Origin of the sequence: Capnocytophaga sp. oral taxon 335 str. F0486, from assembly GCF_000277665.1 — a bacterium.
Classification (GTDB): Bacteria; Bacteroidota; Bacteroidia; order Flavobacteriales; family Flavobacteriaceae; genus Capnocytophaga; species Capnocytophaga ochracea.
In genome coordinates, this window is sequence record NZ_AKFR01000015.1 from 1 (window position 1) to 57,671 (window position 57,671).

At 39.7% G+C, this 57,671-nt stretch carries 52 protein-coding genes and 7 tRNA genes; 15 read left to right on the forward strand and 44 right to left on the reverse strand.

Annotated elements, in window-relative coordinates; genetic code table 11:
* Positions 1 to 92: 92 nt before the first annotated feature.
* The 5 genes from HMPREF1320_RS02640 to HMPREF1320_RS02660 all read right to left on the reverse strand — a co-directional run bounded on the left by HMPREF1320_RS02640 (position 93) and on the right by HMPREF1320_RS02660 (position 5,359).
* Entirely contained in the window at positions 93 to 431 is a 339-nt protein-coding gene (locus tag HMPREF1320_RS02640) for a hypothetical protein (protein WP_009751545.1), read from the reverse strand.
* Between the two features lie 1,282 nt (positions 432 to 1,713).
* Positions 1,714 to 2,964 carry a hemolysin family protein gene (locus HMPREF1320_RS02645; RefSeq protein ID WP_034554000.1) on the reverse strand — a complete coding sequence of 417 codons (1,251 nt, stop codon included), beginning with the start codon at positions 2,962 to 2,964 and terminating at the stop codon, positions 1,714 to 1,716.
* A 162-nt stretch (positions 2,965 to 3,126) separates the two neighbouring features.
* On the reverse strand, positions 3,127 to 3,627 hold the full coding sequence (locus HMPREF1320_RS02650) for a c-type cytochrome (protein WP_034553950.1): 501 nt from the start codon (positions 3,625 to 3,627) through the stop codon (positions 3,127 to 3,129).
* Positions 3,628 to 3,785: 158 nt separating this feature from the next.
* The gene (gene hemB, locus HMPREF1320_RS02655) at positions 3,786 to 4,772 is read right to left on the reverse strand and encodes a porphobilinogen synthase (protein WP_009751529.1); all 987 of its coding nucleotides are present in this window, start codon (positions 4,770 to 4,772) and stop codon (positions 3,786 to 3,788) included.
* Between the two features lie 59 nt (positions 4,773 to 4,831).
* Positions 4,832 to 5,359, reverse strand: coding sequence for a YqiA/YcfP family alpha/beta fold hydrolase (locus tag HMPREF1320_RS02660; protein WP_009751600.1), 528 nt, complete (start codon positions 5,357 to 5,359; stop codon positions 4,832 to 4,834).
* Positions 5,360 to 5,712: 353 nt separating this feature from the next.
* Here HMPREF1320_RS02660 and HMPREF1320_RS02665 point away from each other — a divergent pair, with 353 nt between their 5' ends.
* Both HMPREF1320_RS02665 and HMPREF1320_RS02670 read left to right on the forward strand, forming a co-directional pair.
* Positions 5,713 to 7,728, forward strand: coding sequence for a M3 family metallopeptidase (locus tag HMPREF1320_RS02665; protein WP_009751596.1), 2,016 nt, complete (start codon positions 5,713 to 5,715; stop codon positions 7,726 to 7,728).
* Positions 7,729 to 7,770: 42 nt separating this feature from the next.
* The gene (locus HMPREF1320_RS02670; RefSeq protein WP_009751532.1) at positions 7,771 to 8,307 is read left to right on the forward strand and encodes an isochorismatase family protein; all 537 of its coding nucleotides are present in this window, start codon (positions 7,771 to 7,773) and stop codon (positions 8,305 to 8,307) included.
* A gap of 70 nt (positions 8,308 to 8,377) precedes the next feature.
* Here HMPREF1320_RS02670 and HMPREF1320_RS02675 read toward each other — a convergent pair whose 3' ends face one another.
* The 6 genes from HMPREF1320_RS02675 to HMPREF1320_RS02700 form a co-directional block, all read right to left on the reverse strand.
* Positions 8,378 to 9,205, reverse strand: coding sequence for a universal stress protein (locus HMPREF1320_RS02675; RefSeq protein ID WP_009751571.1), 828 nt, complete (start codon positions 9,203 to 9,205; stop codon positions 8,378 to 8,380).
* 34 nt (positions 9,206 to 9,239) lie between these two features.
* Positions 9,240 to 10,097 (reverse strand): hypothetical protein, encoded by an 858-nt coding sequence (locus HMPREF1320_RS02680; protein WP_009751558.1) that lies wholly within the window; start codon positions 10,095 to 10,097, stop codon positions 9,240 to 9,242.
* A gap of 4 nt (positions 10,098 to 10,101) precedes the next feature.
* Entirely contained in the window at positions 10,102 to 10,923 is an 822-nt protein-coding gene (locus tag HMPREF1320_RS02685; RefSeq protein ID WP_009751498.1) for a hypothetical protein, read from the reverse strand.
* Between the two features lie 4 nt (positions 10,924 to 10,927).
* A complete protein-coding gene (locus HMPREF1320_RS02690; protein WP_009751576.1) occupies positions 10,928 to 11,812 on the reverse strand; it encodes a hypothetical protein in 885 nt (294 codons plus the stop codon).
* A gap of 4 nt (positions 11,813 to 11,816) precedes the next feature.
* The gene (locus tag HMPREF1320_RS02695) at positions 11,817 to 12,689 is read right to left on the reverse strand and encodes a hypothetical protein (RefSeq protein ID WP_009751516.1); all 873 of its coding nucleotides are present in this window, start codon (positions 12,687 to 12,689) and stop codon (positions 11,817 to 11,819) included.
* Between the two features lie 267 nt (positions 12,690 to 12,956).
* A complete protein-coding gene (locus HMPREF1320_RS02700; RefSeq protein ID WP_157446750.1) occupies positions 12,957 to 13,154 on the reverse strand; it encodes a hypothetical protein in 198 nt (65 codons plus the stop codon).
* Between the two features lie 426 nt (positions 13,155 to 13,580).
* Between HMPREF1320_RS02700 and rimP the strand changes: the two genes are divergently transcribed.
* The 3 genes from rimP to infB all read left to right on the forward strand — a co-directional run bounded on the left by rimP (position 13,581) and on the right by infB (position 18,243).
* On the forward strand, positions 13,581 to 14,048 hold the full coding sequence (rimP, locus tag HMPREF1320_RS02705; RefSeq protein WP_009751548.1) for a ribosome assembly cofactor RimP: 468 nt from the start codon (positions 13,581 to 13,583) through the stop codon (positions 14,046 to 14,048).
* A 10-nt stretch (positions 14,049 to 14,058) separates the two neighbouring features.
* A complete protein-coding gene (gene nusA / locus HMPREF1320_RS02710) occupies positions 14,059 to 15,291 on the forward strand; it encodes a transcription termination factor NusA (protein ID WP_009751605.1) in 1,233 nt (410 codons plus the stop codon).
* Positions 15,292 to 15,408: 117 nt separating this feature from the next.
* Positions 15,409 to 18,243, forward strand: coding sequence for a translation initiation factor IF-2 (gene infB, locus HMPREF1320_RS02715; RefSeq protein WP_009751491.1), 2,835 nt, complete (start codon positions 15,409 to 15,411; stop codon positions 18,241 to 18,243).
* Positions 18,244 to 18,291: 48 nt separating this feature from the next.
* Here the strand turns inward: infB and HMPREF1320_RS02720 are convergent.
* From HMPREF1320_RS02720 to HMPREF1320_RS02735, 4 genes are all read right to left on the reverse strand, one after another.
* Positions 18,292 to 18,367, reverse strand: a tRNA-His gene (locus HMPREF1320_RS02720).
* Between the two features lie 177 nt (positions 18,368 to 18,544).
* Complete coding sequence (gene rfbC, locus HMPREF1320_RS02725) at positions 18,545 to 19,093, reverse strand: dTDP-4-dehydrorhamnose 3,5-epimerase (RefSeq protein WP_009751598.1); 549 nt, start codon at positions 19,091 to 19,093, stop codon at positions 18,545 to 18,547.
* The gene (locus HMPREF1320_RS02730; RefSeq protein ID WP_009751518.1) at positions 19,074 to 20,318 is read right to left on the reverse strand and encodes an alpha/beta hydrolase-fold protein; all 1,245 of its coding nucleotides are present in this window, start codon (positions 20,316 to 20,318) and stop codon (positions 19,074 to 19,076) included. Before HMPREF1320_RS02730 ends, rfbC begins: the two co-directional genes overlap by 20 nt.
* A 94-nt stretch (positions 20,319 to 20,412) precedes the next feature.
* Positions 20,413 to 21,237: a thymidylate synthase gene (locus HMPREF1320_RS02735; protein ID WP_009410566.1), complete on the reverse strand. Its 825-nt coding sequence runs from the start codon at positions 21,235 to 21,237 to the stop codon at positions 20,413 to 20,415.
* A 760-nt stretch (positions 21,238 to 21,997) separates the two neighbouring features.
* On the opposite strand from HMPREF1320_RS02735, the gene HMPREF1320_RS02740 reads away from it, so the two are divergent.
* From HMPREF1320_RS02740 to purB, 4 genes are read left to right on the forward strand one after another with little or no spacing between them, the layout of a single operon-like run.
* Positions 21,998 to 23,860 (forward strand): M1 family metallopeptidase, encoded by a 1,863-nt coding sequence (locus HMPREF1320_RS02740; RefSeq protein WP_009751582.1) that lies wholly within the window; start codon positions 21,998 to 22,000, stop codon positions 23,858 to 23,860.
* Position 23,861: 1 nt separating this feature from the next.
* Positions 23,862 to 24,233: a hypothetical protein gene (locus HMPREF1320_RS02745; RefSeq protein WP_009751523.1), complete on the forward strand. Its 372-nt coding sequence runs from the start codon at positions 23,862 to 23,864 to the stop codon at positions 24,231 to 24,233.
* A gap of 40 nt (positions 24,234 to 24,273) precedes the next feature.
* Complete coding sequence (locus HMPREF1320_RS02750; protein ID WP_009751595.1) at positions 24,274 to 25,395, forward strand: ATP-binding protein; 1,122 nt, start codon at positions 24,274 to 24,276, stop codon at positions 25,393 to 25,395.
* Between the two features lie 46 nt (positions 25,396 to 25,441).
* Positions 25,442 to 26,773, forward strand: coding sequence for an adenylosuccinate lyase (gene purB, locus HMPREF1320_RS02755; protein ID WP_009751570.1), 1,332 nt, complete (start codon positions 25,442 to 25,444; stop codon positions 26,771 to 26,773).
* Between the two features lie 79 nt (positions 26,774 to 26,852).
* Here purB and sufD read toward each other — a convergent pair whose 3' ends face one another.
* The 6 genes from sufD to HMPREF1320_RS02785 all read right to left on the reverse strand — a co-directional run bounded on the left by sufD (position 26,853) and on the right by HMPREF1320_RS02785 (position 32,500).
* A complete protein-coding gene (gene sufD / locus HMPREF1320_RS02760; RefSeq protein WP_009751587.1) occupies positions 26,853 to 28,154 on the reverse strand; it encodes a Fe-S cluster assembly protein SufD in 1,302 nt (433 codons plus the stop codon).
* Between the two features lie 12 nt (positions 28,155 to 28,166).
* Positions 28,167 to 28,907: a Fe-S cluster assembly ATPase SufC gene (gene sufC / locus HMPREF1320_RS02765; RefSeq protein ID WP_009751503.1), complete on the reverse strand. Its 741-nt coding sequence runs from the start codon at positions 28,905 to 28,907 to the stop codon at positions 28,167 to 28,169.
* Positions 28,908 to 28,963: 56 nt separating this feature from the next.
* Complete coding sequence (locus HMPREF1320_RS02770) at positions 28,964 to 29,899, reverse strand: hypothetical protein (protein WP_009751560.1); 936 nt, start codon at positions 29,897 to 29,899, stop codon at positions 28,964 to 28,966.
* Between the two features lie 218 nt (positions 29,900 to 30,117).
* Positions 30,118 to 30,534, reverse strand: a complete 417-nt coding sequence (locus HMPREF1320_RS02775; protein ID WP_009751512.1) for an EamA family transporter — start codon at positions 30,532 to 30,534, stop codon at positions 30,118 to 30,120.
* Positions 30,535 to 30,590: 56 nt separating this feature from the next.
* Positions 30,591 to 31,376: an SDR family NAD(P)-dependent oxidoreductase gene (locus HMPREF1320_RS02780; protein ID WP_009751551.1), complete on the reverse strand. Its 786-nt coding sequence runs from the start codon at positions 31,374 to 31,376 to the stop codon at positions 30,591 to 30,593.
* Between the two features lie 293 nt (positions 31,377 to 31,669).
* Positions 31,670 to 32,500 carry a TerC family protein gene (locus HMPREF1320_RS02785; RefSeq protein ID WP_009751487.1) on the reverse strand — a complete coding sequence of 277 codons (831 nt, stop codon included), beginning with the start codon at positions 32,498 to 32,500 and terminating at the stop codon, positions 31,670 to 31,672.
* Between the two features lie 565 nt (positions 32,501 to 33,065).
* Here HMPREF1320_RS02785 and HMPREF1320_RS02790 point away from each other — a divergent pair.
* The 4 genes from HMPREF1320_RS02790 to HMPREF1320_RS02805 all read left to right on the forward strand — a co-directional run bounded on the left by HMPREF1320_RS02790 (position 33,066) and on the right by HMPREF1320_RS02805 (position 39,032).
* Positions 33,066 to 35,792 carry a calcium-translocating P-type ATPase, PMCA-type gene (locus tag HMPREF1320_RS02790; protein WP_009751527.1) on the forward strand — a complete coding sequence of 909 codons (2,727 nt, stop codon included), beginning with the start codon at positions 33,066 to 33,068 and terminating at the stop codon, positions 35,790 to 35,792.
* A gap of 327 nt (positions 35,793 to 36,119) precedes the next feature.
* Entirely contained in the window at positions 36,120 to 37,892 is a 1,773-nt protein-coding gene (gene sppA, locus HMPREF1320_RS02795; protein ID WP_009751573.1) for a signal peptide peptidase SppA, read from the forward strand.
* Positions 37,893 to 37,986: 94 nt separating this feature from the next.
* A complete protein-coding gene (locus HMPREF1320_RS02800; RefSeq protein WP_002675145.1) occupies positions 37,987 to 38,184 on the forward strand; it encodes a hypothetical protein in 198 nt (65 codons plus the stop codon).
* Positions 38,185 to 38,228: 44 nt separating this feature from the next.
* The gene (locus HMPREF1320_RS02805) at positions 38,229 to 39,032 is read left to right on the forward strand and encodes a TrmH family RNA methyltransferase (protein WP_009751567.1); all 804 of its coding nucleotides are present in this window, start codon (positions 38,229 to 38,231) and stop codon (positions 39,030 to 39,032) included.
* A gap of 58 nt (positions 39,033 to 39,090) precedes the next feature.
* Here HMPREF1320_RS02805 and HMPREF1320_RS02810 read toward each other — a convergent pair whose 3' ends face one another.
* From HMPREF1320_RS02810 to HMPREF1320_RS02840, 7 genes are all read right to left on the reverse strand, one after another.
* Positions 39,091 to 39,795: a phosphoadenylyl-sulfate reductase gene (locus tag HMPREF1320_RS02810; RefSeq protein ID WP_009751544.1), complete on the reverse strand. Its 705-nt coding sequence runs from the start codon at positions 39,793 to 39,795 to the stop codon at positions 39,091 to 39,093.
* A gap of 4 nt (positions 39,796 to 39,799) precedes the next feature.
* Entirely contained in the window at positions 39,800 to 40,594 is a 795-nt protein-coding gene (locus tag HMPREF1320_RS02815; RefSeq protein WP_009751604.1) for a DUF3298 and DUF4163 domain-containing protein, read from the reverse strand.
* A gap of 19 nt (positions 40,595 to 40,613) precedes the next feature.
* Positions 40,614 to 40,901 carry a hypothetical protein gene (locus tag HMPREF1320_RS02820; RefSeq protein ID WP_009751514.1) on the reverse strand — a complete coding sequence of 96 codons (288 nt, stop codon included), beginning with the start codon at positions 40,899 to 40,901 and terminating at the stop codon, positions 40,614 to 40,616.
* 6 nt (positions 40,902 to 40,907) lie between these two features.
* Positions 40,908 to 41,561 carry a metal-dependent transcriptional regulator gene (locus HMPREF1320_RS02825; protein ID WP_009751504.1) on the reverse strand — a complete coding sequence of 218 codons (654 nt, stop codon included), beginning with the start codon at positions 41,559 to 41,561 and terminating at the stop codon, positions 40,908 to 40,910.
* A gap of 57 nt (positions 41,562 to 41,618) precedes the next feature.
* Complete coding sequence (locus HMPREF1320_RS02830; RefSeq protein WP_015782391.1) at positions 41,619 to 42,146, reverse strand: acyl-CoA thioesterase; 528 nt, start codon at positions 42,144 to 42,146, stop codon at positions 41,619 to 41,621.
* A gap of 4 nt (positions 42,147 to 42,150) precedes the next feature.
* Positions 42,151 to 43,521: an SPOR domain-containing protein gene (locus tag HMPREF1320_RS02835; protein ID WP_009751515.1), complete on the reverse strand. Its 1,371-nt coding sequence runs from the start codon at positions 43,519 to 43,521 to the stop codon at positions 42,151 to 42,153.
* A 98-nt stretch (positions 43,522 to 43,619) separates the two neighbouring features.
* A tRNA-Arg gene (locus HMPREF1320_RS02840) sits at positions 43,620 to 43,691 on the reverse strand.
* Positions 43,692 to 44,398: 707 nt separating this feature from the next.
* Between HMPREF1320_RS02840 and HMPREF1320_RS02845 the strand changes: the two genes are divergently transcribed.
* Complete coding sequence (locus tag HMPREF1320_RS02845) at positions 44,399 to 45,115, forward strand: LytR/AlgR family response regulator transcription factor (protein ID WP_009417386.1); 717 nt, start codon at positions 44,399 to 44,401, stop codon at positions 45,113 to 45,115.
* A 32-nt stretch (positions 45,116 to 45,147) separates the two neighbouring features.
* Here HMPREF1320_RS02845 and gldA read toward each other — a convergent pair whose 3' ends face one another.
* From gldA to HMPREF1320_RS02920, 15 genes are all read right to left on the reverse strand, one after another.
* Positions 45,148 to 46,047 (reverse strand): gliding motility-associated ABC transporter ATP-binding subunit GldA, encoded by a 900-nt coding sequence (gene gldA, locus HMPREF1320_RS02850; RefSeq protein WP_009751553.1) that lies wholly within the window; start codon positions 46,045 to 46,047, stop codon positions 45,148 to 45,150.
* A 129-nt stretch (positions 46,048 to 46,176) separates the two neighbouring features.
* The gene (locus HMPREF1320_RS02855; RefSeq protein ID WP_009751585.1) at positions 46,177 to 47,946 is read right to left on the reverse strand and encodes an aminopeptidase P family protein; all 1,770 of its coding nucleotides are present in this window, start codon (positions 47,944 to 47,946) and stop codon (positions 46,177 to 46,179) included.
* 12 nt (positions 47,947 to 47,958) lie between these two features.
* The gene (locus tag HMPREF1320_RS02860) at positions 47,959 to 48,435 is read right to left on the reverse strand and encodes an S-ribosylhomocysteine lyase (RefSeq protein ID WP_009751486.1); all 477 of its coding nucleotides are present in this window, start codon (positions 48,433 to 48,435) and stop codon (positions 47,959 to 47,961) included.
* 221 nt (positions 48,436 to 48,656) lie between these two features.
* On the reverse strand, positions 48,657 to 49,118 hold the full coding sequence (locus HMPREF1320_RS02865; protein WP_009751564.1) for a hypothetical protein: 462 nt from the start codon (positions 49,116 to 49,118) through the stop codon (positions 48,657 to 48,659).
* A complete protein-coding gene (locus HMPREF1320_RS02870; RefSeq protein WP_232207524.1) occupies positions 49,115 to 49,516 on the reverse strand; it encodes a lipocalin-like protein in 402 nt (133 codons plus the stop codon). Before HMPREF1320_RS02870 ends, HMPREF1320_RS02865 begins: the two co-directional genes overlap by 4 nt.
* A gap of 220 nt (positions 49,517 to 49,736) precedes the next feature.
* Positions 49,737 to 49,807, reverse strand: a tRNA-Trp gene (locus HMPREF1320_RS02875).
* Positions 49,808 to 49,884: 77 nt separating this feature from the next.
* Complete coding sequence (tuf, locus tag HMPREF1320_RS02880; RefSeq protein WP_034553965.1) at positions 49,885 to 51,072, reverse strand: elongation factor Tu; 1,188 nt, start codon at positions 51,070 to 51,072, stop codon at positions 49,885 to 49,887.
* 65 nt (positions 51,073 to 51,137) lie between these two features.
* Positions 51,138 to 51,209 (reverse strand) — tRNA-Thr (locus HMPREF1320_RS02885).
* A 12-nt stretch (positions 51,210 to 51,221) separates the two neighbouring features.
* Positions 51,222 to 51,294 (reverse strand) — tRNA-Gly (locus HMPREF1320_RS02890).
* Positions 51,295 to 51,315: 21 nt separating this feature from the next.
* Positions 51,316 to 51,397 (reverse strand) — tRNA-Tyr (locus HMPREF1320_RS02895).
* 36 nt (positions 51,398 to 51,433) lie between these two features.
* Positions 51,434 to 51,507, reverse strand: a tRNA-Thr gene (locus HMPREF1320_RS02900).
* 497 nt (positions 51,508 to 52,004) lie between these two features.
* Positions 52,005 to 52,928, reverse strand: coding sequence for a M48 family metallopeptidase (locus tag HMPREF1320_RS02905; protein ID WP_009417387.1), 924 nt, complete (start codon positions 52,926 to 52,928; stop codon positions 52,005 to 52,007).
* A gap of 153 nt (positions 52,929 to 53,081) precedes the next feature.
* On the reverse strand, positions 53,082 to 53,645 hold the full coding sequence (locus HMPREF1320_RS02910; protein ID WP_034553967.1) for a LemA family protein: 564 nt from the start codon (positions 53,643 to 53,645) through the stop codon (positions 53,082 to 53,084).
* A gap of 27 nt (positions 53,646 to 53,672) precedes the next feature.
* Positions 53,673 to 54,509, reverse strand: a complete 837-nt coding sequence (rfbD, locus tag HMPREF1320_RS02915) for a dTDP-4-dehydrorhamnose reductase (protein ID WP_009751572.1) — start codon at positions 54,507 to 54,509, stop codon at positions 53,673 to 53,675.
* 6 nt (positions 54,510 to 54,515) lie between these two features.
* On the reverse strand, positions 54,516 to 54,731 hold the full coding sequence (locus tag HMPREF1320_RS02920) for a hypothetical protein (RefSeq protein ID WP_002675130.1): 216 nt from the start codon (positions 54,729 to 54,731) through the stop codon (positions 54,516 to 54,518).
* Positions 54,732 to 55,154: 423 nt separating this feature from the next.
* Between HMPREF1320_RS02920 and HMPREF1320_RS02925 the strand changes: the two genes are divergently transcribed.
* Positions 55,155 to 56,114, forward strand: coding sequence for a ribonucleotide-diphosphate reductase subunit beta (locus HMPREF1320_RS02925; RefSeq protein WP_002675128.1), 960 nt, complete (start codon positions 55,155 to 55,157; stop codon positions 56,112 to 56,114).
* Positions 56,115 to 56,156: 42 nt separating this feature from the next.
* Here the strand turns inward: HMPREF1320_RS02925 and HMPREF1320_RS02930 are convergent, their stop codons facing one another.
* On the reverse strand, positions 56,157 to 57,017 hold the full coding sequence (locus HMPREF1320_RS02930) for a glycerophosphodiester phosphodiesterase family protein (RefSeq protein WP_009751500.1): 861 nt from the start codon (positions 57,015 to 57,017) through the stop codon (positions 56,157 to 56,159).
* Positions 57,018 to 57,671 lie beyond the last annotated feature (654 nt).

Consider the following 57,671-nt stretch of genomic DNA (forward strand, 5'->3'; position numbering starts at 1 on the left):
CGCAATGAGGGTGGTAGCTCATTGTAAACTTCAAATAATAGTTTTCATAATTTAAAGTTTTGGTTGGTTAATGAAGAAGTCCGATAATTCTTTTATCGGACTTTCTTTTTTAATTCTTGTAACACTTCTTCTAAATCAACAGAAAAAGAAGGTAATTGTATTGTAATAGTACTGAAAGGGCAATTACCTTTTAGCTTCTTTGTGATATGAATATGCAAGGCATTGGCTTTCAATTCAAACACTACATCTTGGCACAAGGCATAAATATAATGAGTTTGCTCATTGTATTCAAAATAAAGTTCTTCTTCATAAGCTAATCTACTTATACAAAAATATTGCTTCTTATTTACAAAAGCTATTTGCAAAAGCTCTCCCCAATATGCGCGAGGGTTGAGGTCTATTTCTTCAGAGGTAAAAAGTAAGGTGTTCATTATGTCTTAAACTATTTTTTAGTTTCCCATACTATCGGTCGGTTATAAACTGAATATTTGGATTCTGTGTTCATACTGCAATACTCATAATTCTATTATTTCTTTTTACAAAGATACTGATTCTTTCCTGAAAAGCAAGAAGATTTTTAAATTTTAGACTTGAGGAATCTCAAAGAGACTTAGAAAATATCAGAAAAACTTTGAGATATCAAAAATGAATTTGAACTTCCGGAAGATAACGAAGAAGTTCGAAGGAGGTAAGTTAGGTAAAAGGTAAAAGATGAAAGGTAAAATGAGTATGCTTAGCTTATAGAGAGCTTATAGGAAGCTTATACGAATCTTGGACGATTGGTATAGAAAGGGTATATAAATGGTTGATAATGAATAGCTAAAAATGAAGAATAAAATGGATTTTTGAGGGAAATAAATCGACAAATAAGGAAAGTTAAGAGGAAGATAAGACGATGGTTTTAAGAACTGAAGAAATAGAATAATATCAATCATCTTGTTTAGTGTGAATTTTGATACTGCTTCTTTTTCGTGCGAGAGAAAACTGAAAATGAGCCGTGTAAAATGAGAATATTATACAGGTTAATCGTGTAGCGTATACACAAAATGAAGATTTTAGGGATATTGAAGTAAAGAATCTAAAATAGTGTTAGGTATTGATAATAAGCTATTTAAGTGTAAAAAAGGCTACTTTATCATTTTTGGCACGCTATTTTCAATATAGATGGTGTAAGTTTGACAGACGGGATGTTAGTAAAACTTGCAAGTGCATTTAAATCATAATAAATGATGACACTAAAAATTGCTTGAAAAAACTGAATTAAACAAAATTACTGAAAAATTGCTATAAGAAACATTGTTAGATAAAAATTATTCATTGAAACAAGATTTTGAGAAGACACAGAGATTGCTAAAATAAACATTGTTAATCAAAATTACTATAAGAAACATTGAATCATTAAAGCAAAGACTGAAAAAACTAAATTACAAAGTCATTTATTAGGCTATTTAAAGACAAAATTTTATGAGAAAAAACAAATACTTTTAAGTTCATAAAATTTTATCAACTTAAAAGTATTCATTTTGGAGTTAGTAGTAGTATTTATATGCATTGTGAAAAAAGACTCTTCCGAAAGGGAGGGTCTTTTTTTAATAGTTAATGATTAGTGATTAATAGTTAATAAGGTATTGCAGTAATCCTTTTGCGACTCCGTACCTCTCTTCTTTAACAGGAGTTGATATATTATTTTTAAAGGGGATTAATCACTTTTCGCTATTCGTTATTCACGGTAAGTCTTACGGTTTCTATTTTAGTCTGTGAGCAGGCTTCGATAGTGAAAGTAAAAGGAGGGATTTCTATCACTTCGCCTTGAGTAGGAATTCCTTCGTTATGAAGCACTATAAAACCGCCAAGTGTTTCGTATTCCTCGCTTTCTGGGATATCCAAATGATAGGTTTCATTGAGGTATTCGACCTCCAAACGCGCTGAAAAAAGGTATTCAGTGTCGGATATTTGTTCTTCTATAAACTTATCTTTGTCGTGCTCGTCTTCTATTTCGCCAAAGAGTTCTTCTACGATATCTTCTAAGGTTACAATGCCCGAAGTACCTCCATACTCATCGAGCACTACTGCCATACTCTTGCGTTTGCGGGTGAGAATGTTTAGTACTTCGTTTATCTGGATAGTCTCAGGGATATTGACAATAGGAATAAGCACTTCTTTGATGGTTTTTGGTTTCTTGAACATATCGAAAGAGTGCACGTAACCTAGAATATCATCTATATTTTCGTTGTATATCAATATTTTTGAAAACCCTGATGACACAAAGGTAGCAATAAGATTTTCAATAGATTCATTGAGCTCCACGGCTACTATTTCAGTACGCGGAATCATTATTTCACGTGCTTTTACGCCCGAGAACTCCAAGGCGTTTTGGAACATCTGCACCTCACTATCTACCTCTTCTTTTTTAGGAGCGTTTTCCATCTGTTCGGAGATATAATCTACCAGCTCTACTTTAGAGAACGAAAGAGGCACATAATCGCCTTTCGTCTTGAAGAATACGCGCAAGACAAAGTCGGATATCCACATCACAAAGCTAGAAAACGGATAGAACAGCAGATAGAAAAAATATGCAGGAATAGCAAATACTTTTAGAAGTTGGTTTGCGTAAATTTGGAAGAACACTTTGGGCATAAACTCTGCCGTGATGAGAATTATGAGGGTAGAAATAATGGTATGCCAAAGGACATTCTGGAAGAAAGGAGGCAAAAGAACTGTCATTACCTTTCCCATTTCAAACCCATACACTACAAGGGCTACGTTATTGCCCACAAGCATAGTAGCCAGTAGTTTAGAAGGCTTTCGGGTGAGTTTGGTAAGCACATTAGCAATCACTCCTTCTTGCTTTTTAAGGATTTCTAAGTGTACTTTGTTAGACGACACGTAAGCGATTTCAAACCCCGAAAAGAAGGCTGAAAGCACGAGTGTAGTAAGAATAATTATTATAGAAATAGGTTCCATAAGGGTATAATAGAAAAAGGCAGTTGCTACCAACTGCCTTTTATATAAGTGCAACACTTGTTATAATAGCTAAGCTGAGTGCAAGCTTCTTCATTAGTGATTCTTATCTTAAGTTATTCACTCGGCAAAGATACAAAAAAATAGATAATGAACAATTATTTCTTATTTTATTGTTCTGATGTACTCCAAAAGTTCACGAGCTTGCTGTTCGTTCAAGCGCTGGTTGAGCATTAAGGTGTTGTACTCTTCTACCAACTTCTTGGCGATAGGGTCTTGCTTCTCCATCACATCGGGATTGAGAATCATATTCATCACCCACTCTGGCGTACGGCGGTCGAGCAAACCTATCATTGCAGGTCCTGTGAGTCGCTTTTTAGGACGGTGGCACACGGTGCAATAGGTGTTGAAAGTTTCTTCCCCTTTGGCTACCATTGTTGCATCGGGGGTATCGGCTAAGGGTGGGGTGATGGTCTTCACGGGACCTATCCCTTTGTTGTTTTGCCAATCGGGAAAATCGGGCTCTGGTGCACTGTTTGAAGGGGCAGGTGTAGTAGTAGTTGCCTCTTGGGTAGTACTATCGGTGGTGGTGTTATTGTTGTTCGTTCCGCCACCACAAGCGGTTAAAAGTGCCATAGTGGCGAATGTTAAAAAGTGTTTTTTCATTAGTGTATAAAGAAATATAGCTTGCGCTATGAAAATTAATTAAGCATTCTTGTTTTGTAAAGAAATATGGCTAAAACCATAGAAATTAAACAAAGATATAGATTTCCTGTTTGATTTGGTGTGATTTGTTCAATTTCTCTCCCGCAAGAGATTCCTACCTATAAAAGTTTTACGACTTCCTTAGCAAAATAGCTAGCGATAAGATCAGCACCGGCACGCTTAATGCTCACAATTTGTTCCATCATTACAGCATCGTGGTCGAGCCAACCGTTGGCAGCAGCAGCTTTCAGCATCGCGTATTCACCCGATACTTGGTAAACAGCTACGGGCACTTCGCTCATATTCTTCACCTCGCGAACGATGTCTAAATAGCAAAGCCCTGGTTTTACCATCACAATATCAGCACCTTCCTCTATATCCATACGGGTCTCGCGTAAGGCTTCGAGGCGGTTGTGATAGTCCATTTGGTAAGTTTTCTTATCCTTAGGGATATCCTGTTGGTCTACGGGAGCACTGTCGAGTGCATCGCGGAAAGGACCATAGAAAGCTGAGGCGTACTTGGCACTATAAGCCATTATCCCTACGTGCTCAAAGCTATTGTCTTCAAGGGTTTCACGCAAGGCGAGGATACGTCCGTCCATCATATCGCTGGGCGCAATAAAATCAGCACCTGCCTGAGCGTGTGAGAGTGCCATTGTACAAAGAGCATTTACAGTAGCATCGTTTACAATGCGTCCGTTTTCCACAATGCCATCGTGACCATAAATAGAATAAGGGTCGAGTGCTACATCAGTCATTACGAGCATTTGGGGCACCGCTTCTTTCACAGTTTTAATAGCGCGTTGCATCAAACCATTAGGGTTGGCTGCTTCTACGCCTTTGTTGTCTTTAAGAGCGTCAGGCACTTTCACAAACAGTAATACCGATTTGAGTCCTAAGCTCCAGAGCTCTTTTACTTCTTTTGCCAATAGGTCGAGGCTATAACGGTAATAACCCGGCATAGAGGCTATTTCTTCTCTTACGCCAGTACCTTCAACTACAAATAGAGGTATAAGAAAATCATCAGGGGTAACAATCGTTTCTTTTACCAAACTACGTACCGTATCGTTTACGCGCAAACGGCGGTTTCTTCTGAGTGGATACATTATATTTAGTTATTAATTTTTAATGATTAATATTTAGTCCTTATTTATCTTTTTACCTGCTATCTGCTCGTGTGGCTCCCTCCTTTTACCTCAAAAAACTCCTTCACTTCTTTTTCAAAAATCTCTATGGGATAAGTGTGTGCCATAGTATTCAAGAGGTGAATTTCTATATTTTGCTGAGGACTCATATCTTCTCGGAGAACTGATAGCGACTCCCACGGTGTGATGACGTCGTCCTGCAAACCGATAACTATCTGCATATAAGCGCGGTAATTAGGGTTGGGTTGGGTGTTAAAAGGCACTTCGTGTCGATAGGTAAGCGCAGGATTGAACAACAAGCAAGGTTTTCCAAGCTTTTGAGCGAGGTAATAGACAATGAGCCCTCCAAGACTCGAACCTATAAGCACATCAACCTCAGCATACTCTTTTTGTAACTCAGCAAAGAGGTTAGGCGCATTCCGATAGTCAATCGTAGGGGCGAAGATTTCACCGTAAGGGGTGAGCACTGCGCGCCTATCGTCTTGTAAGTAGCTATCGAGACCGTGTAAATAGAGTATTTTCATAATGAGTGCAAAAGTACAAAACATTTTTTAATTGACAAATTTGTCTTCTGTTGGCTATAGTCAGAAATGTTTCGTTTAGAAAATTGGCTTTAACAAAATTTAAAACTTCACTCATCTTAAAACCCTCTTCTTACCACCTCAAAATCAACTTAAAAGCACCTTTTCTTCGTCTTAGCTTCGCCTTACCTTCGCCTTAGGTTCGCTTTAGGTTCGTCTCAGAAGGCTCCAAAATTCATTTTCCTTTTTTCACCTTTATATTTCAATATTTTTCTTTTCACTAAAAAAATTAGTATCATTTATCTGTTTTCTCTTCTGCTAATTTGCTAATTCCCGCATAAAGATATATATTTGCACTCTTATAATAAAAAACAACCTATATGTTCCAAACACCTTATAACGCAGCGCCCTTTTCGCGCTTTGCTCCTACCGACTATCTACCAGCCATCCAAAAAGCAATTGCCAAAAGCCTCAAAGAAATCGATACCATTGCTCATAATCCAGAAGTGCCTACCTATATGAATACAATACAGCCTTTGGCTTATGTGGGATTAGAACTCGACCGACTTACGGCAATGTTCTTCAACTTGAACAGTGCCGAAACTAACGAAACCCTGCAAGCAGAAGCTCAACGCATCTCGCCTCTGCTCACCGATTACAGTAACGATATCCGTTTGAACGAAGCACTTTTTAAACGTGTAGAAACAGTTTACAAAACCCGCAATTACCTTTCCGCTTCACCAGAACAACATACTCTCCTTGAAAAGACTTATAAGAGTTTTACTCGCAATGGTGCAAATTTATCATCGAATGATAAAGAGCATTTACGCAGAATTGACAAGGAATTAGCGCGCCTCAAACTGAAGTTTTCAGAAAATGTATTGGCTGAAACACAGCATTACCAATGGGTGATTACCCATAAAGAAGAGCTCAGCGGTCTGCCCGACTTTGTATTAGAGATGCTCGCTACCGAAGCCAAAAAGCACCATAAAGAAGGCTGGGTGATTACCCTCGACCTGCCTGTCTATACCGCCGTGATGAAATATGCTAATAACCGTGAGTTGCGCCGTAAACTTTTTATTGACTATCACAGCCGTTGTGCAGGTGATAGTGCTTATAATAACGAAGCCAATGTGTTGCGTATCGCTGAGTTACGTGCACAACGCGCCTCACTGTTGGGCTATCCCGATTATGCCTCTTTGGTATTAGAAGAGCGTATGGCAGAAACATCAGAAAAGGTAATGGATTTCTTGAATAAACTTTTAACTAAAGCCAAACCGCAAGCAGGCAAAGAATTAGAAGAGCTAAAAGCCTTTTCAGGACTTGATGACTTTCAGCAATGGGATTTTGCTTATTATGCCGAAAAACTGAAACAACAGCGCTATCAAATAGATGACTCTCTATTAAAACCCTACTTATCTTTGGATAAAGCAGTGGAAGGAATGTTTGCAGTAGCACATAAGCTCTACGGTTTGCACTTCACCCTTACCGATGAGGTAGAAAAGTATCACCCCGAAGTACAAACCTATAAAGTAACCGATGATAAAGGAGAATTTCTCGCCCTTTTCTACACCGATTTCTTTCCACGTATAGGCAAACGCAATGGCGCGTGGATGACTTCTTATAAAGAGCAATACACTGATAGTGAGGGAAAAGATTCGCGTCCACACATTTCCATAGTGTGTAACTTCACGCGACCTACTGCTTCGGCTCCTTCCTTACTCACTTTCAACGAACTGACGACTCTCTTCCACGAGTTTGGGCACGCTCTTCACGGTATGCTTTCTAAGGTTACGTATCCTTCTCTAAGCGGTACTAATGTAGCCCGCGACTTTGTAGAGCTTCCCAGTCAGCTGATGGAGAACTGGTGTTACGAAGAAGAAACCTTGCGCCTTTTTGCAACACATTACCAAACAGGTGAGCCTTTGCCCATAGAATGGGTACAGAAAATAAAAGAAGCCGGAGTATTTATGGAAGGTCTTTTAAGTGTGCGTCAGTTAAATTTCGGGTTCTTAGATATGGCGTGGCATACCTACCCTCATTTGGAACGCCTTGAAGATGTTCGCACTTTCGAACAAACAGTTACCAAAGAAACTCAACTCTATCCAACTGTGGAAGCGATGTGCATCTCGCCCGCCTTTTCACATATTTTTAGTGGAGGCTATGCCGCAGGGTATTATAGTTACAAATGGTCGGAAGTGTTAGATGCTGATGCTTTTGAAGCCTTTAAGGAAGCAGGTATTTTTAATACTGAGGTAGCTACTCGTTTCCGCAGAGAAGTGCTCAGCAAAGGTAGTAGTGAGAAGGAAATGACCCTTTACAAACGCTTTCGTGGAAAAGAGCCCTCTATAGATGCTTTAATGAGAAGAGCAGGATTCGACTTAGATAAGAGATAAAATAAGATAGAAGATCGGTATCAATTAATAATAATTAATAGTATGACAACAGAAAATACACAATTGGTAATCCTTGATATTCAAGGAAAGTTATCGCAAATCGTTTATGAATCGGAAGAGGTGTTACGCAACAGCAGGATTCTTATTGAAGGGTGCAAGCTCTTAGAGCTTCCTATCATTTGGGTGGAGCAAATGCCAGATAAATTAGGCGCTACTCACCCTGCGATTGCTGAGATATTAGAAGGCAAAACCTCCGTGAAGAAAAGTAGCTTTTCAGCTTGGGGCAATGCTGAATTCCGCAAGGAGCTTAGGGCTAACAACCGCAAGCATGTATTGCTCATAGGTATTGAAACTCATATCTGTATTTACCAAACTGCACTCGATTTGCTCGCTGAAGGTTATGAAGTATCCATAATTGCCGATGCAGTATCTTCTCGTACTGAAAACAATAAGCACATCGGGCTCACAATACTACGTGATGCAGGAGCTACTCTATTAAGCACCGAAGCGGCACTCTTTGCCCTCTTGCGCACTGCCGAGCACCCGCGATTTAAGGAAATAGCAAGATTAGTGAAATAATGATTAATGGCTAATGATTAATAAAAAGGCTGTAAGAGTTTTCTTACAGCCTTTTTACATTAACATTCTCCTACTTTTCCACTTTAATAGTGAGCACTGGTGTGCTGGAGTGATTTACAAGGTCGCTACTGATACTTCCATTGAAGAAATGAGCAATACCCTTACGTCCGTTAGGGAACATACAGATAAGGTCTATATTGTTTTCCTTCACATAGTTTAAGATTCCTGTTTCTACACGAATATCGTTATAAACGTGTGTTTCAAAATGCTGATGAGAGTGTTCAGCTTCTTTAAGGAACTCTTCCATACGTTTGTTTATTTCGGAAGTAGTGAGGAACTGGTAAGGAGTATTAACATACACCAAATCAACCTTAGCACCAAATACTTTAGCAAGTTTCAATGCCTTTTCAAAAGGTTTTAAAAATCGTTTAGAGAAATCGCAACCAAACATCATATGTTTAATTTTGAGCTTCTCGTGTGGATTTTTAATTACCAATACAGGCACAGAGGCAGAGCGGACTACTTTTTCAGCATTAGAGCCTATAAAGAGTTCTTTGGCGCCTGAAGCGCCATTAGAGCCCATAAACACGAGGTCGATATGGTATTTCTTTACAACTTCTTCCACAGCTTCGGGTAGCGGGGCGGTTTCAACAAGGTCAATCACTTCGACAGTGGTATCAATTTCCTTTTTAAGGTCGTTGAAACGCTGTTTAGTGAGATTGAGGAAATACATCGCTTCGGGTACCGATACTTGACTTTCGGTCATTAAGCGGATAGGAAGTTCAATGGCGTGCAACACATATACTTTGGCATTGTGTTGTTTGGCTAAGCTCATCGCAACGTGTAGTGAAGCGATTGACTTTTCTGAAAAATCGGTGGTTACTAAAATGTTTTTCATAAGAATCTATTTTTTTTTAGTTATTAATTAAATTTTATGTGTTAGGAATAATTTTATCATTCTCGAATTTCAGACTATATGTCTTTTTATTACCTTCATTATCTTCAAAGAAAATCTCGAATTTTTCGCGAGCTTCTATTATAGGCACTACATCTTCATCGCTGAAAGGAAGTATATAGGTATACTTAGCTGTAACTTGCTTGTTGTTCATTCTAAAAAGGGTAAGAGTGTTCTTGTTTTTTATAGCATAGAACGTATCACTTTTCCAATAATTACTTTGTCCCCACCCCGCTACTTTACCTAATAGCTGCCACTCTTTATTGTAAGCCAATCGCGGTCTATCGGTTCTAGAATAAATTTGAACAAAGAAACCTAAGTCTCCTTCTTTACTAATACCATATAGTTTTTCAAGAGATACTTCATAGATTTTATCATTGGAAAAGACAAACTTTTTGTGATAATATCTATCTTTATCTTCTCTAAATCCTTGTGGTTCTACCAAAGGTTGTTGTGCAACTATACGACCTACTTGCACCTCATTATCTCTATAGAAATTTACTTTTAGTTCCTCGGTATTGAAGTTACGCCCATCTATAATCACTTTTTCAGGAAGTGTTTCTTGATGTTGAGCTATAATCTTCTTGTTTCTAATCAAATAAAAATAGAAAGTATTTTTATATTTACCTATAGTATAAGTATTTTCAGGATCGGGATAACCTGATTCTCGACCTTGTATTTCTACCTCTTGAGGAATACCTAATTCTTTTTTAAATTCTTGAAAGGGGTCATTTATATCAGTTATTTCTTCCTTAGGTTTGGAGGGTTCTTCCTCTTTTAAATGACAAGCTATAAAAGGGAATAGAAATATAGTGTATATTAGTATTTTTCTCATCGTTTCAATTATTTTTTTCTACAAGCTGTTCATTTTTGAGCACTAATATATAATTTTTTAGATGTCCATCCTTATCTCTAAAAATGATTGTTTTATTAGTGTTAGAAAACTCGGGTATAATTTCTTCTTTAGGAGAAAAAGGTAATTTTTTAGTATATTTAGCTATCACACGCTGTCCTTCAACTCTAAAAAGCACTACTTCATTCTGTATATCAACTACAAAGTAATCCCAACCGTTTCTACTATCATTTTCAATTTGTGTATATGGATAGAAGAGACCTACATACGACCATTGAGGGTCGTAGTAACGATATGGATCACTAGTAAGTCCAGGTAAACTTACAAGGTATCCCATTCCTTCATAAGCCTTAATAGTATTGATACTATCCACTTCTATAGCTGATATCTTATCACTTCCCATTACAAGATGCTCTTTGTAACAAGCCGTTTCAGAAATTCTAAATCCAGGTGACTCCACTGTAGGATAGTCTACTTCTAAAGATGCTAACACTACACTACCACAATGCCTTACTGCTATTTTTGCTTCATTGAAATCAAACCATTTTTCTCGTATTTTCAGTTTTTGGGGCATTGTTTTTTCTCCTTGTGCGATGATTTTTCCTTTTTTAATAGTATAACAACAGAGAGTAGTTTTTCCTTTTACTCCAGCAATATACGTCATATAAGGGTGGTAATAATCAGTATATTTAGCTTTTATCACCATATTTTGTTGCTTGGAGTTATTTTCTTCTATCTTAGAAGTAGCCTCTTCTTTTGCACAAGCTATCATTACTATTAAAACCAAATAGGTTACAAGTATTCTCATAGTATTATATATTAACCAAAATTAATTCTTTCCCTGTGAATTTGAAATAGTAATTCTTTTGATGACTAATATTGTCTTCTTTATAGAAATATATTTGGACAATATCTTTTTCTACTTTTAAGCTAGGATAATAACCTGTTATTAGTTCGGAAAGAACTCCTACGTATTTCTTTACAAAAGCATTACCTTGATATTCCAAGAGAAGTATCTCATGTTCATTTTTTAGGACAGCATATTTTTTATTAATACGATAACAATCATAGGTATAGATTTGCATAGGTATTTCACCCCAGAAATCCCAATTAGCATCATACAACAATTGTTTATCTCTATTTCCTTCTATAGTTACAAAATACCCTAAGCCTTCTTGGTATTTTATGAAGGCTACTTTATAAGGTATATCTACTACTTTTACATTTTCGTCTTTTAAGATAAACTTTTTGTTGTATAGTTCATATTCAAAATCGCCATCATCTTCGAACTGTACTTTTATAGTTGCTACGCTCACATATCCATTGACATACACAAAAGTGGGTTGTAAGCGTTTTGTATCCATTTGGGCTACTTCTTCACCTCTAAACGTTAAACTATCGGGAAGAGTTTCTATGTGTTTAGAAAGCACTTGATAGGTTTGAGAATCATATTTATAAAAATAAAACGTATTGTTGTGTTTCGCAAGCACATCGGAAGGAAAGCCTATTCGAGGAATTGTTTGCTCTATTATTTCAGCTTCTATAGGAATATTAAGTCTTTCCTTTAACAATTCATCTTTTGTCTTTTCTTTTTTGGGTTCTTCTTTTTCTCCAATAATATCATTATTGTCTTTGGTGTTACACCCCGAAAGTGCCAATATAGAAAATCCTACAATAAGTATATATATTTTTTTCATAGCATTATGTATTGACTAACATTAGTTCCTCTCCAGTAAATTTGAAATAGTAATTCTTTTTATTACCATTTTTATAAAGATAGATTAGAATTTCGTTCTTTTCAAAATTTATTTCAGCAATACAATCAGTTTTCTCAGGAAGTGCTGCAATGTATTTTTTTACTAATTTATTATTTTTAAATTCAAAAAAGATTACTTCCTTATCATTATTCAATACAGCAAATGATTTTTTACCAGAATAGGGAAGTTTATGAAAATACAAGGGCACTTTTCCCCACAAGTTCCAATTGGTATCGTATAATAGCCGCCATTGATAATTATCTGCTATAGCAATAAAACAACCTATTCCTTCCATATATTCTATTTCTTGTATTTCATAAGGAATATCTACTACTTTTACGGCTTCATCACTTAAAACAAACTTTTTTGAATAATATTCATACTGAAAGCTGGTATGAGAAGGGCTTTCTACAATAGCAAATGATATTCTAATACCTCCCATTGCAATGTTATTTTTCTGATACAGAATAGGTTCTATACGCTGTGCATCTATCTGACCTACTTTTTCACCTCTAAATTCTATATCTTCAGGAAGTGTTTCAATATGTTTAGCAAGAACTTTGTAGTCATCGTCATATTTATAGAAGTAAAAAGTTTTTTTATTTTTAGCAAGTAGATAAGATGGATATCCCACTACACCAAATGCTTCATATGTTATTTGAGCTTCAGCAGGAATACCGAGTTTCTCTTTTATAAACTCTTTCCACGGTTTTTCTTTTTCAAGGTCTTTGTGAGGATTATCAGATTCTTCTTTAACATTGCATCCCAAAAGAACTAACATAAAGACTCCTATCACAATGTTAAGTATATACTTCATTTTATGTGTTTTATTCGTTTGATGAGGCAAATATATAACTTTTATTTTTTATTTGCAAGAAAAATCTTTCCTTTTTTTTATTTTACTTTTCATTCCTTTGTGAAATCGGTCTTTTATTATGTAAATTTCTAAACTTTATTTTGTTATGTTACTCAAAATATAATATATAAAGCTATAAAACACTACATTCAACAGTAAAAAGAAATAGGTAATCTTTACAATTCTAAACACTTATTGCGCATACAACCCTCTAGTGATATTCAATCTTTATAAAACAAAACTTTCTCCCTCTTTTTTCAAACCAATAATCCCTAAAAATAAATAAAAATAGACAAGTTCTACTCTTTGTGTAGAATCAAGATCTACAAAAATCTTCCTTTGAATAGAAAGCGAAAAAGCTCCTTGAGTTAGCTTTTGATAAAAAACATCATCAAAAATAGCATCAAAATCCTTCTCAACTTGCAACTTACTATTAGGCAACTGATTAAGAACCTTCTATAGGAGAAACCCAACCTATTGTTACTCTTTTGTTTATCTTAAAACTTTTATCTTTTAAGCTGACTGAGCAACATAATAGAATCTTGTACATAAAAACTATCTTCTTGCGCCAAAGCAAAAGTACTAATGAATAATGATAATACAAAAAAAATATACTTCCATACTCTTTATTTTTTTGATTATTCTACTTTTAGGTAAAAGTAATGATTTCTCCTTAAAAAACTTAAATTAGAACAGATCGAGAGATTAAAATAACAGCCCAAAAACTACCACTTATTTACCTAATTTTCCAAACTTTTTTACTTTTTTTCTTGTTATTTAGAAAATTCGTCGTATCTTTGCACCGAAAAGTAATATTTGAGGGGACATTTAAGTCCCCTCTTTTTATAGCAAATGAATTTCAAAGACCAAGTTAAAGAGTTAGTTAATAAGGCTTTAAGCGAGCACCCTGAACTGTTTCTAACCGATTTAAGCGTAGGAGCTGACAATACCATTCGCGTGACCATCGACGGGGATAAGGGCGTGGGTATTGACGATTGTATAGAGCTTAGCCGTGCTATTGAGAACTCTTTAGACCGCGAGGTGGTAGATTTCGCCCTAGAGGTTACTTCGTTTGGTGCTACTGAGCCTTTTGTAATGGAACGCCAATACACTAAAAATGTGGGTAGAACCGTGCAAATCACAACACTCGACGGCAAAACACACGAAGGAGTACTGAAAGGCATTGTTGAAGGTAAAGCCGTACTCGAAACTGAAACTCGCGAACCGAAACCCGTAGGTAAAGGTAAAATCACTGTAAAGAAAGAGCACTTATTTGCGCTCACCGATATAAAAGAAACTAAAGTAATCATTAAATTTTAATTAAACGTATATGAATAGTCTTGAATTAATCGAATCATTCTCGGAGTTTAAAGATGATAAACTCATCAATCGCGAAACCTTGATGGCTATTTTGGAAGAGGTTTTCCGCAATACCCTAAAAAAGAAATATGGCTCTGACGATAATTTCGATATTATTATCAACCCCGATAAAGGCGACTTACAAATCTTTCGTAACCGTGTGGTAGTGGAAGACGGTGCAGTAACGAACGACAATCAGCAAATTGAACTTTCGGTAGCTCGCAAAATTGAACCCGATTTTGAGGTAGGAGAAGACGTTTCAGAGGAAATTAAAATTAATGACTTGGGTCGGCGTGCTATCTTAGCTCTACGCCAAAACTTGATTTCTAAAATTCACGAATACGATAGTATGACTATCTATCAGCGTTTCAAAGACTTGATAGGTCAGCTATACGTAGCTGAAATACACCATATCCGTCACAAAGCTATCATCTTGTTAGACGACGAAGGCAATGAGATTATCCTTCCTAAGGAAAAACAAATTCCGTCAGACTTCTTTAAGAAAGGCGAGCACGTGCGCGGAATTATCGAATCGGTAGAGCTGAAAAGTACCAAACCTACCATTATTATGTCGCGTACATCTCCTCTATTCTTGGAGCGTTTGTTCGAACAAGAAATCCCCGAGATTGCCGACGGGCTTATCACTATTAACAAGGTGGTACGTATTCCAGGAGAGAAAGCAAAAGTGGCTGTAGATTCATTCGACGACCGTATTGATGCGGTAGGTGCGTGTGTAGGTGTGCGTGGGTCTCGTATTCACGGTATTGTGCGCGAGTTGGGCAATGAGAATATCGATGTATTACCGTTCACCAATAACCCACAACTGCTCATCACCCGTGCTTTGGCACCTGCACGTGTATCTTCAGTGGTTATCAACGAAGAAGAAAAACGTGCCGATGTGTATTTGGCAAATGAAGAAGTATCGAAAGCCATTGGTAAATCGGGCTATAACATTCGCTTGGCGAGTCAGCTTTCAGGCTATGAAATCGACGTATATCGCGAAGGAGCAACCGAAGAAGATATTGAGCTTAGCGAGTTTAACGACGAAATTGAAGAATGGGTGATTGAAGAACTGCAAAAAGCAGGACTTGATACAGCTAAGAGTGTATTGGAACTTTCTGCCGAAGAGCTAATGCAACGCACTGACCTCGAAGAAGAGACTGTAAGCGAAGTGCTACGCATTTTGGCAGAAGAGTTTGAATAGGGTAAAAGAAAAAATCTGTGAAAGCAGAGTGTATGAGGGAGGTAGATTCCCTACAACTTAAACAAAAAATAATGTATCCTTTCTTCTTAAAAGAGAAATGGATTTTAATAAACATATATGAGCGAGGGAAAAAAAATAAGATTAAGCAAAGTTTTAAAGGAGTTCAATATCTCTATGGTAACAGCCGTAGAATATCTGAAGAAGGAGAAAGGGATAGAAATAGAATCTAACCCTAATACTTCTATTACAGAAGATATTGTGAAGTTCCTTTCGAACAAATTTAACGCCGACAAGAGTAAGCGTGAGGTTTCAAAAGAGATAGTGGAAGACAAGCGCAAAGAGCGCGAGGCTATCCGCATAGAGCAAGAGAAAGAAAACCAAGAGAAGCGCAAACAGCAGGAGCAAGAAGTGATAAAAGCTAAAGCTCAACTAGCTGGGCTCAAACCTGTGGGTAAAATAGACCTTGAAGAAGGTAATAAAAAAGAAGGGGTAGCTCCTGCTCAAGAAGCACCAAAACCAGAAATTACTACTTCAAAACAGGAAGTAACCTCTTCTAAAACAAAAACAACAACCTCGAAGCAAGAAGCAACTCCTGGAACAGTGCAATCTCAGCCTGCTAAGGACAAGAAAAAAGACAACAACAAACCCGACGCTCAAAAGAATAAATCTGCTTATCAAAATCCATTGGCACAAACCGTTGCTACGCAAAAGAAGAAGGAACAACAGAACCATACCCCTAAGGAAGAACTCACCACTGAAATCCCTGCAGGTGTGATTGAAACTCAATACCAAAAGCTCACAGGTCCTAAAGTAGTGGGTGAGAAAATAGACCTTAGTCAGTTTGAGAAAAAGAAGAAAAAACGCAAACGCAACCGTCACAAAGACAAGGATAAAGAGACTCAAACTACTGCTAATAGCACTACTGATGCTACCGGCGACAGCGAAAAACGCAAACGCAAACGCATTCGCAAAGATGAAGTGAATGTGGCTAAAGGTGGTGACAACACGAAGAAAGAAAAGAAAAACAAGATTATTGCCAAAATAGAACCTTCCGAAGAAGAGGTACAAAAACAAGTACGCGAGACCCTGGAACGTCTGCAAGGTAAAGGTACAAAATCTAAGGGGGCTAAATACCGCAAAGAAAAACGAGAAACTCACCGACAAAAAGTAGAACAAGAGCTCGCTGAACAAGAACAACAAGAGAAGATACTAAAAGTAACCGAGTTTGTGACAGTAAACGAACTGGCTACAATGATGGACGTTCCTATCAATAAGGTAATTGGTGCGTGTATGTCTCTCGGTATTATGGTAACAATGAACCAGCGTCTCGATGCCGAAACCCTCTCGATAGTAGCTGATGAGTTTGGCTATGAAGTGGAATTTGCAACAGCTAACATCGAAGAAGCTATCCATACCGAAGAAGATCAACCTGAAGATTTAGTACCTCGTGCACCTATCGTTACCGTAATGGGTCACGTAGACCACGGTAAAACATCGCTCTTAGACTACATTCGTAAAGAAAATGTAATCGCAGGTGAAAGCGGTGGAATTACTCAGCACATTGGGGCTTATAGCGTGAAATTAGAAAGTGGAGAACGCATCACTTTCCTCGATACTCCTGGTCACGAAGCCTTTACTGCTATGCGTGCTCGTGGTACCAAAGTAACCGATATTGCTATTATTGTGGTAGCTGCCGACGACGATGTGATGCCTCAAACCAAAGAGGCTATTAGTCACGCACAAGCCGCAGGAGTACCTATTATCTTTGCCATTAACAAGATTGATAAACCGAATGCGAACCCCGATAAAATTAAAGAACACTTGGCGACTATGAACCTCCTCGTAGAAGAATGGGGCGGTAAAATACAGTCACAGGATATTTCGGCAAAGCAAGGTATTGGTGTATCTGAACTATTGGAAAAAGTACTCTTAGAAGCCGAAATCCTCGAGCTGAAAGCAAATCCTAACAAACCAGCGGTAGGTACTGTAGTGGAAGCAGCTCTTGACAAAGGTCGTGGATATGTTTCTACTATATTGGTAGAATCGGGTACGTTACACGTAGGCGACTATGTACTGGCGGGTACCAACTCTGGTAAAATACGTGCTATGCACGACGAACGAGGTAAGAAGGTAAAAGAAGCAGGCCCTTCTACTCCTATTTCTATCTTGGGATTGGACGGAGCTCCACAAGCAGGTGATAAATTCTACGTATTCGAAGACGAAAAAGAAGCCAAACAGATTGTAGCTAAACGCGCTCAATTACAACGCGAACAATCAGTACGTACGCAACGCCACATCACTCTCGACGAGATAGGGCGACGCATTGCTCTCGGTGACTTCAAACAGTTGAATATTATTCTTAAAGGTGACGTAGACGGCTCGGTAGAAGCACTTACTGACTCTTTCCAAAAGCTCTCTACTGAAGAGATACAAGTGTCTATCATTCATAAAGGCGTGGGAGCGATTACCGAGTCTGATGTATTATTGGCTTCTGCCTCCGATGCTATTATCATTGGCTTCAATGTTCGTCCGATGACCAACGCACGTGCCTTGGCAGAAAAAGAATCTATCGATATCCGTACCTACTCTATCATCTACGATGCTATCAACGACCTCAAAGACGCGATGGAAGGTATGCTTTCTCCTGTCTTCAAAGAAGAGGTTACCGGTACCGTAGAAATACGCGAACTCTTCAAGATTTCTAAAATAGGAACCATTGCGGGCTGTATGGTAACCGATGGTAAAATCTACCGCAACTCTAAGATACGTCTATTGCGTGACAATGTGGTGATTTATACGGGCGAACTTTCTTCACTCAAGCGTTTCAAAGACGATGTAAAAGAGGTGAGCAAAGGTTATGATTGCGGTTTGCAGATCAAAAACTACAACGATATTCACGAAGGTGACGTGATAGAAGCCTTCCAAGAAGTAGCAGTAAAGAAGAAACTGTAAAAAGAGATTAAAAAAAAAGCGCCTTAAAAGGCGCTTTTTTTATTAATAGGGTGGAATATGGGGCTCGAACCCACGACCTTCGGAACCACAATCCGACGCTCTAACCAACTGAGCTAAGACCACCGTCTGTATTTTCGGGTGCAAAAGTAACTCCTTTTTCCCAATCTACCAAATATTTAGACAACTATTTTTTAGCTAAGTGTTAAGTGTTAAGTGTTAGAAACATTTAGCTCTTTGATTTTCAATCTCTTTTCATCTTTCACTCACATACCCAGTTACGAGCCCTCACTGGCTTTACCTTTTATCTTTTACCTTTTGCCTCTACCAGTAATGGCGCTTTCTTGTCTTTCTCCGAAAGTTGTATCACCTCAGCTGGTAGTCGCCAATCAATACCTATGGTAGGGTCGTCCCAGCGCACACTACCCTCACTCTCGGGAGCGTAGTAATTGTCGCATTTGTATTGAAAAATAGCTTCTTCGCTCAATACAGCAAAACCGTGAGCAAAACCTCTCGGGATAAAAAACTGACGCTTGTTTTCTTCGTTTAGTATCACAGACTCATACTGCCCAAAGGTAGGTGAGTCTTCTCGCAAATCCACTGCTACATCAAGTACTTCTCCTTTTACCACTCTCACCAATTTAGCCTGTGCAAAAGGTGGTTTCTGAAAGTGTAATCCGCGCAATACCCCATAGGTCGATTGCGATTCGTTGTCTTGTACAAATACAGTGGGGCTTACTAACTCATTAAATCGCTGTTGCGAAAACGACTCAAAAAAGTAACCTCTTCCGTCAAAAAACACCTGTGGCTCAATAATCACCACGCCTTCTATCTTAGTTCTGATTACTTTCATCTGTAGGATTTTGTTCTTCTTGTACAGGCGCCACTTCTTCTGCTGGTTCTATGGGTTCTATTACTTTTGTGCGTTTACTCTTGCGTTTGGTAGCTTGCAAGCGCGTAATACGTTCGTTTATTAAGTCTCCTGTGATGAAATCTATATTAGGCTCAGTATACGCTTTCTGATATGTTTTCAGTGCCTTTTTATCATCACCCATCTTTTCGTAATATTCAGCTAAAAAGAAGTTGGGCATCGCTGTTTTTAGGTAGCCATTGCTCTCTACGTATTTTGCCAATTTCTTGAGCGATTCCCAGTCTTGCGACGAATTAATAGCTGTATAAGTAGCCATCACATCGTTTAGTATAGGCACTTTCTTTACGCCTAACTGTTTATAAATAGTGTTATATTTGTTCTCCAAATATTCATAAATCCCCGTTTCAAGAGTCTCCATTTGGGTCTTAAACTCCTTGCCTCCTATGGGTTTATAAATGTCAAAACACATATCAAGTGCCTGTGCTATCCCTTGCAATTTAGCAGCGTTTACTGAGCTTCCTTTAAAATCAACAAAGTGATATTCTACCGATTCGTGCACAGGCGCCGAGCGCATCGCTCTTTCAAACTGAATTGCCTTGTCGTACACCACTTTGTTTTCCACATCGGCAGTAGCCATATAGTAAAATAAACGGTTAGGCACTCCCGCTGCCAAAGCGTGCGAAAACTCTTCTCCCATACGTGGAAGAGCCACTGGGTTGAGGCTTACTATCATATTAAAAGTAGGTTTCTTCTCGGCAAGCATATAGTAATTAGCCAAAAAACCCGCCTCTTCCGAAGCAATAACCCCTTTTAGGTCAGCTATTGGGTATTTCCCTTGTATGTAAGGCACTAATTCTGCCGATACAAACTCAAAGAAACGAGCCGACTCATTAATAGGGCGACCCACCTCTTCTACCACCGTTACATCTTCTTGTTTGGGTTCATACACACCCACCACTATACACTTAGGCATTTCACCAAACTGTTCGTAATAACGCACCATCGAAACAACAGGTTCCATCAGCGTTTCCGCATTGAGCACTACTATCAGCGGATATGCCTGTCTATCCGTGTACTTTTCAGGCTTGTAGATACCTATCTTCTGTTTTCTATTGAGTCTCCCTGACGAAAAAGTCTCCGAAATAACCTGTGAAAACGCACTTTGTAAGGTTACCAAAGCGATAACGATTGTAAGATATTTCTTCATTTTTTTATAGTATTTACTTTATTTTAAACGCACAAATGAAACAAAAAAGCTCCATATAGCAAAATTTTAAGCATTTTTTAACGAAATTTTAACTTTATACCGATACCTGCGCTTTAATCGTAGGGTAAGGGTCATAGCCTTCTAAACGAAAATCGTCATAATCAAAGGCAAACAAATCCTTCACTGCCCGATTCAAGTGCATCGTAGGCAAAGGGCGTGGCGTCCTGCTGAGCTGTAAAGCTACCTGCTCACGATGATTGTTATAGATGTGCACATCACCAAAAGTATGCACAAAATCTCCTAATTGCAAATCGCATACTTGCGCAAGCATCATCGTAAGTAACGCATATGAAGCAATGTTAAAAGGCACCCCTAAAAACACATCGGCACTGCGTTGGTATAACTGACAAGACAATTTCCCATCGGCTACGTAAAACTGAAACAGTGCGTGACAAGGAGGCAATGCCGCTTTACCATTGGCTACGTTCTCCGCAAACGATTTTCCCGTATCAGGCAATACCGACGGATTCCAAGCCGAAACGATAATCCGTCGGCTTTCAGGATTTTGTTTAAGAGTCTCTACCACCGTTTTTATCTGGTCAATCGCCTCGCCATTCCAGTGGCGCCATTGTGCTCCATAAACAGGACCGAGGTCGCCGTTCTCATCTGCCCATTCGTTCCAAATGCGCACCCCGTGGTCAGTGAGATATTTAATATTTGTATCTCCTTTTAAAAACCAAAGTAATTCATAGATAACCGATTTTAAGTGTATCTTTTTAGTCGTTACCAGCGGGAAACCCTTATTGAGGTCAAAGCGCATTTGGTAACCAAATACACTGGTCGTTCCCGTGCCGGTACGGTCATCTTTAGAATAGCCATTATCGAGAATATGGCGCAAGAGGTCGTGATATGTTTGCATTTTTAGTTAAGTGTTAAACCTAAGAAGTTAAATCGGTGCAAAGATACAACAATAATAAAAAATACCAATACCCTAACCTCTCTCATTCTATCAACCCACTTATTTCCAATTTTTTATATACCTTACCTTTCTCTTATTTTTGTCCTATATATCACCGCGCTTCATCTTTCCGTCGCCACATTCCCACTAAACTCCTCCAACAAATTTGCTAATTTTCCAAATTCTCTAATTTCTCTCCCTCTTTTCCGTCGCTACATTCCCCCCTCTCCTTGGGAGAGGGATGGGGTGAGGATTCTCTTTCTTTCGCCTCGAAACCCCGTTTTTAACATTTTTAGCCTTGTTGTATTATATTATAAATCAACTTTTTATACACCCTTTCTATACCAATCGTCCAAGATTCGTATAAGCTTCCTATAAGCTCTCTATAAGCTAACCCCACCCTCCTAACACCCTTTTTTTACCAAATTTTCTCTTAGCTCTCTTCCGATTTCTTCTGTTTCCTTCCGAAAGTTCAGAACCTCTCTAAGATTCTCCGAAAACTCCGACGAACCTCTCTCCCCATTTCACAAGGCGTAGACTTGATTTTGTTTAAAATTTGTTTAATTTCTGAGGCACAGCCTCATTCCTCTAACTCAACCTCGCACCTCATTTCCTAATTTCCTAATTTCCTAATTTCCACCTGCCCGTCGTGCCACGACTTGTTAATTTGCTAATTACTTCGTACCTTTGCACTTTCAATAACTATCAATAGAATATAATAATGAGAAAAATACTCTTAGCACTCTCTATTTTCGCTTTTACGCTGAATGCAATAGCCCAAGATAACCCTTGGCAACAACAAGCTGATTATCAAATGAACGTAACGATGGACGTGAAAAACTTTCAGTATAAAGGCACCCAAAAACTCACGTATACCAATAACTCTCCCGATACCCTACGCGTAGTATTCTACCACCTCTATTTCAACGCTTTTCAGCCAAATAGCGAAATGGATAGCAAACTGCAATCCATCCCCGACCCCGATAGACGTATGGCTAACAATCTCGGCACCGATAAAAACCCCATTTACGAGAGTCGTATAGCCAAACTCTCACCTTCTGAAATCGGACTATTGCGCATTACGGCTATGAGTCAGGACGGACAAAAAGCTACCTTCTCTCACGAAAGTACAATCCTAAAAGTAACCCTCCCCACCCCTATTCTACCTCACAGCAAAACAGTACTCGATATGACCTTTGAAGGTCAAGTGCCCGTAATGATACGTCGTGCAGGTCGTAATAGCCCCGATGGCGTAGCGCTTTCAATGGCACAATGGTACCCTAAAATGGTAGCTTACGATCATCAAGGTTGGCATACTACCGAATACTTAGGTCGTGAGTTCTACGGCGTTTGGGGTAACTTCGATGTAAAAATCACCCTCGACAAAACCTATGTGGTAGCAGGTTCAGGCGTGTTGCAAAATCCTAACGAAATGGGCTGTGGTTATGAAGATAAGGGCGTAAAAATACCCCAAACCAAAGCTAAAACCAAAACGTGGCATTTTATAGCCGAACGTGTACACGATTTCACTTGGGCTGCCGACCCTCAGTTTACTCACGATAAGCACACTCTCACCGACGGTAAGACCATACACTTCTTCTATAAAAAATATCCAGAGAATTGGAAGCGTATCCAGCCCGATATGCTCAAAGTATTCGATTATTTCAATACACTTATAGGCAAATATCCTTGGCCTCAATACTCTTTCATTCAAGGAGGCGATGGTGGTATGGAGTATGCAATGTGTACCCTTATGGAAGGCGGTAAGAAATACGAGAGTTTAGTAGGCACCGCCATTCACGAACTGGCTCACGCTTGGTTTCAACACCTCTTAGCTACCGATGAGGCAGCTTATCCGTGGATGGACGAAGGGTTTACCTCCTATATCCAAACACTTGCCGAACAGCAAGTGTTGCACCTCATTCCCGCAACCAACTATCCCTTTACTAAAGCGTACAACGGTTACCTAAACTTAGTGAAATCGGGGTTACAAGAACCTACCATCACTCATTCCGACCGTTATGCAACGAACTACGCTTATAGTATTGCCGCTTACTACAAAGGACAGCTCTTCCTCACTCAGTTAGATTATCTAATGGGCAACGAAGTACTGATGAAAACTCTCAAACGCTACTATCGCGAATATGCTTTCAAGAATCCAACCCCCAATGATTTTATTCGCATAGCCGAAAAAGTATCAGGAATGCAATTACAATGGTTCCTCAATGAGTTTATGCAAACTGACCACGTAGCCGATTACGCTATCGACAAGGTAGAAGCCAAAGGAAATAAAACGGCAATTACCCTCAAACGCTTAGAACGCCTGCCTCTTTCTATCGACCTTTTTGTAACCGATAAAGCTGGTAAAACCCAATACGTATATGTGCCCTTGCGAATGACTTACGGCGAAAAACCAAACACTTACCCTAATTATCCCCGTACGGTAGTTCCTGCTTGGGGTTGGGGTAACCTTACCTACACTTTTGAACTCGATATGCCATTGAACAATATCCAAAGTATAGTATTAGACCCTAATAACAGAAGTGTAGATATCAACAGAGAGAATAATATTTATAAGAAATAAAATGCACACTGTTATTATCTTTTTAGGATTTTATAATTTGCTCTTCGCTGTCTTCCATTTGTTGTTTTGGAGACTTTTCAAATGGAAGGAAGAAGTGCGCAAGCTCAGTTTTGCTAATCGCGGAATTATCCAAATCCTCAATATACAAATAGTTTATTATTTTGTAGCAGTAGCAATAGTTTGTTTTTGTTTTACTAACGAACTTCTCACTACTGATTTAGGTAAGGTTTTCTTACTTGGCAACTCGTTGTTCTGGGCAATACGTTTAGTACAACAATATATATTTCTGAGGAAAAATAGTTTTGTAATTCACTTTTTGGCAGTACTATTTTTGTTAGGAACAGTATTATTTTTATTACCTTTGCTTTATTAAAATCAGTATATACTAACTCCTAACATCTAACACCTAAACAATGGACAATATTTTAGGATACGATACAATAAAGAACTATTTGCAAGCCAGTGTGGAAGCAGGTCGCATTCCACACGCTCAATTATTTGTGGCAGGCGAAGGACAAGGCGCTTTGCCAATGGCAATCGCCTACGCAACTCTCATTCTTTCGCACGATAACCCCAAGGCAAAGGCTCAATGCGCCCAACTCGCTCACCCCGACCTTCATTTTGCTTTCCCCACAGCTATTAATGACAAGGTGAAAAAAGACCCTATTAGTGCTCTCTTTATGGACGAATGGCGCGCTTTTGTAAAAGAACAGCCTTATGGTTCCCTTTTTGATTGGCTCGTGTGCTTAGGTATAGAGAAGAAACAAGCCAACATAGGGGTAAATGAGGCTAAAGAGATTACCAATAAGTTAGCACTGAAATCATTTGAAGGTGGCTTTAAGATAATGATTATCTGGATGGCAGAGAAGATGAATGCCGAAGCCTCTAACAAGCTTCTTAAACTCCTCGAAGAACCCGCCGACAAAACAGTCTTTCTCTTGGTGGTAGAAGAAGAAAATGCCCTATTAGACACTATCAAATCTCGTTGCCAAATCCTGCGTTTCCCGCCCCTAAGTGAGAATGCTATTAAAGAAGCCCTCGTAGAACGTGGTTTAGCTGATGCCGAAGCGACCAAAATAGCTCTACGCGCTCAAGGAAATTTCAACAAAGCCCTCCAACTGATGAACAACAAAGAAAGCGAAGAAGCCATTTTTGAGCGTTGGTTTATTGCGTGGGTGCGCACAGCCTACCGCGCGCGTGGTAACAAAGCCTCTATACAAGGACTCTTGCAGTGGAGTGACGAAATCAATACCGTAGGGCGGGAGGCGCAAAAACAGTTTTTGCAATACTGCGCTGAGGTGTTCCGTCAGGCATTCCTACTGAACTATACCGCCTCTGGTTTGGTATATATACAATTCGCCGACCCTACTTTCCAACTTGCTAAATTTGCCCCTTTTATTCACGGCGGTAATATCGAGGCAATACACAACCTCCTCGAAGAAGCCCAGTTACACGTAGAGCGCAATGGCAATGGCAAAGTTATTTTCACCGATTTAGCCATCAAACTCACCCGACTATTACACACTAAGCAATGAGACAATTTCCTAATTTTCTAATCTGCTAATTTTCTAATTTGAAATTATGTTAACCGCAATTTCCCCTATCGATGGTCGTTATGCCGATAAAACGACCTCCCTTGTGCCTTTCTTCTCCGAAATGGCACTTATTCGTTATCGTGTGCAAGTGGAAGTAGAGTACTTTATCGCTCTATGCGAACTCCCCCTGCCTCAACTCGCCGATTTCCCTAAGGAAAGATACACCGACCTTAGAAGACTCTACCAAAATTTCACCGAAGAGGAAGCTCTAAAAGTAAAAGAAATAGAGCAAACTACCAATCACGATGTAAAAGCGGTTGAATATTTCATTAAAGAGGCTTTTGATAAACTGCAATTAGGAAAATACAAGGAGTTTATCCACTTTGGTCTCACCTCTCAGGATATCAACAATACCGCTATTCCACTTAGCATCAAGGAAGCTGTACAACAAGTGTATTTGCCTGCCTTGGAGCAATTGCTCAGCAAACTGAAAAGTTTAGTAACCCAATGGAAAGATATCCCTCTACTAGCGCGCACTCACGGTCAGCCGGCATCTCCTACGCGTTTAGGCAAGGAGTTCGAGGTGTTTGTCGTTCGTATGGAACAGCAGTTACAAACCCTTATAGCAGTGCCTTATGCTGCCAAATTTGGGGGAGCTACCGGTAACTACAACGCTCATAAAGTAGCCTATCCTAATATCGATTGGAAGGCTTTCGGCACTCGCTTTGTAGAGGAAATATTAGGCTTACACCATTCTTTCCCCACTACCCAAATTGAGCATTACGACCATTTAGCCGCTCTTTTCGATGCTCTCAAACGCATCAATACGATTCTCATCGATTTAAACCGCGATGTTTGGACATATATCTCTATGGATTACTTCAAACAACAGATAAAAGCTGGCGAGGTAGGCTCTTCGGCTATGCCTCATAAGGTAAACCCTATTGATTTTGAAAACTCCGAAGGTAATTTAGGCATAGCCAACGCTCTTTTAGAGCATTTATCGGCAAAATTACCTATTTCCCGTCTACAACGCGACCTCACCGATAGTACAGTATTGCGCAATGTAGGTGTGCCTTTTGGTCATATACTCATAGCCCTGCAATCTACCCTCAAAGGACTCAATAAACTTCTTTTAAATGAGGATAAAATCCGCGAAGACTTGCAAGACCATTGGGCAGTAGTAGCCGAGGCTATCCAAACGATTTTGCGTCGAGAAGGCTATCCTAACCCCTATGAAGCCCTCAAAGCCCTCACGCGTACCAATACCGCTATCACTGCCAAGACTATCAGCAACTTCATCGATACCTTGGAAGTAAATGAAGATGTAAAGGCAGAACTAAAAGTTATAACGCCCGAAAACTATACGGGAGTTTAAAACAACAGCCACAATATCCAATAAAAAAGCCTACTTAAAATTTCAAGTAGGCTTTTCTTTTTTATTAATACTTCATCTCTTAAAAATCTACTGTTACCCCTAACTTCTCAGCAATAATCGCATTGATATAGCCCGAAAGGGCTGGAATGCTTACGCTCTCCAATACGGTATTTGCAAAAGCATAGGTGAGTAAGGCAGAGGCTTCTTTTTTGCCTATCCCACGTGTTTGCAAATAGAATAAAGAGTCTGCACTGAGAGAACCTACGGTACAGCCGTGTGAGCACTTCACATCATCGGCAAAGATTTCGAGCTGGGGCTTGGTGTATACCGTTGCTTTATCAGAGAGAAGGATATTGTCGTTCTGCTGATAAGCATTCGTTTTCTGGGCGATTTGCTCCACCATTATCTTACCGTTGAACACATTGGTGGCTTCATCATTTACGATACTCTTATAATCTTGATGACTCTCACAGTTAGGATATGCGTGGTTCACCAGCGTATAATGGTCGGTGTGTTGCGTAGCTTTGAGAATGCTCAACCCTTTGAGAGTAGATTCTAAATGCTCGCCTTGGTGATAGAAATTGAGGTTGTTGCGAGTGAGTGTCCCACCAAACGAGAAGGTATGTACGCTGGCGTGGCTGTTTGCCTCTTGCGAAATATAGGTGTTATCGATAAGGGAAGCGGTAAGACTATCGTTTTGCAATTTGTAATAATCAAGGAAAGCATCTTTGGCTACAAATGCCTCGGTTACCGCATTGGTAAGGATAGCTGTCGAGATATCTGATAAGTTTTGGTGAACTTCAATAACTTTGAGCTGTGCATTCTCACCCACTGCAATAATATTGCGTGGTTGGTAGCAAGTGGTTTCTTTTCTGTCGTTGAAATATAGCAACTGTATGGGTTTATCTACCACTCTTCCCTTGGGTACTTCTATATAAATCCCTTCTGAGGCAAAAGCGGTATTGAGAGCGGTAAATACATCGCCTTTTTCGGTATTGGCGTTGAAGTATTTTTTAATAAACGCTTCTCCACCCTTGTGTAATGCTTCTAATAGAGGTGTAACAGTAACGCCTGTGAGCTCTTTGCTCGACATTTCGGGGCAGTAGTAACCGTTTACAAATACAAGCTGATAACAATCCGCGATAGCGTACTTGTGCAACACTTCGGGTGAGAGGGTTGTTTTATTATAAATAGGTCGCCACAAGCTGTAATCAGTAGCTTGGAGGTTAGAGAGTGAGGTGTATTTCCACGCTTCTACTTTCTTATGTGGGAAACCTTTTTCGGCAAAGAAACTAAGGGCTCCTTTGCGAATATCTTTTAATATATCGCCTTTATGTGGGAACTGCTCAAAAGTAGCTACCCATTTGTCTTTTAAATTCATAGTCTAATTTGCTTATCCTTTCAGCCAATCATAACCTTTAGCTTCCAATTCTAAGGCGAGGTTTTTGTCGCCTGTTTTTACGATTTTACCATCGGAAAGCACGTGTACATAATCGGGGACGATGTAGTCTAAGAGGCGTTGGTAGTGGGTGATAACGAGCACTGCGTTGTTTTCGTTTTTGAGTTTATTCACCCCATTAGCTACAATGCGTAGGGCGTCGATGTCGAGCCCAGAGTCGGTCTCGTCTAAAATAGCTATTTTGGGTTCGATCATTGCCATTTGAAAGATTTCGTTGCGTTTCTTCTCACCGCCAGAGAATCCTTGGTTGAGGGAACGCGAAAGGAAGTCAGGATTGATTTCTAGAAGGGCGGCTTTTTCGCGTATTTTTTTGAGAAGTTCAGCAGCAGGCATATCGGGTAATCCTTGTGCCTTGCGACTCTCGTTAATAGCGGTTTTGATGAAGTTGGTTACTGATATTCCAGGGATTTCTACAGGGTATTGGAAAGACATAAAGATACCTTTATGTGCGCGCTCTTCGGGGGCATCTTCTAACAGACTTTCGCCATTGAGGAGGATATCACCCTCTGTTACCTCAAAGTTTTCGTTACCCGCAATCACCGCCGAAAGAGTAGATTTGCCCGCTCCATTAGGTCCCATAATGGCGTGTACTTCGCCCGCTTTTATTTCTAAGTCAATCCCTTTGAGGATTTCTTTGCTGTCCACACCTGCGTGGAGATTTTTTATTATTAACATTTTAATTGAGTTTAGTGATACTTCTCTCCTAACTATAAAGTATAATACAGCTTGTATTAGTATTCATATTTTTCAATACTACTATCATATCCGAACATCACTTTGGTAATTTTAGTAGCGTAACCTTGCGGATTATTAGCTTCATTTTTATATTCAGTTAAATATGGAGTGCCTGTAGTAAGTCCTAAACTGGGGTTTTTAGGGTCTTTTGGTACTTGGGTTAGTTTAGTTTGTTTCACTACAAGGTTTTTGCTATTAGTGGCTTCATAAAGCTCATAAAAGAGGTAGTCATCTAAAGGAGTGTTTGCTAACGTGACAAGTTGTATTTGCAAGTCTCTCTTGGGGTTTTTCTTCTGCAGGTCATACTCATATTGAAAGGTCTCTCTAAGAAAAACTACTCCTCCGTCATTGAGTTTATCTATTACTTTCTTTATCAAGTTACCTTCTGGACTAAAAGTATAGGTTTTTCTGTCGTGTCCAGAAGCACCCGTTGCGACCACAGTATGGGCATCTGGGTAGGTAAGTTTGTAAACGATTGAAGGAGAAAATTCACTTAGTTTCCCATCTTTGTAGCCAAAAGTAATAGACATAGGATGCTTTCCTATTCTACTTTTTCTAATTTCAGTAACTTGGTCTTGGTCATTGAAACTAAATTCTACAACTCCTTGAGCTATACCATCTTTATCAATATCTATTCTGGCAGGAAGCTTTTTACCTTTTAGGGGTTTAATAATCAAATGTTTGACTTCCTTTCGCTTTGAACGATAAGTTTTAAACTCTCTTGCTTCCTTAATAAATCCGTCCTCTATGGTGTAAACCATTTCGGAGATATCATCCTTTGAACGCTCTATGATGTACTTAGTAGGCAATAATGTCTTTTCTTCTAACGGGTCAGGAGTTTTTTTATTGTTATTATTGTTATTGTCATCATCACTTTTGTGGCAAGCAACTCCAATGAGAGCAAGACTTGCTAAAATTAACAGCTTTCTCATAACGATTTTTTAATTAAATTAGGGAGCAAAGGTAGTCTTTTTTGACGTAACAGACAAAAAATATTTCTCCTATCTCCTCCTTATATTCGTGCCACATACGTAATATAAACGTGGTACAGACATCTCCTATACTTATCGTAAATAACCTAATTTCTTTAAGAACCTCTCTATGGGGAAATTTAGCCCGCCCTGCTAGTGCAAGCGTTTCGTTCCTACTCTCACCATATCATCACTAAGGTACCTATGGTAATGAGTGAGGCACCTATCACCGATTTAAGGGTGAAGTCCTCGTGTAGGAAGATAATAGCCAAAACAAAGGTGATGGCGACACTTAGTTTATCTACCGAAACAACTTTGGTAGTTTCTCCCATTTGCAGGGCTTTGTAATAGCACAACCACGATGCCCCTGTGGCAATTCCTGAGAGGATAAGAAAGAGCCAACTGCGCTGGCTTATCTGGGCAATATTATGCTGACTTTGGGTGATGAAAACCATTGCCCACGCCAGCAACACAACTACCACTGTGCGGATAGCGGTCGCTACATTAGAATTGACCCCTTCAATGCCTATTTTGGCAAGAATAGCGGTAAGAGCAGCAAAGATAGCCGAAAGTAGTGCAAAAACGAACCACATCATACATTATTTTGTGACAAAGGTAAGTATAATTTACTAATTAGCAATTAGCAAATTATCTAATCTGCTAATTTATAAATATGTAAGGCATCCGCTTGGTGGAGCGGGGTAACAGTAATATCGGTGATTTGAACTTTATCTGGCAGATTGACGATATAGGCTATGGTGTCGGCTATATCTTCGGCATATAGGGGCGTGATACCCTTATACACATTCTCGGCTTTCTGCTCATCGCCTTTGAAACGCACCTTGCTGAAATTGGTCTCTACCAACCCTGGTTTTACGGTCGTTACCTTCAGCTTCTTGTCCATTAGCTCTATACGCATCGCATCGCTTAGGGCTTTTACGGCAAACTTGGTCGCACAATAAATACTGCCATTGGGGTAAGCTATCTCACCCGCTACCGACCCGACGTTCACTATCGTTCCCACCTTTTCGGTGGCAATCATTAACGGAATCACACTGTTGGCAATATAGGTAAACCCTTTGATGTTAGTGTCAATCATCTGGTCTATATCTTCTATGGCGTAAGTATAGAGGTGTTGCAATCCTATTGCCAAGCCCGCATTGTTGATGAGTATATCTATTTGTTGCCATTTTTCGGGTAAGGACTGGATATTTTTCGCCACCTCTTGATAGTTTCTCACGTCGAAAGCTAAGGTTATAACCTCCACCGCGTGTTCTTTTTCGAGTTGGGCTTTCAGTTCTGCTAATACCTCAGCCCGACGAGCGCAGAGAATCAAATTGACGCCCATTTGTGCCAATTTTTCAGCTACTGCTTTACCTATCCCACTACTGGCACCCGAGATAAAAGCTATTTTCCCTTTGATACGATTTGTTCCCATAGTTATTCACATATTTTATTCATTATTTCCTCTGCGGTAGGCTCGTGGTAGTTCCCATTCGTAATCAAAAGTATTCACTCAAAAGAGTCTCACTTGCCCTTTCTCTCTTGAGGTCTCAAACTGCCACGCTTTTTTACTTATAGCCTATCAAAATTCATTTACAATCTATTTTTGTTTGACTCTAAAAAAGCAAAGCCTTTATTTTTGCTTATTTTTTTATCGAATTTCTATAGCGTGAGCTACATACACTTCCTCTTATCATTAATCATTAACCATTAATCACTAACCATTAATCATTTTTCTACCTCTTTTTCACTTTGCTCCTCTCTACTTGGGAGAGAGGCTGAAGGTGAAGACTTCCTCATTCTCATATTCAGAAACTCTACCCCTAACGAAAACGCTATCGCAAAGTACAAGTATCCCTTAGGCACAGCGCCCACCGTTTGCCCTGCCAATACCGCTTCCGATAGGTGCATACTCTCAGTAATAAGCATAAAACCAATGAGTATCAAGAACGAAAGTGCTAATATCTGAATCGAAGGATTGCGGTTTACAAAGTTGCCCACAGGGTTTGCAAAAAGCATCATTATGCCCACCGAAAGCACTACCGCTGTAATCATTATATAAATCGCCCCTGTTAGCCCGCTGGTCATTCCCACCGCTGTAAGAATACTATCCATCGAGAAAATAAGGTCTATCAGTAGTATTTGTACAATAGTCCCCCCGAAAGAAGCGTGTTGTCGCCCCTTAGGGTTATCCGATTGTGTAACGTGTTCTATATGATTCACTTTCGCGTGAATTTCCTTAGTCGATTTATAGAGCAAGAAGATACCCCCCGCAAGCAGTATGAGAGCCTGCCCGTTAAAATGAGCTGAAAACCACCCCCAGTCAAGGCTGATAAGCGCGTCTTTCAACCTAATCAGAAACGAAATACCCAATAAAAGAGCAATGCGCAAAAACATCGCCAAGAAAAGCCCTAAGCGTGTAGCGCGCTTACGTTGATGTTCGGGCAGTTTCCCCGTAACGATAGAGATAAATATCACGTTATCAATCCCCAATACAATTTCGAGAAACGTAAGAGTAATAAGCGCCACAAGGGCATCAGCAGTAAAAAGAAAATCCATTTTATTCTTAGTTTTTAAAACGCAAAGATAAATCAAAAATTGAATATGAATACAACCCAAAGCTCAAAATAATAAAATTCTTATTCAATTACATCTCATTATAAGAAAAGTTTCCCGTCACCATACTCCCCCTCTCCTTGGGAGAGGGACGGGGTGAGGATTCTCTTTCTTTCGCCTCGAAACCCCGTTTTTAACATTTTTAGTGCTATTGTATGATATTATGAATCAATTATTTATATACCCTTTCTATACCAATCGTCCAAGATTCGTATAAGCTTCCTATAAGCTCTCTATAAGCTAACCCCACCCTCCTCACAGCCTTTTTTCACCAAAATTTCTCTCAGCTCTCTTCCGAATCTCTCCGATATCTTCCGAATACTCCTAACAGTATCAACACATCGCTTTTTCATCTCAAACTTTGTCAAAGTTAATAGCCTGTCGTGCTACGACTGCCTGTGCGGCTCGCACCTCATTCCCAAATTCTCTCATTTTCTAATTCTCTCATTTTATAATTTTCTAATTCGCTAATTATAGCTATCTTTGCATTTTAATTACTCAAAAAACTATGGCAGATAAACACCATTACAAAGGTCTTACCGATGCGCAAGTCTTTGAAAGTCACCAAAAATACGGTGAAAACTCCCTCTCATCAGTAGAGGGCGAACCGCTTTGGAAACAATTCTTAGAAAAGTTCACCGACCCCATTATCATCATTCTTCTCGTTGCCCTCGTCTTCTCTTTTGGAGTATCTACTTATGAATATGTGGTGCATAATGAAGGTTTCGATGCTTTCTTAGAGCCCATAGGGATTCTCTTTGCTGTACTCTTGGCTACAGGTGTCGCTTTCTATTTTGAACATAAAGCCAATAAACAATTCGAAATTCTCAATCAGGTAAACGACGAGATTTACTATAAAGTCATTCGCAACGAACACATTACACAAGTGCTCAAAAAGGATATTGTAGTAGGCGATATAGTGATTTTGGAAACCGGAGAAGAAGTACCCGCCGATGGCGAGCTCCTCGAAGCCGTATCAATGCATATCAACGAGTCTACCCTTACCGGAGAACCTTTGGTACACAAAACCACCAATCCAGCCGATTTTGAGGCAGAAGCTACTTACCCTTCTAACTACGTTTGTCGCGGTACTTCGGTATCCGATGGTCACGGTATTTTTGAAGTGAAAAAGGTCGGCGATGCTACCGAATATGGCAAAGTGTTCGAAGGGGTTCAGATAGACAACACAGTGAAAACTCCCCTCAACGAACAGTTGGATAAACTCGCAGGAATGATTACCAAAATCAGTTACGCCATTGCAATTTTGGTGATTGTAGGTCGCCTTATTCTATATTTTACGCTTCCTGCTCATAACATAAACCAAATCGATTGGATTGATTTTGGTCACTATCTTCTCAATACAGCGATGATTGCTATTACTGTGGTGGTAGTTGCGGTACCCGAAGGCTTACCGATGAGTGTTACCCTCAGTTTGGCTTATAGTATGCGCAGTATGATGGCTACCAATAACCTCGTGCGCAAGATGCACGCTTGTGAGACGATGGGCGCTACTACCGTGATTTGTACCGATAAAACGGGTACGCTCACCCAAAACCAAATGACTATCTACGAAACTTATTTCAATCGTTTTACAGATGAACAATTAGGTGAAAAACTCATCGCCGAATCAATGGCGGTGAACTCTACGGCTTACCTCGATTTTACTGATAAAGAAAAACCAAACGTGCTGGGGAATCCTACCGAAGGAGCGCTCCTATTGTGGCTCTACGGCAAAGGAACTAACTACTTGCCCATACGCGAAGGGAGTGAAGTGCTTAACCAACTCACTTTTTCTACCGAACGCAAATATATGGCTACTTTGGTGCAATCACCAGCGTTGGGCAAACCGGTATTGTACGTAAAAGGAGCTCCCGAAATCGTAATGACTTTTTGCTACGAGGGTGGTAAATTCCTTTCCGATATTCCACAAGCCGATTTCGAGGCAAAACTATTACAATACCAAAACCAAGCGATGCGCACTATTGGTTTTGCATATAAAGTAATCGACGACCCGAATACGGTAATATCCAAAAATGGTAAGTTAGTGGTAAATGGCTTAAATTTTATAGGTATTACCGCTATTTCTGACCCCGTACGCCCTGATGTGCCTGCTTCTATTGAAGAGTGTTTGCACGCAGGCATTCAGGTGAAGATTGTAACCGGTGATACACCAGGCACCGCTCGCGAAATCGCCCGCCAAATACATTTGTGGGACGATACTTGCACCGAGCGCAACCAAATCACCGGCGTAGAATTTGCCGCAATGAGCGATACCGAACTCTTAGACCGCATTACCGACCTACGTGTGATTTCACGCGCACGTCCGCTCGACAAAGCACGCCTCGTGAACCTATTGCAACAAAAAGGCGAAGTTGTAGCCGTAACCGGTGATGGTACCAACGATGCACCAGCCCTCAAAGCTGCCCAAGTAGGTCTTTCAATGGGCGACGGAACCTCAGTAGCCAAAGAAGCTTCTGATATCACTATCTTGGACAACTCGTTCAGTAGTATCGGTAAAGCCGTAATGTGGGGGCGTTCACTCTATTTAAACATTCAGCGTTTTATCCTCTTCCAGATGACTATCAATGTGGCAGCGTGTATCATCGTGCTCATTGGGGCATTCTTAGGGGTAGAGTCACCGCTTACCGTAACTCAAATGCTCTGGGTGAACCTCATTATGGATACCTTTGCGGCATTAGCGTTAGCGTCCTTACCACCGAGCAATCGCGTAATGAACGATAAACCTCGTGCGCGTGGTGCTAATATCATTACAAAACCAATGACGAAAGGCATTTTTGGTGTAGGAGGATTCTTTGTAGTGTTGCTTTTTGGTTTCATTCAGTACTTTAAAAATGAGGATATCACCAGTCTCACTCAATTCTCAATTACTGATTATTTCAGTCATTTCTTTCACTTCGGAACACCCAAAAACGGACTATCGGCTTATGAACTTTCCTTGTTCTTCTCGATATTCGTGTTCTTGCAATTCTGGAATATGTTCAATGCCAAAGCTTATCGTACTGGCAAGAGTACTTTTTATAATATAGGCAAGAGCCAAGGTTTTATACTTATTGCTACGGTGATTGTCATCGGTCAAGTGTTTATCACTACTTTTGGTGGACAGATGTTCAATGTAACCCCACTCAAGCTCACTGATTGGACAATCATCATTGGCGCTACCAGCCTCGTACTCTGGACAGGAGAAATTCTCAGAGCCATAAAAACAGAAAAGTAATAGTTACATACTTAGCCAAAGTTTGAAACTTTGACTAAGTTGATTACCTTGATAATCAAAATCCTTTAGTTACATTGTAAGGGCGATTGGCAAATCGCCCCTACAAAACAAAACTTTCCAGATAAGCTCTTTTTTTTGTATTAAAACTTTGCTGATTTGCTAATTTTCTCCTATCTTTGCCCCAATATTAACTTAAAAAATAAATAAAATGAAAAAAACATTTTACAGCCTTATTGCTATTGCAGTAACATTAGTAACTTTTACTGCTTGCTCTTCTGATGGAGGAGGTAATTAAAACCTAAAAATAATCATTAAAACATCAACAATATGACTTTTTTTAAGACTCTCTTAGCCACTATCCTCGGATTCTTTATCTCTATGGGGATATGTTTTATTCTTTTCCTCATCTTCATTTCTGTGATGATAAGCTCAGTGGTAGGTGGTGCCAAAGGTGAAGAAGTGAGTGTGAAGGACAACTCTGTACTCGAACTCTCTTTTGAAGAACCATTAGTAGACTACGGCGAGCGCATAACCTTTAAGGATTTCGACTATACCTCTGAATCCTATAACGGACTTAATGCAACTCTCAAAGCTATTGAGAACGCCAAAACCGACAAGCGTATCAAAGGTATTTACCTCAAAAGTACGGGTAACATCGGCGGATTAGCTTTCGCTCAAGAACTTCGCAAGGCTTTGGAGGATTTCAAGACTTCTGGCAAATTCGTCTTAGCTTATAGCGATGAAATTTCCCAACTCGATTACTATCTCCAAACCGTAGCCGATAAGGTGTATATTAGTCAGCTTGGAAGTGTTGCTCTCCGAGGTCTCTCTTCTGAAGTCCTTTTCTTCAAAGGGCTCCAAGAAAAAAGTGGTGTACAAATGGAAGTGATTCGCCACGGTAAATACAAAAGCGCTGTAGAACCTTTCTTAGACAATAAGATGAGCGATAACAACCGCAAGCAACTCACCGAATTACTCTCTGCTATGTGGAACGTCATCGTTACCGATATCGCTAAAAGTCGTAATATTCACGTAGAAAAACTCAATGAAATAGCTACCAATGTAGGCGGACGTACTGCACAGTTAGCTAAAAACAACGGACTCATAGACGGCATTCTTTTCCGTGATGAATTCGAACAAATCATCTGTGATAAAACCGGTAGTAAAAGTATTGATAAGGTTGATTTTATCAATATTGAAGATTATGCCGAAGCCGTAGTAGGCAAAGTAGCGGGCAAACACTCCAAAAATAAAATAGCTGTTATCTATGCCGATGGTCAGATTATGCAAGGCGAAGGACGTGCCGAAATCGTAGGTAATGAAACCATTATCCGTGCCTTGCGCAAAGCCTCTGATAATAAAGATATAAAAGCTATTGTGCTTCGTATCAATTCCCCTGGTGGCGATGCCTTAGCCTCTGAATTGATGCACCGAGAAATCGAAGTTACTAAAAAGAAGAAAAAGGTATATGTTTCTATGGGTAACTATGCCGCTTCAGGAGGCTATTATATTGCGTGCAATGCTAATCGCATTTTTGCAGAAGCAGGTACTATCACCGGTTCTATTGGGGTGTTTGGGGTAATTCCTAATGTAAATGCCTTAGCTACCAACTGGGGTATAAATGCCGAAACTGTAAGCACTCACCCCAACGCTCAGTTTTATAGTGTATTCCAAAAACCTACTGAACAATTTAAAAAAGAAATGACCGAATCTATCGAGCAAGTGTATACTGTATTTTTAGACCGTGTAGCCAAAGGGCGTGGTAAAACGGTTGCCCAAATAGACTCCATTGCACAAGGAAGAGTATGGAGTGGTAAAGAAGCTCTTGCTAATGGTTTGGTAGACGAAATCGGCTCGCTGAACGATGCTATCGCCTACGCTGCTAAAGACAACGGACTCAAAGAATATCGCACCGTTTCTTACCCTACTTTCGAAATGGACTTTAAAGCAATGTTCCGCCGTTTTGGAGCGAATCTGAGAGGTGAGAACTTGCGCAATGAGATGGGTGTAGAAGCTTATGAAGTCTATCAGCAGGTGAAACATATCGCTCAGCAACGTGGAGTGCAAGCCCATTTAGAATACGATGTGAAACTGAAATAGTTATAAAAATTAACACAATATTAACACCTAAAAACTTGCTTAGTTCATTTTAAAGAAGTACATTTGTACAGTGAAATTCTAAATAGATGAAGTTATGAAACGAGCTACGTTTGAATATACCACAATGATTTTATCGAAAGTGAGTTTCGACCCTAACCTATTTTGTAAGGAACTTAAAAAAGCTATTGACAGGTTATTACCTTATGAAATAGAAGAATTGAAAGTTTGGTTAGATGACTACACCAAAAATAAGCCCGAACTGATGCAGTGTATGGTGCTTATGGATAAATGATAACAAAAGCTGCCTACTCTCGTAGGCAGCTTTATTTCTTAAAAATGAACATCACTAGTACTCAAAATCCCCTGATAAAGAAAATAGTTCTTCTCAGCGAGAAATCGCGTGAGCGTAAAAAAGAAGGAATATGTGTAGTAGAAGGTGGCCGCGAGATACGCTTAGCCCTTGAAGGAGGCTACACTCTCGAAACATTGCTATATCAGCCTGAGATTTTTGCAGAAGAACACTTGCTAAAACTTCTTAGCCATACAGCTCAAAGAGTAAATCCTATCGCTATTAGCAAAGAAGTATACCAAAAGATTAGTTATCGCAGTTCTACTGAGGGGGTTATTGCCTTAATACAGACTAAAAAGCACAGTTTAGACACGCTAGCTTTTGTAACCGACTCTCCTTTGTTATTGGTAGCTGAAGCTCCTGAAAAACCAGGGAATATAGGGGCTCTCCTTCGCACTGCTGATGCTGCTAATATAGATGCTGTGATTATTGCCAATCCTAAAACTGACCTGTACAACCCTAATATTATACGCTCGAGCGTGGGGTGTGTGTTTACTGTTCCTATCGCAACGGGTAGTACTACTGAAGTGATTGATTTCCTCAAAGCCAAAGGTATCGATAGCTATTGTGCTGCTCTTACAGCCTCTAAACCTTACTACGAAGTATCGTTTGAGGAAGCCAGTGCTATCGTAGTAGGTACGGAAGACCAAGGTCTTACAGAGGAATGGCTTACCCATAGCACTCAGAACATCATTATCCCAATGGAGGGCGTAATCGACTCTATGAATGTATCAGTTGCTGCTGCGGTGCTTATTTTTGAAGCGAAAAGACAAAGGGTAAATCTTAATTAATAAAATATTTATAGAGAACAAGAGCTCCACTTAGCTTGCTAAGTGGAGCTCTTTGTTATTATTTGTGTTCGTGTAGTCCGCATTCTTTTTTACTATTGCTTTCCCACCACCAACGACCTGCACGAAAATCTTCACCCTCTTTGATAGCACGAGTACAAGGGGCACAGCCTATGCTCACAAAACCTTTGTCGTGTAGCACATTATAAGGAATGTTATGTGCCTTGATAAAGGCTTTGGTATCTTCAAACGTCCAATGGAGGATAGGATTGTATTTAAAGAGCTGGTAAGTATCGTCCCATTCGAGTATAGGGAGGTCTTTACGAGCATTACTTTGGTCGGCACGCAAACCTGTTACCCATACTTTCTTACCTTTTAGCGCTCGGCTAAGAGGTTCAACTTTGCGTATATGACAGCACTCTTTACGCAGTTCTACTGAGCGATAAAAAGACAAAGGACCATTTTTGTGTACATATTCTTCTATATCGTGTGTTTTGGGATAATAAGGCAAAATATGTGTATTGTAGCGCTGTTCAGTACTTTCCCAAACTGAGTAAGTTTCGTTGAACAAGCGACCGGTATCTAAGGTGAAAATACTGATAGGAATTTGGTTTGCGAGAATGAGGTGAGTAATAGCTTGGTCTTCTAACCCAAAGCTAGTTGAAAAAACTATCTCATTAGGAAATTGTTCAGCTAAAAAAGCGAGGCCTTCTTCTTCTGTTTTTTTTAAGAGAGCGTTATGTAATGTTGTTAATCGTTCTTTCATAGTGTTATTTATTGTCAGCAAAAGTGAGATAAGGCATAATTTCTTTTATAGGTACTTTCACTTCAAAAGGCGTATCTACATAAGGAGCTATCTCAAAAGGTTCATAGAACAAAATGAGAGCATCGGCTGCTACACCCATTTGGTTAGGAAGACGAAAGGTTCCATCTTCAAAATAAAACTTCTTATCATCTAAAGGAGTGATGGTGGCGTTTTGTTGTGCTTTCTCAAAATAACGTTTGGCTATTTGGGTTACTTTTTCTTCATCGGTAAAGAGGTTTTCATTGGTAATTACTTCACCATTATCTAACGCAAAGTGAGTGAAAACTTTGGTTTGTATGGGTTGTGCTTCACCGGTAAAAGCATAACGGTTGGACACTAAAGAGAGCATCTTACTGTTTTGCCACATAATGCTATCGGTAGCGATAAACTCGAAAGCAGGGAGCTCAGGGAAATGTTCGTGAAGCTTATAGTAATCTTTTGTAAGACTATCTAAAGCTTTTTCTATACTGATACCTTCCACTTGTAGAGAGTCGTCGTTGGAAAGGAGAAAATTGGAGAGTTGTAGCTCTATTTCTTGATTGAAATTCTTAGCAAACTCGCTATTACCGTTGCAATATAGATAGTTTAGGCTTACAGAGAAACAGTTATCTTCGCAATTCTCATCGCTACGTTCTATAGTTTTCTCTTCAAAGCTGATTTTTTGAGTACGGGTATAGTGACGGTAAATGCAGTAACCGCAGTAACCGATTATTATAATGAATATAAGACCTAAAATAAGGCTTAATTTTTTCTTGTTCATATTTAATTATTTCTATATCTTATTTTTCTTTTTGTATGAAGAATATTGATAACATAGACCCTTTCTTTAATTTTACTTCTTTTTGAATATCTTCCCAAGAGAAGTTGTTGGCTTCATTTCCTGTAAGTATATCTTCCTCAAGTTCTTTTAAATCCTGTGCCAAGATTTCTTTTTGCTTTTCTGAAATTTCATATACACTTTCAATATCAGCTTCATTATAAAGCATCTGATTATACTGTTCAACAGGAATGACAGCTAAAATATCTTTTCCTTGCTTATCTTTGATGTATTGTACTGTTGTATTCATCTTTTTTTAATTTCCATTCACATAAATATTTCGGCAAACCATTGCTGATAGGTTGATTTGTTTGTCGTTTACTAGTAGAGTCATAGAGTTGTCGAAAGGTTCTTTGCTGAGTACTTCTATTTCGTTGCCAAGAGCTATATTCATTTTGTTGAGGTAAACGAGAAATTCCTTAGAGGTGTTCTTTACCGCTGCACATATACCTTTATCGCCTTGTTTGAGCTCGCTTAATAGGGTTTGAATAGTGGTGGTAAAAACGCCTTCTTTGTTAGGAATCGGGTCGCCGTGGGGGTCTTTTTTAGGAAAATCGAGGAAAGCATCGAGGCGCTCTATAAGTTTTTCTGACTGTATATGTTCTAACTCTTCGGCTATTTCGTGCACTTCGTCCCAAGAGAAATTGAGTTTTTCGACTAAGAATACTTCCCAAAGACGATGTTTGCGAATGATAGCAATAGCTTTTTGCGTACCTTTTTTAGTGAGTGTTACCCCTTGATATTTTACATAGTTGATGAGCCCCTTATCGGCTAACCTTTTAAGCATATCGGTTACTGATGAAGCTTTGGTATTCATCACTTCGGCAATAGCATTGGTGTTCACCTCTTCTTTCTTTTCGTTATAAAGGTGAAAGATAGCTTTCAAGTGGTTTTCTTCAGATAAGGTCATTTTGCTTTGTTTTTAAGAGAAAAACCGCCTTTTACAGCGGTTCTATTACTAAATGCATCAGCTATTTTCTAATTCAGTAAAGAGAGCTTTTAGCTCGGTAGCGTCGTGCGGACTGAGTTTACCTGCAAGCACAAGACTCAGTTGGCGACGTTGTAGGGCACCGTCGTAACGTTCTTTTTCGAGCTGGGTTTCTGGCTCTATCTCAGGTACTTTTACGGGGCGACCATTTTCGTCTACTGCTACGAAAGAGTAAATCGCCTCGGTAGCTTTGGTACGTTCGCCATAGATATTTTCCATCCACACATCGATATATACTTCCATAGAAGTAGAGAAAGCGCGAGAGATGGCGGCTTCGACCGTTACGATGCTTCCTATGCGTATGCTGTGAGTAAAAGCCACGTGGTTTACCGATACGGTAACGGTTAAACGCCCAGAGTGACGTTGTGAGGCAATACTAGCAGCTCTATCCATACGGGCGAGGAGTTCACCTCCAAACAGAGCGTTGAGGTGATTGGTTTCGCCTGGGAGTACGAGGTCGGTGAGTATAGTACGTGAGTCAGAAGGTTTTTTCTTGAGTTTCATCATTATTTTAGGGTTGAGTTAGTATCCAGCCACCGTCGAGTTTTTTCTCTTCTTTAGAGTTTTGCACTTCTTTTTGTTGTAGTTTAGCTTCGTCCATAGAATCGAACCCGCCATAACTTACTTGGTACAAACCTCTGGCGTTCATTCCTAATACGAAAGCGTTTTTATACCCTAACTTTTGGAGTTGTTTTACTCGGGTTTCTGCGTTTTTCTCGTCTTTAAAAGCCCCTGCAATCACTTGGTATTTTTTAGCTGCCATTACCGAATTTGTACGTACAGGGGTAGAGGCTACACCTGAGGTATTGGTTTGAGCGGGCTTAGGTGTTGTAGTGGTTTGTGCCGGTTTAGGCGCAGTGCTGGTTTGCGCTGGCTTAGGCGTAGCAGTAGCTTGTACAGGCGTGTTAGCGGGCTTGGTTGTCGCTACCGTAGTGGCAGCTTGATTAGTGGACTGAGTAGGTTTTTGTTCAGGCTTTACTTGCTCAGGTTTTACTTGTTCGGGCTTTTTAGCCTTTACTTTTTCTACTTGCAAAGGAATAGCAGGGATAGTAATAGGCGGGGTGAACACGGCTGCTTCGCTGAGTTTTTGGTTAAGACGCTCTTGTACTAAGCTGTCAGTAATTGCAAACTGTTGTTCGTTATTGCCATCGTTTACTACTCTTTCGCCGAAGAGCAGGTAAGCTCCATAAGCCAAAAAGGCTAAGCCTACTGAGGCTACTGCTGTATATTTTACATACGGCATTATTTTAGCAGGTTTCTTTTCCTTAGCTGGCGGTGGGGTAGTACCTCTGTGGGTTTTAGGAGTATTGGTTACCACAGGAGCTGTAACTTGGCTCACAGGACTTTCAGTAGGAGTTACTACGGCATCTTCTTCTTCTGGCGGAAGGTTAGGAATGCCGGTATCGGTACTTGAATGGTCGAGTGTAGGACGGATTTGATTTTCTTCTATTTTCAAATCGGAGGCGGTTACTTCGTGAGGTACGAAAGGCGCCATACCGAAAGAATCGGTAAGAAAATTCACGTCGTCAGCGGGTTCGAAAGAGATACGACCTTCGCCGACTAACCTAAGAGTCCCGATTTTTTCGAGATTTAAGGTTTGGTCTTGCTTCAAGATGCGTTTCCACCCTTCGACAGCTAAGTTTACGTAATCTTCTACCAAGTTATACTCGATGCCTGTTTGTTCGGATATATACTTGATGAGCAAGCCGTCATTAGAAGTGAGGCTTGCGTTGAAACTGAGCTCTCGTTTAGGAGGGTCGAACGTTTTATCTTCAGCCATTTGGGCTGATTTTCTATTAGATATAAATGCTCCGAACTTAGGGATAATCACGCATTGGTGTTTGTAGAGCAATTCTTCGATGTATACATTTAGGTCTTTCATAATTCCGATATTTTAAGTTATTAAAATGATGGATTTGCCTTTTGAAACAACAAAGGTACGATATTTTTTTATACCGACCAAGTTTTTTGATAAAAAAGTGGTCTTGCCAAGAATCGAACTTGGATCAAAAGTTTAGGAAACTTCTATTCTATCCGTTGAACTACAAGACCTGTGAGTAATTTTTTGCAAAGGTACGACTTTTTTTGAAACTACGAAAAAATGTGATGAAAGAAGAGAAAAGTGCGAGACATTAGGCCTTAGGCCATAGGCCATAGGCACTAGGAATGCGACGAAAAAGTGACAAGAGGGTGGGAAATTAGGAAATGAGAGAATGAGAGAATTAGCAAATGAGAGAATGAGAGAATTAAGAAATGAGGAGTGATAAAAATAGTTTTTGACAGGTCGGACGTGTCGGACGGAGGTTAGGCGAGATTGAAAACTTTATTGGGGAGGGTCTTTGAGAGTCGGAAGGAAACGGAGAAGAACGGAAGAGAGCTGAGAGAAGTTTTGGTGAAAAAAGGGTGTAAGGAGGGTGGGGTTAGCTTATAGAGAGCTTATAGGAAGCTTATACGAATCTTGGACGATTGGTATAGAAAGGGTATATAAATGATTGATTCATAATATAATACAACAAGGCTAAAAATGTTAAAAACGGGGTTTCGAGGCGAAAGAAAGAGGAATAGGTGATAGGCCTTAGGCCATAGGCACTAGGGGGAGTATGACAGAAAAGAGAATTAACAAATTAGAGAATTTGGAAATTAGCAAATTTGTGGGAGGAGTTTAGTGGGAGTGTGGGGGCGGAAAAAATATCATTATTTGGGTATATAACAGAAAAATAAGTGTATCTTTGCCTTTGGAATTTTATATCTGTGGCAAAATGCAACTTACTTGTATCATTGTAGACGATGAGCCTATGGCGCTCCAACTGCTAGAAAGTTATGTGATAAAGACTCCTTTTCTGAGGTTAGTCGGCAAATTTAGCAATGCTATTGATGTATTGACGTTCTTATATGAAGGTAGTACGCCCGACCTTATCTATATGGATATCCAAATGCCTGAGCTTACAGGGCTCCAGCTTTCTAAAAAGATACCCACCTCTACTAAAATTGTTTTTACTACGGCTTTTGACCAATACGCTATTGAGGGATATAAGGTAAACTCTATTGGATACTTATTGAAACCTTTTGATTATGCTGAGTTTTTGGAGACGGCTCAAAAGGCTTTGCAATTAAGCACACCTTCTGTTACTGAAAAACCGCTCGAAGTAGCGCAGGATTATATGTTTGTAAAGGCGGATTACAAGCAAATAAAGGTGATGTATGATGATATTTTGTATATAGAAAGTCTTAAAGATTACGTAAAAATATACCTCAACAGTCAGCCACAACCTATTGTAACACTGATGAGCTTGAAGAAATTGGAAGAGGAATTACCGGAAGAACGGTTTATGCGAGTGCATAGGTCGTTTATAGTAGCTCTAGACAAAGTAGAAGTGGTGGAGCGCAACCAAATAGTATTTGGCAAACAACGCATTACGATTGCTGAGAATTGTAGGGAGGCGTTTCTGAATAAAATAATGCCTAATGGTCAATAAAAAAAGTTGCTTGAAAAAATCAAGCAACTTTTTTAATTATTAGCCGTTAGTTGAATAAAGGTTTCTTCTAAGTCTTTATGCTTGTGATTAATTTGTAGTATTTTCAATCCGTTTTCTTTGGCAAAATCAAATACAGTGGGGCGCATATCTTCTGAGGTATCGAACTGTAACTGATATAGAAAATCATAGACATTATGCACTGATACTATGTTAGGCAAAGCGCGTAAGAGGCGTTCTTCGACACGAAAATCAAAAGCTACTTCTATAATTTGTTCTTTGTTTTGCAGTTCGGTCATTTTCTTATCTAACACGATGTTACCTTTATGCAATACAATCACACGGTCAGCCAAAGCCTGAATTTCTTGCATAATATGAGAAGATAGCAACACTGTTTTACGCTTACCTAACTCTTTGATAATATGGCGTATTTCTACCAGCTGATTGGGGTCGAGCCCTGTGGTAGGTTCATCGAGTATAAGAATTTCGGGGTCGTGAATAAGCGCAGAAGCCAAGCCTACACGCTGGCGATAGCCTTTGGAGAGCGCTTCTATTTTCTTATTGCTTTCAGAAGAAAGCCCTGTAAGAGCAATTACCTCTTCAATTCTATCGGAGGGGACTTTGGGGTATAGTTCAGCCATAAAGCGCAGGTATTCGCGCACGTACATTTCGGTATACAACGGATTGTGTTCAGGTAAATACCCTATTTTTCTCTGTGCTTCAATAGGATTTTTTAGTATATCAATGCCATTTACTGTTATTGTTCCATCAGTAGGGGTAAGCGCCCCTGTAATCATTTTCATAGTGGTAGATTTACCTGCGCCATTAGGACCTAAAAAGCCGGTAATTTCACCTTTTTTAAGTTGAAAACTAATAGCATTGACAGCCACTTGCTGTCCGTATATTTTTGTTAGTTGTTGAACTTCTACAGACATCTTATTATATTTTGGGCTCAAAAGTACAAAATAATAAACAATTGGCAAGCGTAATAATTAAAAAAGGCTACCCAAATAGAGCTTTGGGTAGCCTTCCTTCAGTATATTTAAAAACAAATAGAAGCTAAACTACAAAGGTTTTACAAGAGTTAAGAACCATTCTTTTACTTCGCCTTCCAAAAGGGGAGCGAGTTTCTCTTCACAGGTTTTGTGGTAAGCATTAAGCCACTTACGCTCTACATCGGTGAGGAGACTCACATTGATGCCTGAGGGCATAAACGGACAAAGGGTGAGGGTCTCGAAATCGTAGAACGTACCAAACTCGTTGGTAGCTACTTCACGCACCGTAATGAGGTTCTCGTGACGAATACCGTATTGGTTTTCGAGATATACCCCAGGTTCGTCGGAACATACCATACCTGCTAATAGCACTTGTGGGTTCAGGTCTTTGCGAATATTTTGAGGTCCTTCGTGTACGTTCATAAAGCTACCTACCCCGTGACCCGTACCGTGACCGTAGTCCTTGTGGTTTTTCCAAAGTGCCATACGGGCATAAGCGTCGAGCTGTACGCCACGAGTACTTCTTGGAAATTGTACCATTGCGAGTTGTATCATTCCTTTGAGTACAAGAGTGCTGTCGTCAATAAACTGCTGACTCACTTTGCCTAATGGAATGGTACGAGTGATATCGGTAGTACCTTCAAAATACTGTCCGCCAGAGTCTACCAAAACACTACCTTCGGGGTGTACCTCTTTACTGCCGTGTTCAGGAGCTGAATAGTGCACAATGGCGCCATTACCTTGGTAACCAATGATACTGCCAAAACTTTCGCCTACGAAATTTTTACCTTCGGCACGGAAATCGCGTAGCTTCTTGCCGATGCTATATTCGGTCATTGGCTCTTTGCCTACTTGGTGGGTGAGCCAGTAGAGAAACTTCACCATTGCTACCCCATCGCGTACCATTACGGTGCGGAATCCTTCGAGCTCGGTAGGGTTTTTCACGGCTTTCATCAGGTTGCCAGGAGCGGGAGCTTGCACGAGTTTATTGTCCTTTTGGAGGGCTTCAAATATCGCTTGATTCGTATTAGGGGCGAGGAGTATATTTTGTCCTTTTACGGTAGCCAAATAGTTGTAGAACTCATCATAAGCACGCACGTTTACTTTGGCTGCTGCCAAATGATTTTCTACCTCAGGAGTGAGTTTGGCTTTATCTACAAAAAGGGTCGCTTCTTTATCGGTGAGGGCGATATAACCGAGGAATACAGGGTTGTAAGCCACATCGCTACCGCGGAGGTTGAGTGTCCAAGCTACATCGTCTAAGGCAGTGATAAGGTGCAATGTAGTGCGGTGGGTAGCCATTGCTTTACGAATAGCGGTAAGTTTCTCGGCTACAGTTTGTCCTGCCCATTTATCGGGGTGTACGAAAATGTGATGAAGAGGGTCTTTTTCGCGGTTCGTCCAGATAAGGTCAATAAGAGGTTTATGCACCAATTTAATATTGTGAGCGGTTAAAGTAGCTTGTAGTTTTTCCCAAGCGATGTGAGAGGTAGCCAAGGCGTTGAGAGCCACAGTAGCCCCAACGGGAAGTACTGATACGAGCCAATCGGCATAATCGGGAGTGCCTTCTACACCATCTTTGAAGAGGTCGATACCTGAGCCTTTGAGCTCAATCGCCGATTGTACAAAGTAACGAGAGTCCGTCCATAAGCCGGCTTTATCTTTGGTAACGACCACGAAACCCGCAGAGCCTGTAAATCCAGAGAGCCAAGCGCGTTCGAGCCATTCTTTGGGTAGGTATTCACTAAGGTGAGGGTCGGCGCTGAATACCACAAAAGCGTCGATGTGGTTTTCTTGCATTTTAGAGCGCAAGAGGGATAATTTTTCAGGTGTATTCATTGTTTATAGTTTTTATTCTGGATAATTCAGATTTTTATCAGTGAGGTGGTGAAGAGTTTCTAAGTATTTCTTAGCTTCATACTTCGCCATTAGGAGGTTATTGTTGTAGAAATTGCCACATTCTAAAGCCGATGCACCAGGAATGTCACCTTCAAAATTAGCGATATACTCAAAGAGTTCGGTAATCAAGGGGGCGATATCTTTAGAGGTATAGTCACCAGCGAGAATGAGGTAATTACCGGTCATACAGCCCATAGGCCCCCAATAGATAATCTTGTCTTTCCACTCGGGATTGTTGCGCAACCAAGTAGCGGCGAGGTGCTCGATAGTATGTGTTTCGGGACTACCGAGTACGGGCTCACGGTAGGGGAGCTTCATACGGATATCGAAAGAGGTAAGCACTTCCTTGCCTACATAGTCTTTACGCGATACATAAATGCCACGCTCGAGTTTGAGGTGGTCGATACAAAAACTTGCTATTCTTTCCATTTTGTTTAGTTAAGAGGTAAGAGATAAGAGATAAGAAATGGTACCTTTTACATTCTAACTCGTTGTTAATTGATATTTAGTTTATTGAGAGCTTCTAAATTCTCAAAGAAACTCTTTGAATTTCTGATAAAACGCTAACACCTGACCCCTGAGACCTAATAAACTACACCGCAAAGGTATTGATTCGGTTACTAAAAAGCAAATGTTTTAGGCATATTGTTTCAAGAACCTATAATTCCACCAGTAGAGATATTACTCTTAAACACCATTTTCTTATGTGTTTTAATCGTTTTAATAATACAAAAAGGACGACTAAGTGCCGAGGCAATTCCTGTTACTTTGCTTTCGGTGATGATTTCTATGTAGTCATCGTATTCTATAGCCGAGATTACCTCTATTTGCGAAGGTGTCGAACCTTTGATGCCTCCCCAAATGAGTACCAACTGTTCAGTGTTGAAATTAATTTTAGGGAGTCTGGCTATTTTGTGTTCTATACCGTATTTTTTAGCAATCTCTTGTAATTCGGTTTCGCTATGAATAATTTCTTGCTGGTGAGTAACAGAAGCAGTAAAACCCGTATAACTATTGAGTAGAGGCGTAAAAGCAAAAGCTTTATTATCATCGGAACTCTTGCTACAACTCATAACGAGGAGCATACAGAAAAAGAAGTAAAGAGGTTTCATCGTTTTTCGAAAAGTAAGGATTCTTTAATGTTTTGAGTATTTTGATTGACTACTTTTAGCAAATTGTTTTTGAAAATACAAATACTCTTACCTGTGAGTACTTTTATCATCAACTCACCATCAGCAGTTTCGGTAGCGTTAGTGCTTCCTATGCCTTTTTCAATTGATAACACACTGCTTTCAGCACTAAAAGAGTAATTTTCCCTAAGCAAATTAGTATGTGTTTTTCCTGTGAGAGTACCATCGTTATTAAAAGCAATCACATAACAATCCGGACAATCGGCTACTGTAGGGTCAGGCTTTCTACCATTTCCGGTTTCGTCGATCACAGCTATAAGTTTCCACGTGCCTTGTAAAGGATTGGAGGAACTATCATCGGAACTTTTGCTACAACTCATAACGAGGAGCATACAAAAGAAAAAATAAAAAGGTTTCATTGGAAATATCGTTTCTGGGTTTGACACCACAAAGGTACAACTTTTTTATTTATCATCAAAAATATGGAGTATATTCAGGTAAAAGATAAAAGTAAATAATGTGATACAAAGATATGATTTTTAGAAGATAAAGATAAAAACAAAAAAACATTGCCAAAGTTTGAACTTTAGCAATGTTAAGCACGGGTGGAGGGATTCGAACCCCCATCAACGGTTTTGGAGACCGCTATTCTACCCTTGAACTACACCCGTATTTTAAAAAAGTTTTGAGTTTTTATGCTCAAAACTTTTTTGTATTAAATAATATTTAACCTAACCTTCTAAGCTAATTAGTCAAGAATTTCAGTTACTTGACCAGCACCTACGGTACGACCACCTTCGCGGATAGCGAAACGAAGACCTACGTTAAGAGCGATAGGTTGCAACAATTCTACTTCGATAGTTACGTTATCACCTGGCATAACCATATCGACACCTGGTTGCAAGTGGATAGTACCGGTTACGTCGGTTGTACGTACGTAGAATTGAGGACGGTAGTTGTTGTGGAATGGAGTGTGACGACCCCCTTCTTCTTTAGAAAGGATATACACCTCAGCTTTGAATTTAGCGTGTGGAGTTACAGAACCTGGTTTGCAGATTACCATACCACGTTTGATGTCTTTTTTGTCGATACCACGAAGCAACAAACCTACGTTGTCACCAGCTTCACCACGGTCGAGGATTTTGCGGAACATTTCAACCCCAGTAATAGTAGAGGTCAATTTCTCAGCACCCATACCGATGATTTCAACTGCATCACCTGTTTTAGCTTCACCAGTTTCGATACGACCAGTAGCAACGGTACCACGACCGGTGATAGTGAACACGTCTTCGATAGGCATCAAGAATGGTTTATCGATGTCACGGGTAGGAAGTTCAATCCATTTATCAACAGCGTCCATAAGAGCAAGAACGCTATCAACCCATTTCTTTTCGCCGTTAAGAGCACCAAGAGCTGAACCTTGTATGATAGGAGTGTTATCGCCATCGTATTGGTAAGAGCTCAAAAGCTCACGCATTTCGAGTTCTACGAGTTCCAACAATTCTGGGTCGTCTACCATATCTACTTTGTTCATAAACACAACGATACGAGGAATACCTACTTGGCGACCGAGGAGGATGTGCTCACGAGTTTGAGGCATAGGTCCGTCGGTAGCGGCAACTACGAGGATAGCACCGTCCATTTGGGCAGCACCTGTAATCATATTCTTTACGTAGTCGGCGTGGCCAGGACAGTCTACGTGTGCGTAGTGACGAGTAGCTGTTTGGTATTCTACGTGAGAGGTATTAATGGTAATACCACGTTCTTTTTCTTCGGGAGCGTTGTCGATTGAATCGAAGCTACGAACTTCTGAAAGACCAGCGTCGGCTAATACTTTAGTAATAGCGGCTGTCAAAGTTGTTTTACCGTGATCCACGTGTCCAATAGTACCAATATTCAAGTGGGGTTTGGAACGATCAAATGTTTCTTTTGCCATTTTTAAATAAATTTTAAATCTTAGTTATATAAATGAGTGTTTGATGTGTGTACAAAATACGTGAGAGCTGATGACGAGATTTGAACTCGTGACCTCTTCCTTACCAAGGAAGTGCTCTACCCCTGAGCTACATCAGCATACAAAAAAAGAGCGGGAGACGAGGTTCGAACTCGCGACATTCAGCTTGGAAGGCTGACGCTCTACCAACTGAGCTACTCCCGCAAAAAAATAAAAATATGACAGTGGGGAGAACAGGATTCGAACCTGTGAAGGTAAAACCAGCAGATTTACAGTCTGCCCTCGTTGGCCGCTTGAGTATCTCCCCCGAATATTTGAACTATTAAAATATGTACTTTTTTTGAGCCGGCAGAGGGATTCGAACCCACGACCCCGAGATTACAAATCACGTGCTCTGGCCAACTGAGCTATGCCGGCGTCTATCTTTTTACAGAGCGCAAAAGTATAACATTTTTTTTTATCGACAAAATTTTTGGTACTTTTTTTACGAAAATATTTTAACTGTAAATACAAACATTTGAATATCAGATATATTTTCTGAATAATATGTTTTAACTTTATTGCTATTTTTTTAGCTTACGTGAATAATTAGCTAATTAGGATTTGGCAAAGCTTTGTGATGTAAAAGCAAACAAAAATACGATACGAACCACACGAGCAGGTGTGGGGCATACGGACAAGTAATAAGGTTTAAATGGGGATAAGTGGGGTTATAGTGGGTCTACAGTGGGTCTACAGTGGGTCTACAGTGGGTCTAGAATGAAGGAAAGACAAACAAAAGACGAAGAATGAATGAAGGAAACTTCTATGATTGATACATAGGGGAGGTACGTTTACTGAAGGAATCAAGGGGAGTTGTAGAAGGGAAGCTTATGCGCAAGAATGTTTTAGTTAATTTGAGCTAAAATAAGTCTTTAAAATTGCTCTAATACTTGTATGCGTTTGCGAATAGGTGGGTGGGTGGCGAACATTGCAAAAAAGCCTTCGGCTTTATAGTCGATGAAGAGTTCTTTTACTTCGTCGTTATCCACACCTTCGATGGTGGAGTGCCCTGAGATTTTCTTTAAGGCATTGGCTAATGCCAAAGACTTATGGGTCATTTCAACAGCTCCTGCATCAGCCATATATTCGCGACTGCGAGAAAGTGCCAACTTAAAGAGTATTGAAAAAAAATAGACAACCCCTGCTACCAATAAGACTACCAGCACAACAGCTCCTCCCCCACCCTTTTCGTTTCGCCTGTTGCGTGAAGAATATAACTGACTGTTGAGCATCGTGCGGAAAGCGATATTGGCAATCGTGGCAAAAATACCTACAAACACAATGGTAATAATAAGCAAACGGACATCGCGGTTGCGGATATGGGTAAGTTCGTGAGCTATCACCCCTTCAAGTTCGTCGTCGTTAAGCGTGTTGATAATACCACGTGTGAGGGTGACGGCAAAGGTTTTTTGGTTGATACCGGAAGCAAAAGCATTGAGCGCATCGCTTTCTATAATATAGAGCTTGGGCATAGGCATTCCGACACTCATACAAAGGTTCTCGGTGAGGTTATACACCCGCATATTCTCACGGCGTTCTAAGGGACGAGAGTGAGTGGCGGTTTGTATCATTTGGGTATTGAAGAAGTAGGAGATTACAAACCATATAGCTACCCCTATCAGCACCATAGGGACTACTAAAAGGAATTGAGCATTCACAGCCTCTATATCTTGGTCGTTAAGCATATACAATACCGCATAGGTTCCCGCAAGGATTAGCAAGGGGAAGGCTAATAAATAGAGAATAGACTTGGTGTTATTTCGTGCAATTTGTTGTCGGATACCAAGATATTGCATAATTTAGGCTTTTATTATTAGCAATTTTTCTTTACTTACAAAGGTAGAAGTTGCAAAGATATTAGTTTTATATGAGAATACCAAACAATGTTCAAAAAACAAATAAAGGAGACGCTATAAAACATCTCCTTTATATATCTTCTGTGCATTCGATTAGTTAAACGAAATTTCTGGAGCTTTATCCAACTGCTGGCGTTGTTCTGTACCCAAATCGAAGAAGGGTTGTGGAGTCATTTTCTTGAAACCTGCTACGATGTTAGTAGGTATCGATTGGATAGCGGTATTCAGCTCTTTGGTAGTAGAGTTGAAAAAGCGACGCACTGACGCCAATTTATTTTCTATATCGGCAATTTCTTGTTGGAGGTGCATAAAGTTAGTATTCGCTTTCAAATCGGGGTAAGCTTCTACTTGGATATTGAAAGCGCCCATAGCAGAAGAGAGTTCTTTCTCGGCTGCAATCTTATCGTTTATATCAGTAGCGCTCATAGCACGACTGCGCGCTTGAGTGATTTTGGTGAGCACATCGGACTCGTGAGTCATATAGCCTTTTACAGCTGCTACGAGTTGAGGAATAAGATCGTGACGTTGCTTGAGTTGCACATCGATATCAGCAAAGGCATTCTCACGATTATTGGCTAATGCCACGAGTTTGTTGTTGGCACTAATGTACCAAAATACTAGAATCACTATGATTGCGATGGTTATTATAAGTCCCATATCTAATTTAATAATTTACAATTAATATTAACAATTAAAACTATGCCTCCAATGAGGAATTGGATAATTAAAGTCTTTTTTTAGTTTGGTCTTATCTAACACTGAGTAGGCAGGGCGCGTTACTTTGCTTGGAAACTCATCGGAACGACAGGGCGATACTTTACAATTATTACCCGATTGCGCTACAATAGTTACTGCAAAGTCATACCACGAGCAAACCCCTTCGTTAGAGAAGTGATAGACCTCACGTTTGCCTTTATACCAAAGGTTTTCGACTGCTTGCACAATAAAATCGGCTAAATCAGAAGCGTTGGTAGGGGTACCTACTTGATCGAATACTACTTTTAGTTCAGTACGTTCGGCACTGAGGCGCCGAATAGTCTTTACAAAGTTATGACCGAAACGCAATGAGTACAACCACGCTGTACGGATAATGAGATGTTCAATGCCTGCTTGCTGTATTGCTTGTTCGCCTGCTAATTTAGTACGCCCATACACCCCAAGAGGTGTGGTTGGGTCGGTTTCGGTATAAGGAGTGTTTTTACTTCCTCCGAAGACATAATCGGTGGAAATATGAATAAGAGGCAAGTTGTGTTCTTTACAAACAGTTGCTAAATTCTCGACAGCTGTATGGTTGATAAGAGTTGCGAGAGCTGAGTCGTCTTCGGCTTTATCAACATTGGTATAAGCTGCGCAATTAACAATGACATCAATATTATTAAGTTGCACAAAAGCACGAATAGCTTGGACATCACAGATGTCCAAGCTATTTATATCCGTGAAATAGTAGCAACTTTTCTTGTGAGGATTAGCCTGAATTTCAGAACCTAATTGCCCACTACCTCCAGTTACTAAAACATTCATTTACTATTAGCTAACAGCGTAAGCGTTACTATCTACCTCTACGCTTTGTTTATCGCGAAAGCTATTATATAATCTGTTTACGTCTGCTTTATACTTATCGGGCACATTATTGCCATAAGTTCTGTTAAGCTCTATAAACTTTTGTTTTAAATCAGGAGTAATTGCAGTGTTGAAATTCTCCATATACAAAATGTGTTCTACTAATTTTACAAATTCTTCCATAGTTCTATAAATGTTTAATCATTGTTTGACGAGGCAAAAGTACAAATAAATTTATTATTGACAAAAAAATAGTTATCAATTTAAATTAACAGGTTATTAACAGAGTTATCAACAGGGTGAATTTAGGTAAAAGATAAAAGGTAAAAGGTAATAAGGTAAAATTAGTGAAAATAAAAGGCTACTTGAAGGAAGGGCAAAGGTAAGATGAAGAAAATTAGAGAATGAGAAAATTAGAAAATTAGAGAATGAGAAAATTAGAAAATTAGAGAATGAGAAAATTAGAAAATTAGAGAATGAGAAAATTAGAGAATTAGGGAATGTGGGAATTAGCAAATTAGAAAAATTATTGGAGTTTATAGTATTTTTATTATCTTTGCGCTCTGTAAAACATCATTAAAACATTCATAAAAAACATTTATCATTATGGGAATTTTTGACAAACGCGAGAACTACAAACCTTTTGAATATCCTGAGGTTATGGAGTTTGTGAACGCTATGCACAAATCGTTTTGGGTACACTCAGAAGTGGAGTTTACTGCCGATATTCAGGATTTTAAATCGGAGTTAACTCCTGTGGAAAAAGAAGCTGTAAAACGCGCTCTATTAGGTATCGCCCAAGTGGAAGTATCGGTAAAGACTTTCTGGGGAGACCTCTATGACCTCTTCCCTAAACCTGAATTCAACGGATTAGGGGCTACTTTTGCCGAATGTGAGTTCCGCCACAGCGAGGCTTACGCACGCTTATTGGAGGTTTTGGGCTACAACAACGAGTTTGAAAACTTATTGGAGGTACCTGTTTTTAAAGAACGTAGTAATGTATTAAAAGAATACTTGGCTAAAAATCGTGAGAACGCTATGGAGCGGATTCTGTTTTTCACATTGATTATTGAGAATGCTTCGTTGTTCAGTCAGTTTGCTACTATTCTTTCATTTACGCGTTTTAAAGGGTTCTTGAAAAACGTAGCGAATATTATTGCGTGGACATCGGTAGACGAACAGTTACACGCCAATGCAGGTATTTATATTCTCAAAAAGATATTTGAAGAAAATCCAGAAATGAAAGCTAAAGCCGAAGAAGATGCAACTACTTTTATCCGTAGTTATATCACTTTGGAAGACAAGATGCTAGACTGGATTTTTGAACAAGGTGAATTGGAGTTCTTTAGCAAAAAAGACTTGTCGAACTATATGCGTTATCGTTTGGACGACTCGCTTACACAATTGGGATTAGGAAAACCTTTTGGAATTTCGGGAGAGGAAGCTAAACCGATGATGTGGTTTGAGGAGGAAGTGTTTAGCAATGAGCTTGACGATTTCTTTGCCAAACGCCCTACTGCTTATACTAAACACGACAAGAGTATTAGCGAAAACGATTTGTTTTAGATAAAATAAGAGGTAAGAAGTAAGTTTCTTACCTCTTATTTTTTACTTGAATGCCAAAGGTCTATCGGTAGAGAAAACTTGTATACCTTTCTTTGCCCACTCGGTATATAGGTGGTCGCCTTTGGTAGCAGCACGCTTATCTAAGTTACCTAATGTACCTAATATGACAGGTATTTTTAGTTGGTTTAAACGCTCGTACAGCTGATCAGGAGCTAAACGAATACCGGTGAAAGCCAACAACTTCTGTTTAGGAATACCTGTTTGCAAAATACGGTTTAGTTCGTCTTCATTGCGGGCGCTCACCGAAAGGAGCATCTCAGGAGCTACCTTATGCAAGGCTTCGGCTTGTGCAGTATTATAACTGATAAGCACCACTTGCGCTTCCATCTTCTCTTCGCGCACTAAATCTACCACTTTTTGATAAGAAATACCCTTTTTAAAATCTAACATTAAGTACCCCTTATGGGTTTTACACCACGAAAGTACATCTTTTAAAAACGGAATCTGAAAAGCAGTTACATTACCGAACTCATCTTTGAGTTTTTCAGTGCGTAACTGTTCGGTAGTAAGATCCGATACAACTCCTTGACCTGTGGCGGTACGTCCTAACTTATCGTCGTGCATCAGGAGCAAATCGCCGTCGGCACTCTCGAAGATATCTATCTCAAAGCTGTGTATTCCTTTCTTGGAAAGGTATTGAATGCTTTCCAAACAGTTTTCGGGATAGCCTTTAAGTTGCTCACCTCCCCCACCCCGATGAGCAGAAACAATGGGTTTGGAGGTGAAATACATTTGATTGGTAATCTCCTCTTGGGGGATTATCTGTCCGGTTGAGGGGCTTTTGCAGGCCATTGCGAGGCACAAAAGCGATAAAGTGATGATATATTTCTTCATTAAAAACACATTTTTTTTTGCAAAGATAAATAAAATGTGGAAATGAAAAAAATGCGAGGCCTTAGGCCTTAGGCCATAGGCACTAGGAATGCGACGAAAAAGTGACAAGAAAATTAGAGAATTAGGAAATTAGGAAATGTGGAAATGAGAAAATGAGAGAATGAGGAGGAGGCTACAAGAATTGCACTAGCGGAGGGTTTGTTAGTTTATTCAACTTTGGAAAAGTTTAAAACTTTGCCAAAGTTTGAGATGAAAAAGCGATGTGTTGGTGACTGTTAGGAGTATTCGTAAGGAAACAGAAAAGTTCGGAAGAGAGTTGAGAGGGGTTTTGGTAAAAAAAGGCTGTAAGGAGGGTGGGGGTAGCTTATAGAGAGCTTATAGGAAGCTTATACGAATCTTGGGCGATTGGTATAGAAAGGGTATATAAACAGTTGATTAATAGTATAATACAACAAGGCTAAAAACGGTAAAAACGGGGTTTCGAGGCGAAAGAAAGAGAAAAGGCAATAGGCCTTAGGCCATAGGCACTAGGGGGGAGTGTGACGGGAAAGAGAATTAGCAAATTGGGAAATTTGGAAATTAGCAAATTTGTGGAAGGAGTTTAGTGGGAGTGTGGTGGCGGAAAGGCGGAGGAAAAGCGATTGAAAAATAGCATTTTGTTAT

What these genes read in the sequence shown, in the direction of transcription:
- rimP (WP_009751548.1), top strand. Translation starts at nt 13,581, where the DNA reads ATGAATTTCAAAGACCAAGTTAAAGAGTTAGTTAATAAGGCTTTAAGC.
- HMPREF1320_RS02920 (WP_002675130.1), bottom strand. Translation starts at nt 54,731, where the DNA reads ATGGAAGAATTTGTAAAATTAGTAGAACACATTTTGTATATGGAGAAT.
- HMPREF1320_RS02680 (WP_009751558.1), bottom strand. Translation starts at nt 10,097, where the DNA reads ATGAGAAAAATACTAATATACACTATATTTCTATTCCCTTTTATAGCT.
- HMPREF1320_RS02660 (WP_009751600.1), bottom strand. Translation starts at nt 5,359, where the DNA reads ATGTTTTGTACTTTTGCACTCATTATGAAAATACTCTATTTACACGGT.
- HMPREF1320_RS02860 (WP_009751486.1), bottom strand. Translation starts at nt 48,435, where the DNA reads ATGGAAAGAATAGCAAGTTTTTGTATCGACCACCTCAAACTCGAGCGT.
- HMPREF1320_RS02815 (WP_009751604.1), bottom strand. Translation starts at nt 40,594, where the DNA reads ATGAACAAGAAAAAATTAAGCCTTATTTTAGGTCTTATATTCATTATA.
- HMPREF1320_RS02735 (WP_009410566.1), bottom strand. Translation starts at nt 21,237, where the DNA reads ATGCAAACATATCACGACCTCTTGCGCCATATTCTCGATAATGGCTAT.
- HMPREF1320_RS02650 (WP_034553950.1), bottom strand. Translation starts at nt 3,627, where the DNA reads ATGAAAAAACACTTTTTAACATTCGCCACTATGGCACTTTTAACCGCT.
- HMPREF1320_RS02780 (WP_009751551.1), bottom strand. Translation starts at nt 31,376, where the DNA reads ATGGGAACAAATCGTATCAAAGGGAAAATAGCTTTTATCTCGGGTGCC.
- HMPREF1320_RS02745 (WP_009751523.1), top strand. Translation starts at nt 23,862, where the DNA reads ATGCACACTGTTATTATCTTTTTAGGATTTTATAATTTGCTCTTCGCT.
- HMPREF1320_RS02925 (WP_002675128.1), top strand. Translation starts at nt 55,155, where the DNA reads ATGGGAATTTTTGACAAACGCGAGAACTACAAACCTTTTGAATATCCT.
- HMPREF1320_RS02910 (WP_034553967.1), bottom strand. Translation starts at nt 53,645, where the DNA reads ATGGGACTTATAATAACCATCGCAATCATAGTGATTCTAGTATTTTGG.
- HMPREF1320_RS02730 (WP_009751518.1), bottom strand. Translation starts at nt 20,318, where the DNA reads ATGAAGAAATATCTTACAATCGTTATCGCTTTGGTAACCTTACAAAGT.
- HMPREF1320_RS02640 (WP_009751545.1), bottom strand. Translation starts at nt 431, where the DNA reads ATGAACACCTTACTTTTTACCTCTGAAGAAATAGACCTCAACCCTCGC.
- HMPREF1320_RS02775 (WP_009751512.1), bottom strand. Translation starts at nt 30,534, where the DNA reads ATGATGTGGTTCGTTTTTGCACTACTTTCGGCTATCTTTGCTGCTCTT.
- HMPREF1320_RS02750 (WP_009751595.1), top strand. Translation starts at nt 24,274, where the DNA reads ATGGACAATATTTTAGGATACGATACAATAAAGAACTATTTGCAAGCC.
- HMPREF1320_RS02855 (WP_009751585.1), bottom strand. Translation starts at nt 47,946, where the DNA reads ATGAATACACCTGAAAAATTATCCCTCTTGCGCTCTAAAATGCAAGAA.
- HMPREF1320_RS02675 (WP_009751571.1), bottom strand. Translation starts at nt 9,205, where the DNA reads ATGAAAAACATTTTAGTAACCACCGATTTTTCAGAAAAGTCAATCGCT.
- HMPREF1320_RS02870 (WP_232207524.1), bottom strand. Translation starts at nt 49,516, where the DNA reads ATGAGTTGTAGCAAAAGTTCCGATGATAGTTCCTCCAATCCTTTACAA.
- gldA (WP_009751553.1), bottom strand. Translation starts at nt 46,047, where the DNA reads ATGTCTGTAGAAGTTCAACAACTAACAAAAATATACGGACAGCAAGTG.
- HMPREF1320_RS02800 (WP_002675145.1), top strand. Translation starts at nt 37,987, where the DNA reads ATGAAACGAGCTACGTTTGAATATACCACAATGATTTTATCGAAAGTG.
- HMPREF1320_RS02820 (WP_009751514.1), bottom strand. Translation starts at nt 40,901, where the DNA reads ATGAATACAACAGTACAATACATCAAAGATAAGCAAGGAAAAGATATT.
- sufD (WP_009751587.1), bottom strand. Translation starts at nt 28,154, where the DNA reads ATGAATTTAAAAGACAAATGGGTAGCTACTTTTGAGCAGTTCCCACAT.
- HMPREF1320_RS02685 (WP_009751498.1), bottom strand. Translation starts at nt 10,923, where the DNA reads ATGAGAATACTTGTAACCTATTTGGTTTTAATAGTAATGATAGCTTGT.
- HMPREF1320_RS02695 (WP_009751516.1), bottom strand. Translation starts at nt 12,689, where the DNA reads ATGAAGTATATACTTAACATTGTGATAGGAGTCTTTATGTTAGTTCTT.
- HMPREF1320_RS02845 (WP_009417386.1), top strand. Translation starts at nt 44,399, where the DNA reads ATGCAACTTACTTGTATCATTGTAGACGATGAGCCTATGGCGCTCCAA.
- HMPREF1320_RS02785 (WP_009751487.1), bottom strand. Translation starts at nt 32,500, where the DNA reads ATGGATTTTCTTTTTACTGCTGATGCCCTTGTGGCGCTTATTACTCTT.
- nusA (WP_009751605.1), top strand. Translation starts at nt 14,059, where the DNA reads ATGAATAGTCTTGAATTAATCGAATCATTCTCGGAGTTTAAAGATGAT.
- HMPREF1320_RS02830 (WP_015782391.1), bottom strand. Translation starts at nt 42,146, where the DNA reads ATGATGAAACTCAAGAAAAAACCTTCTGACTCACGTACTATACTCACC.
- sufC (WP_009751503.1), bottom strand. Translation starts at nt 28,907, where the DNA reads ATGTTAATAATAAAAAATCTCCACGCAGGTGTGGACAGCAAAGAAATC.
- HMPREF1320_RS02835 (WP_009751515.1), bottom strand. Translation starts at nt 43,521, where the DNA reads ATGAAAGACCTAAATGTATACATCGAAGAATTGCTCTACAAACACCAA.
- HMPREF1320_RS02865 (WP_009751564.1), bottom strand. Translation starts at nt 49,118, where the DNA reads ATGAAACCTCTTTACTTCTTTTTCTGTATGCTCCTCGTTATGAGTTGT.
- rfbC (WP_009751598.1), bottom strand. Translation starts at nt 19,093, where the DNA reads ATGAAAGTAATCAGAACTAAGATAGAAGGCGTGGTGATTATTGAGCCA.
- HMPREF1320_RS02645 (WP_034554000.1), bottom strand. Translation starts at nt 2,964, where the DNA reads ATGGAACCTATTTCTATAATAATTATTCTTACTACACTCGTGCTTTCA.
- rfbD (WP_009751572.1), bottom strand. Translation starts at nt 54,509, where the DNA reads ATGAATGTTTTAGTAACTGGAGGTAGTGGGCAATTAGGTTCTGAAATT.
- sppA (WP_009751573.1), top strand. Translation starts at nt 36,120, where the DNA reads ATGACTTTTTTTAAGACTCTCTTAGCCACTATCCTCGGATTCTTTATC.
- HMPREF1320_RS02670 (WP_009751532.1), top strand. Translation starts at nt 7,771, where the DNA reads ATGACAACAGAAAATACACAATTGGTAATCCTTGATATTCAAGGAAAG.
- HMPREF1320_RS02665 (WP_009751596.1), top strand. Translation starts at nt 5,713, where the DNA reads ATGTTCCAAACACCTTATAACGCAGCGCCCTTTTCGCGCTTTGCTCCT.
- infB (WP_009751491.1), top strand. Translation starts at nt 15,409, where the DNA reads ATGAGCGAGGGAAAAAAAATAAGATTAAGCAAAGTTTTAAAGGAGTTC.
- HMPREF1320_RS02825 (WP_009751504.1), bottom strand. Translation starts at nt 41,561, where the DNA reads ATGACCTTATCTGAAGAAAACCACTTGAAAGCTATCTTTCACCTTTAT.
- HMPREF1320_RS02805 (WP_009751567.1), top strand. Translation starts at nt 38,229, where the DNA reads ATGAACATCACTAGTACTCAAAATCCCCTGATAAAGAAAATAGTTCTT.
- HMPREF1320_RS02770 (WP_009751560.1), bottom strand. Translation starts at nt 29,899, where the DNA reads ATGAGAAAGCTGTTAATTTTAGCAAGTCTTGCTCTCATTGGAGTTGCT.
- HMPREF1320_RS02810 (WP_009751544.1), bottom strand. Translation starts at nt 39,795, where the DNA reads ATGAAAGAACGATTAACAACATTACATAACGCTCTCTTAAAAAAAACA.
- HMPREF1320_RS02905 (WP_009417387.1), bottom strand. Translation starts at nt 52,928, where the DNA reads ATGCAATATCTTGGTATCCGACAACAAATTGCACGAAATAACACCAAG.
- HMPREF1320_RS02740 (WP_009751582.1), top strand. Translation starts at nt 21,998, where the DNA reads ATGAGAAAAATACTCTTAGCACTCTCTATTTTCGCTTTTACGCTGAAT.
- purB (WP_009751570.1), top strand. Translation starts at nt 25,442, where the DNA reads ATGTTAACCGCAATTTCCCCTATCGATGGTCGTTATGCCGATAAAACG.
- hemB (WP_009751529.1), bottom strand. Translation starts at nt 4,772, where the DNA reads ATGTATCCACTCAGAAGAAACCGCCGTTTGCGCGTAAACGATACGGTA.
- HMPREF1320_RS02690 (WP_009751576.1), bottom strand. Translation starts at nt 11,812, where the DNA reads ATGAAAAAAATATATATACTTATTGTAGGATTTTCTATATTGGCACTT.
- HMPREF1320_RS02790 (WP_009751527.1), top strand. Translation starts at nt 33,066, where the DNA reads ATGGCAGATAAACACCATTACAAAGGTCTTACCGATGCGCAAGTCTTT.
- tuf (WP_034553965.1), bottom strand. Translation starts at nt 51,072, where the DNA reads ATGGCAAAAGAAACATTTGATCGTTCCAAACCCCACTTGAATATTGGT.